This window comes from Paraburkholderia sp. RL17-381-BIF-C (genome assembly GCF_046026435.1).
Classification (GTDB): domain Bacteria; phylum Pseudomonadota; class Gammaproteobacteria; order Burkholderiales; family Burkholderiaceae; genus Paraburkholderia.
In genome coordinates this window covers 1-55,678 of record NZ_JARESX010000031.1, presented here as the reverse complement: position 1 = coordinate 55,678, position 55,678 = coordinate 1, and the positions used below count along the sequence as shown (strand labels likewise).

The following is a 55,678-nucleotide window of genomic DNA, read 5'->3' as shown; positions in this document are numbered from 1 at the left end:
GATCGGTTCGATGATCGGCAGCGGCGTATTTTCCCTGCCGCAGAACATGGCTTCCGGCGCGGGCGCCGCGGCTGTCCTGATCGGCTGGCTGATCACCGGCGTCGGCATGTTGATGCTCGCCTTCGTCTATCAGACGCTCACGACCCGCAAGCCCGAACTCGACAACGGCATCTACGCTTACGCGCGGGCCGGTGCCGGCGACTTCGTCGGCTTCAATTCGGCCTGGGGTTACTGGGTCAGCGCGTGGATCGGCAACGTCGGCTATCTCGTCATCGTGTTCGGCACGCTCGGCTACTTTTTCCCCGTGTTCGGCGAGGGCAATACGCCCGCGGCCGTGCTGGGCGCCTCCATCGCGCTATGGATCATGCATGCGGTGATCCTGCGCGGCGTGCGCAGCGCGGCGGTGCTCAACGCGATCACCACCGTCGCCAAGGTGATTCCGCTCGTGCTGTTCATCGTGCTGGCGGCCATTGCATTCAGAAGCCATGTGATTGCGCAGGACTTCTGGGGCAATGCGAAGCTCGGCAGCGTCTTCACGCAGGTCAAAAGCACCATGCTGATCACCGTGTGGGTGTTCATCGGTATCGAAGGCGCCAGCGTGTTCTCAGCCCGCGCGCAGCGGCGCGAGGATATCGGCCGCGCCACCCTGCTCGGCTTCGCGGTCGTACTGGTCCTGCTGATGGCGGTCTCCCTGCTGTCGCTCGGGATCGTCCCGCAAGGCGAACTCGCCGCGATGAAGAATCCGTCGATGGCCGGCGTGCTCGACAAGGCCGTCGGCGCCTGGGGCGCGGTACTCATCAGTCTCGGCCTGCTGGTATCGGTCGGCGGCGCGTTGCTGGCGTGGACCCTGCTGGCGGCGGAAACACTCTTCACGCCGGCGAACGGCGGCGTCATGCCGAAGTTTCTGGCGCGCGAAAACAGTCACGGCGTACCCGCCAATGCACTCTGGGTCACGAACGGACTCGTGCAACTGTTTCTCATCATCACGCTCGTCTCCAACGCGACTTATCTGGCGCTGATCTCGCTCGCGACTTCGATGATCCTGATCCCGTACCTGTTCTCCGCCGTCTACGCGACTCGCATCGCCATACGCGGCGAGGGCTACGCGGCGGCGGAAGGCACCCGAACCCGCGACATGCTGATCGGTGCGGCCGCAACCGTTTATTGCTGCTGGCTGCTCTACGCCGCCGGGCCCAAGTATCTGCTGCTCTCCGCGCTGCTCTATGCGCCTGGCGTGCTTCTGTACGGCTGGGCAAAGCGCGAACGCAGCGCACGTCTGTTCAAGCCGTTCGAAGCGGCGATCCTCGCGGGCCTGCTCGTTCTTGCGGCCGTGGCGGCGTGGCTGCTGTCCACCGGCGCGCTCGGCTTGTAATCCGGCGATCTTCAGGAGAGAAACTCGATGACATTCGGCGTCTATTCCGAAACAGGCACGCTGCGCAAGGTCATGGTCTGCCGCCCGGGACTTGCGCAGGCACGCCTGACACCCGCCAATTGCCGCGACTTGCTGTTCGACGACGTGCTGTGGGTATCGCAGGCGAAGAACGACCATTACGCGTTTGTCAGCACGATGCAGGAGCACGGCGTCGACGTGCTCGAGATGCACGATCTGCTGGCCGACATTCTGCGAGGCCGTGAGGCGCGCGACTGGGTGCTAGAACACAAGCTCGCGCCCGGCACCGTGGATGCGGAACTGGCGGCACAACTGCGGCCGTGGCTCCAGGAGATGGAGCCGAGTGAACTGGCGACTCGCCTGATCGGCGGAATCGTTCGGGCGGAATTGCCGTTCAAGGCCGACGGGTTGCTCGCGCAATGCACGCTGCCTGCGGGATTCATCCTCCCGCCGCTGCCCAACACGCTCTTTACGCGCGACAGCAGTTGCTGGATCAACGACGGCCTCGTGCTCGGATCGATGTACTGGCCGGCGCGGCAACAGGAAACGCTGCTCGCCGCCGCGATTTACCGCTTCCATCCGCTCTTCAGCAGCGGGACGCGCATCTGGTGGGGCGGCCCGGAGGCGGACCACGGTGGCGCCACGCTCGAGGGTGGCGATGTCATGCCGCTGTCGCGCGACGTCGTGCTGATCGGCATGGGCGAGCGGACCTCGCCGCAAGGTGTCGCGCAACTCGCACGCGCGCTGTTCGCTCGCGAATCGGTCAAGCAGGTGATCGCCGCACAACTGCCGCGCTCGCGCGGCGCGATGCACCTCGACACGGTATTCACCTTCTGCGATCGCGACCTGGTCACGATCTTTCCGGAAGTGGTCGATGCCATCCGTTGCACGAGTCTGCGCCCCGGCAAGCTACCGGGTCAGCTCGACGTGCGCCCCGAAAGCGCACCGTTTCTGCAAGTGGTCGCGCGGGCGCTGGGCATCGGCACGCTGCGCACCGTCGCCACCGGCGGCGACACGTGGGAATCCGAGCGCGAGCAATGGGACGACGGCAACAACGTGATCGCGCTCGCGCCGGGCATCGTCGTCGCTTACAACCGCAATGTGTACACCAACACGCTGCTGCGCAAGGCGGGGGTGGAAGTCATCACGATCCCGAGCGGCGAGTTGGGCCGCGGACGCGGCGGCGGCCATTGCATGACCTGCCCGATCGAACGCGCCCCCCTCTGACCCTCTGACGCGAAACACGCGCCGCACCCTTTGGAGAATTCGCCTATGGCATTCAATCTACGCAATCGCAGTCTGCTGAACATGCAGGACTTCGCGCCGCGCGACATCCGCTTCCTGCTCGATCTCGCCGCCGAGCTGAAGCGCGCCAAATACGCGGGCAACGAAGTCCCGCGGCTCAATGGCAAGAACATCGCGTTGATTTTCGAAAAGACCTCGACGCGCACGCGCTGCGCATTCGAAGTTGCCGTGCACGACCAGGGCGGCCACGTCACCTATATCGACTCCGCGAGTTCACAACTCGGCCGCAAGGAGTCGCTCAAGGACACGGCACGGGTACTCGGACGGCTCTACGACGGTATCGAATACCGCGGCTTTCATCAGAGCGTGGTCGAAGATCTTGCGACCTATTCGCATGTTCCGGTCTGGAACGGCCTCACCGACGAGTTCCACCCGACTCAGGTGCTCGCCGACCTGCTCACCATGCAGGAATTCGGCGAGAAGCCGTTGCATGAGCTGTCGTTCTGCTACCTCGGCGACGCCCGCTTCAACATGGGCAACTCGCTGCTGATCGGCGGCGTGCAGATGGGCATGGACGTGCGCATCGCGGCGCCACGCGAATTGTGGCCGCATGACGAACTGGTCGCGCAAATGCGCCTGCTCGCCGAGCGCACCGGCGCCGGCGTGACGATCGTCGAGGACCCGCATGAGGCGGTGAGCGGCGTCGATTTCGTCTACACGGACGTCTGGGTGTCGATGGGCGAGCCTGTGGACGCGTGGGGTCCGAGGATCGAACTCCTGCAACCCTATCAGGTCAACGCCGCGCTGATGAAAGCGACCGGCAACCCGCGCACCCGCTTCATGCATTGCCTGCCGGCCTATCACAATCTGGACACCGAAACCGGCCGGATGGTCCACGAGCATTTCGGCGTGTCCGAACTCGAAGTCAGCGACGAGGTGTTCGAATCGGATGCGTCGATCGTCTTTTCGCAAGCCGAGAACCGCATGCACACGATCAAGGCCGTGCTTGTGGCGACCCTCGCTTAAAGTCGGCGCACAATGCGCAGCTTCGACACCGACTCGACACCGACCGAACCTCCGACCGAAGTCCGCTATTCCGTGTGCATCGGTTGGATGGGCTTTTTGTGCGCAGACGTTTTCTCATTTTCAGTAGCGTCCGCCCCTGCGACGGCGGGCGCGGCAGACGTCTGCGGCTCGCCCACCACCTCGGCAGGCACGAGCGCCTGGGTGGCGAGCCCCCCCACCAGGCTGTCGGCCGCCCGCCGTTGCCGACCCGCGCCAACGGCGGGCGGCGCGGCGTCCCGCTGCAGGTCCGACAGGATCTCGAAGAACTGCCGGCTGTACGAGAGCGCCTGGGCCACGCCCACAGGCGCCAGCAACGTGGGAAGACACAGCATCTCCGGCAGATTGTCTGCCGCGCATGTCCGGGCCATCGCCTCCTGCGTTTCGGCAAGTCCAAACCGGATCGCCTCCAGGTTCAACGCGGTGAGCCGCTCAAAAGCCTCGAAGCTGCGCGTCGTTACGCCGAACAGATTGTCGAAACCGGCGCTTTCCATGTTGAGCCATTGCCCGGGAATGATCTGAGCCATCATGCCTCCAAAAATTGATTGCCGAAACGCGCCGGCTCGCTGGTCCGCTAGATGCCCGGCATCACTGGATACGGCTCGGTGTGATCCTCCACACGTTTGACGCCGGGAATGTTCTGCGCCGCCACGCGAACTGCGTCGACGGCTTCCAGCGCATGAAATACGCCCCACAGATGCACCACGCCATCGGTAACGACGATATTGCGGCCGGCGAAGCTCCATTTGCGGCCCGCCAGTTCGCCCATCAGCATCGCGCGGATCTCGGCGTCCGAGAGCGTTACATCCGATGTCGGCTCGTCCGGCACGCTTGCGAGCGCCTGCACAAGATTGGCGCGGCTCACGAGACCCACGAGCCGTCCCGCTTGCGTCACGGGAACACGTTTGATGCGCCGCGTCTCGAGAATGCCGGCCACTTCGCCGAGCGGCGTGTCGGGCTGAACGGTCACCACGTCGGCGGTCATGACATCGCGCACCTTCACCGCATGGGTCTTGATGTAATCCCGCGCTTCATGGTTCGCGGACCAGACGTCGAGCCATGAAGCGCGCTTGCGCTCGTCGGTGCCGATTTCGGTGCGGCGAAGCAGATCGCCCTCGCTGATCATGCCCGCGATACGACCCTCCGGATCCAGCACCGGCGCACCGCTAATGCCGTTATCGACGAAAATTCTGGCGACGTCCCGCACGGTCATGTCGGGGGTGACAGAGATGACGTTGGTGGTCATGACATCGGATGCGCGCATAGTGAGCCTCCTGAACAGTTAGGATCATTGAATTCGTGGGACCGGCCCATCTCGATCGTCAATATCTCGAAGCCGGTGAGCCCTCGGGTGACTTCAGATTAGGCCGCCACCGCATCCTCCCGTTTGACGTGGATCATCTCGAAGGTGGTACAGCGCGAGCGTGATCCGAATAGCGCCGCGTAGCCATTGGATGACCCAAGTCAATTGCACCGTATGCGTGACAGAGATACTGGTCGCCACGCGTTCAACGTCTGGAGAAAAGGTTATGGCCCAAGTGATGAAAGCTGCTGTCGTTCACGAGTTCGGCGCTCCGCTGCGCATTGAAGAGGTCCCCGTCCCGAAGCCCGGTCGCGGTCAGATTCTTGTCAACATCAAGGCGTCCGGCGTATGTCACACGGATCTGCACGCGGCTGACGGCGACTGGCCGGTCAGGCCCACGCTGCCCTTCATTCCCGGCCACGAAGGGGTCGGCTACGTCGCCGCTGTGGGCGAAGGCGTCAAACACGTGAAGGAAGGCGATCGTGTCGGCGTGCCGTGGCTTTATACCGCCTGCGGTCATTGCGAGCACTGCCTTGGCGGTTGGGAAACCTTGTGCCACGAGCAGCAGAATACGGGCTATTCGGTGAACGGCGCCTACGCGGAGTACGTCCTGGCCGATCCGGACTATGTCGGCCATCTGCCAGCCGAAGTCACGTTCGAAGATATCGCGCCGATCCTCTGCGCGGGCGTGACCGTCTACAAAGGCATCCGCATGACGGACACGCGGCCGGGTCAATGGATCACGATTTCGGGGATCGGCGGGCTCGGCCACGTCGCGGTTCAATACGCGATTGCCATGGGCCTGCGCGTGGTAGCGGTCGACATCTCAGCGGATAAGCTCGCTCTCGCCCGCGAACTCGGCGCTACGCTCACGTTCAATGCTTCCGAATGCGACGCCGCGGCGGCGATCCAGAAGGAAATCGGCGGAACGCACGGGGTACTCGTCACCGCCGTATCGCGCAGCGCCTTCGCTCAGGCACTAGGCATGGTGCGGCGCGGCGGCACCATTGCGCTGAATGGTCTGCCGCCGGGTGAATTCCCGCTGCCGATTTTCTCGACCGTGCTCAACGGCATTACCGTGCGCGGCTCCATTGTCGGCACGCGCAAGGACTTGCAGGAATCGCTCGAATTCGCCGCGCAAGGCCGTGTGCGCGCTCGAATCCATCTCGATCGGCTGGACAATATCAATCAGGTTTTCGCCGATTTGAAGAGCGGGAAGGTAGATGGACGTATTGTCCTGAAGCTCGACTGAAGCTCGACTGAGCGAGTGACGGGATGGCGAGATAAACGAACTAAAAAAAGCGAACTAAACCGAACGCGCGACAAAAGTCAGAAATCACTTAGGCTCGGCCGGACATCCCCCCGGCAGAACCGACAGCGTATTCGACATCTTGAGGCGGACCCAGTCCATGCCTTCGCGCAAACCCGCCAGAACCGCTTCGCGCTCGGTAGGAAAAACACTGCTGTGTCTGAACTCGTGTTTGAAGATGCCCTCTGGGGTGTGGTGGCTGAGCTGGATCGAGCAATCGAAGCCGCCCGCTGTGCGATGTGTGGTTGCGGCGACCGACCAGTCGCCGTCACCCACACTACCCGAGATCGTCATGTGTCGCTCCTTGATAATGTGCGCCGCCCATGGATTGCCGTCCATGCTGCACCGTTCATGCGCCCGCGCACGGCTCACGCCACCTGCGCGGCGCCCGTCCCGTCCGCAGCCGGGCGGCGCATGGCGCCTGTCTATCCCACGGTCAGATTGTCGATAACCGCATGGACACCCGGCGCCGACCACGCCGCACCTCGCACGGCGGAGCGCTCCGCCATCGAATCGACCGAGCCCGTCAGCGTGACGGTTCCGTCATCCACCTTCACGGCAATGTGCTTCGCCTCGCGTTCGGCGTGACGTTGCAGCGCCTTGCCGATCTGTTCGCCGATATCGAGCGCGGCCACGTTACCGCCGATCCGCACGAGGTTCGAGACCCCTGTCACGCCGCGCATGTGCGACACGGTACGCATCGCGACATGGCTCTGATACGCCCAGTCGACCTCGCCGCTCAACGTCACCCAACCTTTCTCGACCTGCACCTTGACCGACTCTTCGCTCAAACCGACGGTCCAGCGCAAGATGGAACGAACGGCGTTGGCGATTTCTTCGTCGGTGCGCACGTCGGAATGCGGCAGGCGAACGTTCAGTTCCACTACGACAGCCTTCACGCCGGCCACACGTTGCGCGGCCTTTTCCGCCGCGAGCTTCTCCGCATAGCTCACTGGATGCCCGGACAACGTCACGACCCGGTCATGCACTTCAACGCCGATGTCCGTGACGGTCACCGCAGGATCCCAAGCCAGTTCGTCTTCGACCTGCTGCTTCAATTCCATGTCCGACTTCATTGCGTGCTCCTTGTTGGCATACGGCTAAAAGCCCGCGCGGCCCACGAAACCGCGGCGCTCCGCGCGGCCCCGGATCAATTGATCTGCAGGCGCTTGCGTTCGGAAGCCGCCTTCTTCGGCAGCGTGAGCGAGAGCACGCCGTCCTTGTACTCCGCTGCCGCCGCGCTCTCGTCGACTTCGCTCGCCAATGAAAAGGCGCGGCTGACAGCGCCTGCATAGCGTTCCCGGCGAATCACCCGTTCGCCCTCTTTCATTTCCTGATTCCGTTCGACTTTCGCGCTGATCGAAACAAGGTTGCCGTCGATTTTTACGTCGATGTCCTTTTTCTCGACGCCCGGCAGTTCGGCCTTCACGGTGTACGCGTTATCGCTTTCCGTCACGTCGACCTTGATATCGGCAAGCGGCGCTTCGCCGCCCGCGCCGCGCAGCGGCCGGAACAAACCTTGAAAGAGTTCGGACATGGGTTCGAGGGGAAACGGATCAAATCGGCTCAAGTTGCTCATCGTACTGCTCCTGATTTAGTCAATCACATCATGGATTTGCATTCGCGTCGCACGCCTCATACCGCCTCTTTCACGCTAGATCTTCAGGACGGGAGCGGTGCACTGCAGCGCGCCTCGATGCACGGCGTTCACCGTCGCGACGAGCAGGCTGTACCGGTAACTCTATGCTCGCCTTCGACTCGTGAATTGACGTGCGTCAAGCGGCCCACATCGCAGTCCGAGACCTCGAAAAGCATGACGTCGGTCAACCCCGCACGATGGGCCGCATCTATTCTGAAGAAACCATGATCGTGCGACGGAGAGTTCCATGCCTGCTGACTTTTCACCGGCACATCAGCGTCCGGTTCACCTACGGCAGCGCGAGCGGCTCGCGCAACGAGGCTGGCGTGCGCTCGACCGCGCCATGCAGAGGTCGTCTACCTACGGCCATCCGGCGGGACGCATTCGCCGTATCGAGACACATATCTCGGTCGTGTACCTGGCCGGGCGTTACGCATACAAAGTGAAGAAGCGCGTCGATCCGGGCTTCGTGGACTTCACGCAGGCGCAAGCGCGCGAGCGCTCGTGCGCCGACGAGTTCAGACTGAACCGGCGGCTCGCACGTGAACTCTATTGCGGCGTCGTATCGATTACGCGCCGCGGACGCGCGTATCGCATCGCAGCGACAGGCAACACCGCCGAGCACGCTGTGCGGATGCGGCGCTTCGACGAACACGACGTGTTCAAGGCGTTGCAGGCGCGCGGCGAGCTCGGCTTTGCCGAAATAGACGCCTTGGCCGTGCAACTCGCCACGTTCCACCGGCAGTCACCACGCACGCCGACTCGCGAGGTCTTCGGGTCGGCGCCGTTTGTTCAGCAGCAGATGCGCACCGTGCTGGAGGCGCTCGACAGTGAGACCGGGGCGCGCTTGCCTGCGCGCCTCTCCGCCTGGTGCGAGAGCGAAGGCAAACGTCTTGCCGGGCACTTCGACGCGCGCCGTAGAGGCGGCTTTGTGCGCGAGTGTCATGGAGACCTGCACCTCGACAACATCGTGCGCCGCGGCAAGCGCGTACTCATGTTCGATTGCATCGAGTTTGACGACGCCTTGCGCTGGATCGACGTCGCCAGCGACCTGAGCTTTCCCTTGATGGATCTGCAGGCATGCGGACGGCAGGATCTGGCAGCTCGGCTGTTGAACGGCTGGCTGCAACGTACCGGCGATTTCGCGGCGTTGCCTGCGCTGCGTTACTACATGGTCTATCGCGCGCTGGTGCGTGCCCTCGTCGCCTTGTTGAAAACACGAAATCAACCGTACGATGAGCACTTCGCGCGAGCCGCTGCCTACCTGAATCTGGCGGAGCGCCTGAGCGCGCCACAGCGGCACTACTTGCTGCTATGCCACGGCTATTGCGGATCGGGCAAATCGGTGGCGAGCGAAGCGTTAGTGAACCTGCTCGGCGCCGTGCGACTGTCGAGCGATATCGAGCGCAAACGCGGTCGTCCGTTCACTCCCGTCGATCCCCGGCCTCTGCCAGCGGACGCGTACACACCGCACTCGATCGATCGGCACTACGACCTGCTGCAACGGCTGGCGCAACAAGTGCTGCTGGCGGGCTACCCCGCGCTGGTCGACGCGACGTTTCTCAAGCATGCGCATCGTGCCCGCTTCGTTGCGCTCGCGCGCTCGCTCGGCGTGCCCGTTTTCCTGCTCGATTTTCATGCGCGAGCGCGTCAACTCGAACAACGTGTGCAGGCGCGTGCCGCCGCTTCGCACACGGCGTCGGATGCCGGCCCGCTCGTGCTGATTCGCCAGATGGCCAACGAGGAACCGCTTTCCGCCGAAGAAATGCAGCGAACGGTGAGCTTCGATACGGAGGTTCCGCTCGCTGATTTCGGACGTCTGGATTACTGGCGAAAACTGCTGCGGCGGCTGTGCGAACCCGAAGCGGCCGCGCCGACGGAAGCGGCGCACGGCTAGCGCGGATGCACACACCCACCAAAACGGTAAACCTTCAACGTTTCAGCGCACGTGCATGCCGCCGTTGATGGACGCAACGCCTTTAGCCGACAGGATGCCCTCGCTCCTGCGGCTGGCCCACCGGCGCTTACCGGCGGTAGGCGCCGCGGCCGAACTCGCCGATTAGCGTTCATGGAGGACATCGCCGCCGAGTGCTCGCCCGCGAGGCATGCCCGCCGCGCTTTCCACGCGCTGTAGCCACTCCTGCCAAGGCTGCATGACGGGATTCATCGCGGCCTGCGTGGGCCATTGGTCAGTCGAAACCGCCTGCCAGGTCGCAAACGCTTCACGCATGCCTTCGAAGGATCCGGTTTGCAGCCGCACCGCCGCGCCGAGGCCTTGCTGCCAGAGATTGGTGGTGGTCGCCATGTAGTCGCGCAACACCGTTTGCCACGATACGGCGAGCGCGCTCCAGTCCTTTGCTGCCGAAGCGGCATTGCCAATCGCGCGTGCCGCCTCCAGATCACGCCGTATACGCTGCATCTCGAACTCGCATGCCTGCTGCCGGGCCTGGTGGCCGAAGCTCAGCGCCTGCAGCGCGAACGAGAGATTGGCGCGGAACAGCTCGAAGGGCGTGACGGATTTGCCGGTCATAATGGACCTCCTGACGTGATGAAGCGATCCGCCTGCGCGCTGTGGGACGCAGCGACGAGCACGCGCACGGCAGTAGTCAGTCCAATGTAGGCGTGCCCCCTGGAAGCCGGTTGACATGCATCAATCATCGAATGGCTTGCTGCGCGCGTGAATGGCACGCGCAGTTGCGCCGGCTGTCGTCGGCGGAAAGGAATTATTCGGCGTAACCTCGGTGGATCTCGCTATCATTGCAGTGGACCGGTCGTTCGCCATTGACCAACTTTTCGGAGATGCCGGTGGTGTTCAACTGGAAAGATGCAAACCGTAAATCCGCCTCAGCCAACGACTCCGACGTACCGGTGGAGGACCGCTATCATTTGCTGATCGACGCGGTGCAGGATTACGCGATCTTCATGCTCGATCAGGACGGCCGCGTGGCGAGCTGGAACGGCGGCGCGCACAAGATCAAGGGCTATGCGCCCGGCGAAATCATCGGCCGCCATTTTTCGGTCTTCTACACCCCCGAAGACGTCGCCGCCGCGAAGCCGGAACGCGAACTGGCGCTCGCTATCGCGCAGGGCCGGGTGGCGGATCAGGGCTGGCGCGTTCGGCGCGACGGCTCGCGGTTCTGGGCGGACGTGACGATCACGGCAGTTTGTGATGCGGCCGGTGCATTGCTCGGTTTCGCCAAGGTTACGCGCGACATGACCGAACGCATGCGCCTCGCCGAACTCGAGCATGCGAGCGAACTGGCCGCTCAGATTCAGCGCACGCGCGAATACGAGCAAAGACGAATTGCCCGCGAACTGCATGACGACCTCGGCCAGCAGCTCACGGCGCTCAAGATGGGCGTCGTCGCGCTGGAACGGCGCATGGGCGAGAACGCGAGTGATCCGGAAGGACTCACCGCCGCGACCGAACTGCAACGTCAGATCGACGGTATGGTGGCGTCTCTACGGCGTATCGCCTCCGACTTGCGCCCGCCATTGCTGGACGACCTCGGCCTCGTCGCGGCGCTGGAATGGCTGACCGACGATTTCACGCAACGCTTCAACGTGGTTGCCACGCTTCACAATACCGTCGACGATACGGGCTTCACGCCTTTCGCGTCTTCCGCGCTTTTTCGCATCGTGCAGGAAGCGCTGACGAATGTGGCCCGGCATGCGCAGGCTAGCCGGGTGGTGGTCGAAATATCGAGCGATCCAAACACCTGCTCGCTTCATATCGAAGACAACGGCTGCGGGGCGCTGCTCGAAGACACCGGCAGGCGCGGCTCGTTCGGTCTGCTCGGCATGGGCGAACGGGTACGTCAACTGCATGGCCGCCTGGCGATCGACACCGCGCCAGGCCACGGCTTCCGAATCACCGCGAAGATTCCGCTCAGTGCGATTCGCCCGGATGAGACGCAGCCGGGCTGACAGGCTCGCAGGCAACCGCAGCAACGCGTGTTTCGCCGCCTGCGGACTGCACATCCTTTCTCAACTCGGCAATCTCGTCGCGCAGCGCCTTGATGTCGCGATGCATTTCGCGCCGCAGAATCCGCTCTTCCTGTTCGACGAAAATCGCGGCAATGCTGGCGAAAACCAGCGACAACAGACCATAGCCGAGCAACACCACGAAGGCCGCGAGAACACGTGACGCAGGCGTGGTCGGCGCCATGTCCCCATAGCCGACTGTCGCACTGCTTTCGAATGCGAGCCAGACGCCTTCAGCGTACGTATGCACGCCCGGTTCGAGCCAGTAAAACCCCGCGCCCGCGGACGCGAGCAGCAACACCGCTGTCACCAGCAGCAACCCCAAACGCCCAGGCGAGAAAAACCCTCGTAACGACAACACGATGCGCGCCGCCACCAGCCCCACGAAAACGATGCGCAACACCCATTCGGCAGACGACCACGTCGACACGCCCCACGCCACGCTGATCGCCGAGCTGGCCGCGATCAGGACATCGTAACCGTTGCGCATGAGGAAACGCTTGGGCTTGCGGCTCAAACAGGCCATTCGCGCCAGCACCACCACGTATCCGGCGGACATGCAGGCGTAGAGCGCACGGCCGGCCAGATGAAACGGGGAGGCGGCGGCCAGTTCGAAATAGAACGCGGGAATGGCAAGCAGGCTCAAAGCGAATAGCGCCCACTGCATCCAGCGCCATGCCCGCACCGCTCGCGGGTCGTCGTGAGGGTCGACGCCGGCGAGACCGGCAATGCGCCAACTCTCCTTCATATCGCCACCGTTGTCATGACGCCGCGCCGACGAACGCGCGGAAATCCGTTTCGACCGAGCGGATCTGTTTAGCACACGTTCCGTACAACCATCCGGGATTGCCGTCCGCGCGGTACATACCCCGGCACATGCCTTTGACCTCGATGGTCGACACGCCGCTGGCGTTGCTTGTCCGCGTTGCCCACACATAGACGGCGCCGAACATGTGCGGCTCTGCCGTTTCGATCGCCGTGTCGTCCGCGCGCCGGATCGGCGTCACTGAGCGTTGTGCCACGTACAGTCTCGTGCGGCTCCATAGCCGTTCGCATTCGGCAGAAGAAGAACAGTCCACGTGCGCCTGTTCGCGCGCCGTTTCCAGCGCGATCTCGGTGTCGCGGTGCGCGGCGACGCTCGCTTCGGTGCTGCAGCCAGCAAGGATGATTATCGGCAGCGCAAAAGCTGCCAGCCGCCCGTATTTCATATCAGCCTGCCCATTGTTACGTTCAACCGCGCAATGCGCCGTTGCACACCACTGGCCTGTTTTTAGAAAGTTACCCATTTACAAAAGTATGGGCAGGACGCCCCAAGGCATTTGACCTGGATCATCGTCCAGCGTGGGAGCAGCATCGCGCTACGCCGCGTTTTCCCTAACATCCATCGTGCCCGGCCGTGTAGGGAAAGGCTGACATTGACGCAGGAACACCTACCCTAGTCTCAGCGACACCTGATTTATCCCGCCTGCTCGATGACCAATACTGAATTCATCCGAAGCACCAATCGATACGTTCCCGCGGCAGGAAACGCAGTCTTGTCATACCTGCCCTGTCATCAGGAGACCATCATGCCGACCACCGCTTTGCACGCCCACACGATGTCGCCTGACGGCACGCTGCGCGAAGCACTCGACGCCACCGACGATATCAACCGGATTCTCACGCTGGCCCGCGAGGCGGGCATGCTGGTCACGCTCGACGGCCAGATCGGCGGCGAAAAATACCAGAGCATTGCCGGCTCGCTCAACGCCTTCCGGCGCTTCGCTCGAGCGCTTTGCAACGGCTCCACGCAAGCCGCGGCGCGTTGAACGCGCGTTGAACATCCCTCACGGCCATGTGCGGCCATTTCTGACGGAAGGTGCGACATGAAGCTGACCTTTCTTGGTGCGGCGGAAACCGTCACCGGCTCGAAGTATCTACTGGAAGGCGCTGGCCTGCGGATTCTGATCGACTGCGGCCTGTTTCAGGGCACGAAGAATCAGCGTCTGCGCAACTGGAATCCCTTGCCAATCGACGTCGCAAAACTGGACGCCGTTATCCTGACCCACGCGCATCTGGATCACAGCGGCTACCTGCCGGTGCTCAGGCGCATGGGCTATCGCGGGCCGGTCTATTGCACTCGCGGCACCCGTGACCTGTGCCAGGTGATGCTGCGCGACAGCGCCAGACTGCAGGAAGAAGAAGCCGCCTACGCGAACCGCCACGGTTTGTCGAAACATCATCCGGCGCTGCCGCTGTATACGCTGGAAGATGCCGAGAATGCGCTTGAGCTGCTCAAGCCGCGCGAGTTCGACGTGCCGAAACAATTGAACGACCATGCGTGTTTCCGCCTGCTGCCGGCCGGGCACATTCTCGGCGCCGCGAGTGTGGTGCTGTGCGTCGAGGGCAAGGTCATCGCCTTCTCCGGTGACCTCGGCCGCCCAGACGACCCGATCATGCGCGCGCCCATGCCGCTCGCCCGTGCCGACTACCTGATCGTCGAATCCACTTACGGCGACCGCCTGCACGACAGGACCGATCCCGCCACCGAACTGGCGGAAGTCTTCGCGAGCACTTTCCGGCGCGGCGGTGTCGTCGTGATTCCCTGTTTCGCGGTGGGGCGCGCGCAATCGATCCTTCATTACATCGTGCAACTGAAAGCCACCGGCCGCATGGCGAACGTGCCGGTTTTTCTCGACAGTCCGATGGCGACGAGCGTCACGCAGCTGTACCGGCATCACGTCGGCGAACACCGGCTGAGTTCGACAGAAGCCAACGCAATCAGCAACGCCGCGCACATGGTGCACACCGTCGAGGAATCCAAAGCAATTCTGGGTCTGAATGGTCCACGAGTCATCATCGCGGGCAGCGGCATGGCGACGGGCGGCCGGGTCGTGCATCATCTGAAAGCCTTCGCCCCCGATCCTCGCAACACGATCGCGCTGGTCGGCTACCAGGCGGCCGGCACGCGCGGCGCGGCGCTTGCCGCCGGCGCGCCGACGATCAAGATTCACGGCGACTACGTGCGTGTGCGCGCTTCGGTGGTGAGCCTGTCGTCGTTGTCGGCCCATGCCGATTACGCCGAGACACTGTCATGGCTGCGCTCGATTCCGCAGCCGCCGCAGCGGACCTTCGTCACGCACGGCGAACCCGCCGCCGCCGATGCGATGCGCCGTCACATCGAGGAAACCTTTCACTGGCGCTGCGAGGTGCCACTCTACCTCGAGAGCGTCGAATTGCCCGGATCGGCGGGAACGGTGGGCGTCGATCCGTGTGCCGCCATCGCGAATGCAGCGCCGGACCACAGCGTGCCGACGTCGACTGGCGCAAGCGACCGGCCCAACGAATAGAAGCCGTCGCTCTCCGTTCAATTCGAACTGATCCAGATCAATCCGCGCGCGGCGCGCACCTGACACAGTGGCAGAATGGAATCGTGCAGGAGACCATGACATGAGCGCACTGCCGCAGACGGGCGCCTGGGCCGTCGACGAACATCAGCTTGATCCCACCGCCAGCGTCGAAGCGAAACTGCGATTTGCGCTGCGCTATGCGGTGCTGGCGCCCTCCAACCACAACACGCAACCGTGGCACTTCATTCTGGATGGCGACAGCGTGACCGTGTGCGCGGATCGTTTGCGCGCACTGCCCGTGGTCGATCCCTTCGATCGCGAACTGATCATGAGTTGCGGCGCGGCGCTGTTCAATCTGCGCGTGGCGCTGAGTTACTTCGGGCTCGCCTACGCCATCACGCTGTTTCCATCGCGCGCCGATCCCGACGTGCTGGCGCATTTGCGAATCGTTCACGACGGTCATTGCGACGCCAGTCTGGCGCCGCTCTTCCAGGCGATTGCCCGCCGCGTCACGACCCGCGAAATTTTTGCGGATGAGCCGCTGCCCTCGCTGATCCAGCAACAACTCGCGGATGCCGCCGAGGCGGAAGGCGCGGATGTGGTCTGCATCTCCAGCGCGCCGCTGCGCGAGAGTCTTGCCGAGCTGGTCGCCGAGGCCGATCGGGTCCAGTTCAAGGACCCGCGTTTTCGCCGCGAACTGGCTAGCTGGATTCATCCGCGGCGCCGTGAAGACGGCATGCCCGCGCTGTCCGCCGGGATGACCGTGCTGCTCGATCTGGCCGCGCCGTTGCTCACGTCGGTGATTCGGACCTTCGACCTCGGCGGCGGACTCGCCGCGGCCCATCATGCGCTGGCCGCGGGGTCTCCGCTGCTCATCTGCATATCGACATCGACGGACGACGCCTCCGCGTGGCTGGCAGCCGGCCAGGCACTCGAGCGACTGCTGCTGGTCGCCGCGAATGCCGGGATCACGGCGTCGTATCTGAACCAGCCGATCGAACTGACCCTCCTGCGTGAGCGGCTGGGCGCCACGCTGGCCATGGACGCCGTTCCGCAACTGCTGCTGCGCGTCGGCCGCGGCAAGCCGGCGCCTCATTCGCCGCGCCGTCCGCTTGCCGAAGTCGTGTCCTGAGGACCGACGCCTGCCCAACGCCTGTTCGATGAGGCTGCGATGAAACATTTCTTCAGACTCGGCACCGCCACGCGCGATCCCGCTCGCGCGCGCCCGGTCGTTGGCCACCCGGTCTCGCATATCACGCTGCCACCGCCTGTGCGCAGCGGCGGCCGACCGATCATGGACGCCTTCTCGGAGCGGCGCACCACGCGCCGCTTCGCGACGACCGAACTCGACGAAGCAACGCTTGGCCAGTTGCTCTGGGCCGCCAACGGCGTCAACCGCAGCGGGGCCGATGACAGTGGTGGACGCACGGCGCCATCGGTCCTCGCCCTTCACGAAATCGACATCTATGCGGCGCTGGCCGGCGGCATGTACCGCTACGACCCGTTGGAACACTGCCTCGAACTGGTGAGCGCTGCCGATTTGCGCGCACTGACGGGCTATCAGGACTTCGTCGGCGAAGCGCCACTCGAACTGGTCTACGTGGCTGACCTCGCACGCATGCACGACATCGCCCCGTCGCAACGTGAGCCGTTCGCGTATGCAAGCGCCGGCACGATCGTGCAGAACGTCTACCTGTTTTGCGCCGCCGCGGGGCTCGCGGTTGCCGCGCGAAGCTGGCTCAACCGCAGCGCATTGGGCGCCGAAATGCGTCTCTCGCGTGAGAGCTTGCCCGTGCTGGCACAAACCGTCGGCCACTTCGATCTTAGCGATCCGGCTTCCTGAACGATCCTGTTTAGATGCGGCGCCTGTGCGCGGCATCCGCTGCCCCGCGTTTGCGCATTTGACGCCCGCGGCTCGTGTCGCGCGCGGAAAATCCCACGACGACCTTGGCGGCGCGGCGCGTTCCAGTTGATGTGTATCAATGGCGCCAGCCGCCGCGCCTTCATAGTGGCTCCATACGCACGCTGATCTGACGCCGGCCCGTCCACGCTGCAATGCGAGTTCGGATGCCGACGCCGCATGGCCGACAAGAGCCATCCCGCATCGGTAAAGCACTAACGTGCTTTATCCCTTCATGACTCATGTGAGGAGACTATGTCTACCATCGATACCGCCCCGTCCGACTCCACCGCATTGCAAATACCCCTTACCCGGGATGCCAGCATCGACGGCATGGAAGCCTATCGCGCCCTCGTTGCCGAAGCGAGCCAGGATCACGAAGCTTTCTGGGCGCGTCTTGCCCGGGAACACCTGGACTGGCGCCGCCCATTCACGAAAGTGCTGAACGATACCGACGCGCCGTTCTATCGCTGGTTTGAAGACGGCGAACTGAACGCGTCGTACAACTGCCTCGATCGCAATCTGATCAACGGACTGGCGGAGAAGACCGCGATCGTGTTCGAATCGGACGACGGCAAGATCACGCATGTCACCTATCAGGCCCTGTATCACCGCGTATGCCGTCTCGCCAATGCGCTGCGAGCGCGTGGCGTGAAAAAAGGCGACCGCGTGGCGATCTATATGCCGATGTCGGTGGAAGGCGTGGTCGCGATGCTCGCCTGCGCGCGCATCGGCGCACCGCACTCGGTGGTGTTTGGCGGCTTCTCCGCCAAGTCGCTGCATGAACGCATCGTCGATATCGGCGCGTGCGCCATCATTACCGCCGACGAGCAGGTTCGCGCCGGCAAGACGCTGCCCCTCAAAGCGATCGTCGACGAAGCGCTCGCGATGGGCGGCACCGCCGGCATCAAGACGGTGGCGATCTATCGGCGCACGGGCGGCCAGATTCCGTGGATTGCCGAGCGCGACAAATGGCTTCACGAACTCGAAGCGGCCCAGCCGGACACCTGCGAGCCCGAGTGGGTCGGCGCGGAACATCCGCTGTTCGTGCTCTATACCTCCGGTTCGACGGGCACGCCCAAGGGCGTCCAGCACAGCACCGGCGGTTATCTGCTGTGGGCTGCCGTGACGATGAAGTGGACCTTCGACATCAAGCCGGCGGATGTGTTCTGGTGTACGGCTGACATCGGCTGGATCACCGGTCACACCTATATCTGCTATGGCCCGACCGCGGTCGGCGCAACGCAGGTGATCTTCGAAGGCGTGCCCACCTACCCGAACGCGGGACGGTTCTGGGAGATGATCCAGCGCCACAAGGTCAGCATCTTCTATACGGCGCCGACGGCTATCCGCTCGCTCATCAAATCCGCCGAGGCGAATCACGCGGTGCATCCGGACAGCTTCGACCTGAGCAGTCTGCGTCTGCTCGGAACGGTCGGCGAGCCGATCAACCCGAGCGCCTGGACGTGGTACGCGCGGCACGTGGGCGGTGGTCGTTGTCCTGTGCTCGACACCTTCTGGCAGACGGAAACGGGCGGACACATGATCTCCCCGCTGCCGGGCGTGACGCCGCTGGTGCCGGGTTCATGCACCTTGCCGATGCCCGGTATCGACGCGGCAATCGTCGATGAAACCGGCCAGGACGTGCCAAATGGAAACGGCGGCGTGCTCGTCATCCGCAAACCGTGGCCTTCCATGATCCGGACCATCTGGGGTAATCCGGAGCGTTTTCGCAACGGCTATTTTCCCGACGAACTCGGCGGCAAGCTCTATCTCGCGGGCGATGGTGCAATCCGCGACCGCGAGACCGGCTACTTCACCATCACTGGCCGTATCGACGACGTGCTGAACGTGTCCGGGCACCGGCTCGGGACGATGGAAATCGAGTCGGCGCTGGCCGCGCATCCGTTGGTGGCCGAAGCCGCGGTGGTCGGGCGCCCCGATGAAACAGCCGGCGAGGCGATCGTCGCGTTCGTGGTGCTGAAGGCCGAGCGCCCGTCCGGAGCTGACGCGAAGCGCGTGGCCGACGAATTGCGCGCGTGGATCGGCAAGGAGATCGGCCCGATCGCCAAGCCCAAGGACATCCGCTTCGGCGACGCGATGCCGAAAACGCGCTCCGGCAAGGTGGTACGCCGGCTGCTGCGTTCGGTGGCCAAAGGAGAAGTCATCGCGCAAGACACCTCGACGGTGGAAAACCCCGCGGTGATTTCGCAGTTCGCCGACGCCACCTGACCTGCCGCGACCTGCCGCCAACCCGATGAGCGACTAGCCCTCGCTCATCTCTTCCGAAGCAATGCCCGACGCAATCCCATGCCGCGCGTGCGCCGTGAGTGCACGCGCGCAACCCTCGTTTCAGCGTTGCCGTATGCTCCTGTGTGGCACCCGTGGTTCAGGAAAAGCGGCGCAACGCATTAACCGGGCCTTCTGCGCACGGTGCTTGCTGCCACAGCGTTGCGGTTGCGCCACCCTGACGCCACCCTGAACTGAGCGGCGCTGCGGCGGATCGAATCGACTTCCTCGCCAGCATCCTGGCTCCCGGCTGTGCCGACCCGACACCGCCGCTACGACATTTCGATGATGACCTTCAACGCATGGGAATCCGCCGCGGAGCCGAAAGTCTCGTAGGCGTTCAGCACGTCTTCGAGATGGAAGCGGTGGGTGATCAGCCTGGCAGGATCGAGCTTGCCGGAACCTACCGTCTTCAGCAACATCGGCGTACTGACGGTATCGACAAGGCGTGTGGTAATGGAGATGTTGCGGTCCCAGAGCGTTTCCAGATGCAGATCCGCCTTGACCCCATGCACGCCGATATTGGCGATCACGCCGCCAGGGGCGACCAGCGCCTCGCACAACTCGAAAGTTTCAGGCACGCCCACCGCCTCGATCGCGCAATCCACGCCGACATGGCCGGTCAGTTTCATCACCTCGGCTATGGGTTCGGCCACTCCGCTGTCGATGCACGCTGTCGCCCCGAAACGGCTCGCCACCTCCAGGCGGCTTGCATCGCGATCGATCATGATGATCTGGGCCGGCGAATAGAACTGCGCGGTCAGCAGCGACGCCAGTCCGATCGGGCCCGCGCCGACAATCGCCACGGTGCTGCCCGGCTGGACCTTGCCATTGAGGACGCCGCATTCGAAACCGGTCGGCAGGATGTCGGAGAGCATCACGAGCGCTTCTTCGTCGGCACCGGCGGGAATCGGATAAAGACTCGTCTCCGCATGCGGAATGCGCACGTACTCTGCCTGTGTGCCGTCGATGCGGTTGCCGAGAATCCAGCCCCCGGTCGTGCAATGCGAATACATACCGCGCCGGCAATACTCGCACTTGCCGCACGAGGAGATGCACGAGATCAGCACGTGATCGCCCTCTTTCAACGAACTCACCGCGGCGCCGACCTGCTGTACGATGCCCACCCCTTCGTGACCGAGAATGCGGCCGGGTTGGCACGTCGGAACGTCGCCCTTCAGGATGTGGAGATCGGTGCCGCAGATCGTCGTGCGCGTCACCTTGACAATGGCGTCGGTGGCGCAGGCGAGTTGCGGCACGGGCCGCTCGTCGAGCGATTTCTTTCCAGGGCCGTGATACACCAATGCTTTCATGATTTTCCTCGTTGATCAGTCAGGGCCGCCGCGAGATGAGCATCACGCCGGTGTGTCATGCTCCGTGTCCGCCTCTTCGCGAACCAGCAGCACCGGGCACGTCGCAAAGCGCGCGAACCGCTCGGCCACGCTCCCGAGCACCATGCGCCGCAAACCGCGGCGCCCGTGCGTGCCCATCACGACCAGGTCCGCGCCACGGCGTTCCGCACAGCGCAGCAACGCGCTGGCAATGTCCTCGGCGATGCCTTGCGTCTCGACGATTTCCGTATCGCCCGCGACATCGAGTTCGCGCATCTGGTCGAGCGCGCTGGTCAGGAAGCTTTGCCCCACCTGCCGCGCCGCGTCGGTCAGCAAATGCGGATCGCAGGCGCCCGCGTACGTGAAAGCCGCCGACTGATCCAGCACGAAAACCGCCGTCAATTTGCCGCGCGCGAGCCTGGCGAGCTGGATCGCTTCGGACAGCGCCCGCTTTGAGGCTTCACTGCCGTCGAGCGCCACTACGATGTTGGTGTACATGACTCACTCCTGAAGAAGACGCTGAAACATCCGTTGCCAATCAGTGGCGCGCGGCACCCTGTTCGAGAAGCCGTTCGGCCGCATCGAAGGCCTCCCGTATCGCGCCATCGGGATCGTGACCCTGGCGATGCTCGAGCGGCACCAGTTCACCCGTGCGCAGCACCAGATCGAGACGTGCGTCGAACAGGGTGTGGTTCGGCGCCGCGCCTGGCGCCGTCCCTGGCTCGGCGCCTCGCGCGCCGGGCATGTCGTAGAGCGACCGCTCGTGAATGGCCTCGATCGCCAGATGGCAACCGGAGATGAATCTGCCGAACCGCTCGAGCCGCACCAGTTGCGCCGCTGCCTCGGATTCGATTTGCGCGGATCCCGCAAATCCGAAGTAGACGATCTGCATATCAATTCCCATACTGCCTCCGCGCGTGCTGTCCCGCCGGTCGACCGTTGCTGCAGCGAAGCCACATAGGCAACGAGCCGATTAAGAGATCATCGGCACTATTGGCGTCTTGCGATTGACCTGCATCAACGGCGGGGCAGTGCCACGCAGCGTGCGTGAGCGCGTGTTCGAACGCGGCCGCGTTGGCGAGATGCTGCGACCCGGAGACGGGCGGCGTGTGCTATTTTCTGGAGCCCAACGCGGTACAACCGGTGTATGAACTTTCCCATGCATGACGCCAAAACAGAGACGTCCTTCGACCTGTCGTCACACAGCTCGCCGTGGACGCTGTTCTGCATTTTCCTGAGGCTCGGCCTGACTTCGTTCGGCGGGCCGGCGGCTCATCTTGGCTATTTCCGCGATGAATTCGTCAGCCGCCGCCGCTGGCTCGATGAACACACGTTCAGCGACGTGGTCGCGCTGTGCCAGTTTTTGCCGGGCCCGGGCAGCAGCCAGGTCGGCATCGCAATCGGCCGTCTGCGTGGCGGCATTGCCGGCGCGCTCGCGGCCTGGCTCGGCTTCACGCTGCCGTCGGTGCTCCTGCTCGTGGTCTTCGCATACGGCTTCACGCTGCTGTCGGATGCGACCTCGCTTCATCTGCTGCGAGGGCTGAAAATCGCGGCGGTCGCGGTGGTCGTCCAGGCTGTCTGGTCGATGGGACGCATGCTCTGTCCCGACCGCCTACGCGCGACAATCGCGGCGGCTTCCGCAATCACGGTGATCCTGCTCGGCGCGGGCTTCGGGCAGATCGCGTCGATCGTTGCCGCGGGGGTGGCCGGCGCGGCGCTGCTGACTTCTTCGACCGAGGTGCCGAGCGCGCCACCCGGCATGCCCGGGTCCAGAACCGGCGCGCTCGCCTGCCTCGCGGCCTTCGCACTGCTACTGTTCGGACTGCCTGCGGCAGCGGCCTATCTGCACAGTTATCCGCTCGATCTGTTCGCGGCGTTCTACCGGGTGGGATCGCTGGTATTCGGCGGTGGCCATGTGGTGTTGCCACTGCTGGAAGCGGTCGTCGTGCCGCGCGGCTGGGTTCCCGCGAACACCTTCATGGCAGGCTACGGCGCGGCGCAAGCGGTTCCCGGCCCGCTCTTTTCGTTTGCCGCGTTTCTCGGCGCCACCAGCAGCGGTCATCCGGCAGGCCTCGCGGGCGCACTGATCGCTACGGTGGCGATCTTCCTGCCTTCGTTCCTGCTGGTCGGCGCGGCCTTGCCGCTTTGGGGCAGGTTGCGCGCGTTCGCGTCGATGCGCCGCGCCATGGCCGGCATCAACGCCGCCGTAGTCGGCATCCTGCTCGCCGCGCTGTACGACCCCGTGTGGACCAGCGCCGTGCACACCGGCCGCGATTTCGCGCTGGTCGTCGCCGCGCTCGTGCTGCTCGGGTGGTGGCGAGTACCGTCGTGGGCGGTCGTGCTGATAACGGTCGTGCTCGCGTGGTGGTTCGTGTAAGGAGGCCGATAGCGGGCCGCGAGCGCTCGCTTGCCGAACAGGCGCGCGGATCACTCGCGCCGCCCTGCCCGGCCCCGTCGCACCGCGTTGATCCAACTCAACGAGATTCCCCCGCCGCGCGAGTATGGTTTAGCAATACGTCCACGGCCATCATCCCTCGGGGGATCATCACATGAAAAATTCCGATTACCTGGCCACGCAAGCGGCCGCGGATCCGGCCCGCGACAAAGCAAACGCAGCGGGTCATTTCTATCTCGTCGGCGGCGGCATCGCGTCACTCGCGGCCGCCGCCTTTCTGATTCGCGACGCCGATATGCCCGGCTCCCGCATCACGATCCTCGAGGCGCTCGACAAGCCCGGCGGCAGCCTCGACGGCGCCGGCTCGCCACAGGAAGGCTATGTCGTGCGCGGCGGCAGAATGCTCGAGAGCAAGTATCTATGCACCTACGATCTGTTCGACTCGATTCCCACGCTAGACGGCCACAGTAGCGTCACGAAGGAAATCTTCGACTGGAACGAAACGATCCGCACCTCGTCGAAAGCACGCTTCGTGCGCGACGGCCAGCGCGAGGACGCGCCCTCTTACGGTCTCGCCGAAACGCATCTGCTGACGCTCGGCCGCCTCTCGATCGAACCGGAAGCCATGCTCGGCGACAGCCGGATTTCCGATCACTTCGAGCCGGACTTTTTCGAAACCAACTTCTGGTACATGTGGTGCACGACGTTCGCCTTCCAGCCCTGGCACAGCGCCGCCGAATTCCGGCGCTATCTGCTGCGTTTCGCGCATATGACGTCGGGCTTCAACCAGTTGCAAGGCATCATGCGCACGGTCTACAACCAGTACGATTCGATGGTGCGGCCGCTGCGCAAATGGCTCGACGAACGCGGAGTGAGATTTCGAACCAACACGCGCGTTGTCGATCTGCATTATGACGAAAGCGGCGAACTGAACCGGGTGGCAGGCATTGTCTGCGAACAGGACGACCGGCGTATCGAGATCCCCGTCGCCGCACAGGACAAGGTCATCGTCACGCTCGGTTCAATGACGGCAGGTTCGAGCCTCGGCGGCACGGACCGCGCCGCCGTGCTCAACCATGACGACAGCAGCGGCGCGTGGGCGCTGTGGAAAACCATCGCCGCGGGGCGTGCCGAGTTCGGCCATCCGTCGGTCTTCGCCGATCACATCGACGAGTCGACCTGGCTTTCCTTCACCGCGACGCTGCACGACCGCACGCTGTTCCGCCTGATCCGCGATCTGAGCGGCAACGTGCCCGGCGAAGGCGGCCTGATTACCTTTCCGCACTCAAACTGGCTCGCCTCGATCGTGCTGCCTCATCAGCCGCATTTCATGGGTCAGCCCAAGGGCGTCGAGGTGTTCTGGGGTTATGGACTATTCGTTGACCGGCCGGGCAATTTCGTCAACAAGCCGATGGCCGAGTGCACGGGCCGCGAAATCATGAAGGAGCTGCTCGGTCATCTGCACATTCAGGCGGAAGCGCCGCGCATTCTCGACGACGCCGTCTGCATTCCATGTCTGATGCCGTTCATTACCAGCCAGTTCCTGCGACGCAGGCGCGGCGATCGCCCGCAGGTGGTGCCCGAGGGCTGGGCGAACCTCGCGTTCATCGGACAGTTTTGCGAGTTGTCGAACGATGTCGTGTTCACGGTCGAATACTCGGTACGTTCCGCGCAAACGGCTGTGTATACGCTGCTCGGCCTGAACCGATCCGCGCCGGCAGTGTACAAAGGCCAGCACGATCCGCGTGTGGTGTATGGCGCGGTTTCCGCTTTGCACGGCCACTGAAAACGGCAAAGCCTGTCGCAAAGCGTTCGATGAGCGTTCGATGACGGGCGCTTTCGCGCTTTCACCGCGAGTCGTAGGCGACTCGGCGGCTTCTTGCCCTTGCACCGGTCGCGGCGAAGGTGCCGCGCGCGGCAGCGCTGATGATCGTGCTGCCGACCTGAACGGCGCGTCGCTCAGCTAGTCCATGCGAGCGCGTCATAGTTGGCGAGATGGCGTTTCAGCACGCTCACGAACAGCACCAATGAAGCGGCCACCGCGCCGCGCTGCACTTCGGCTGCGCGCACCTTGCATTGCGCGACGGGCGCCTTGCCGGCCAGCGCGCGCATTTCGTCAAAGGCAGCCTGACTGCCGAGGCCGCCCAGGCTGCAAAAAAACGCGACATGTCTGAACTTCCACCGGTTTTCGAGCAGATATGCGCGAACCGGTGCGGAGACGGCGCCACCCCAAACGGGCGTGCCCACCACCACGAGATCGTATTGCCCGGTGTCCCGCCCGGCCGGGACGATCTCGGCGGGCCGCTTGAGCCACGAGTCGATCAGGCAGCGCATATAGCCCAAGCCGCCGCGCCGATCGGTGCAATCGCAGATCTCTTCGAGATCGGCAGACAGCATCTTTGCCAGCGTAAACGCGAGCGTGCGCGTGGTGCCGGTCCGCGAAAAGAAGACGACTAGAACACGGGCTTCAGACATGACTCGCTCCTTCTGGGGAAAACGCACGAGCGCGCATGACGCCATGCATGTCCGGAGCATAGGTGGGAGCAGGCGCGGCTTCATGACGCAAGTCAAAAAACGTTTTCACGCGGCGCGCTGGAAGCACCATTGATCTGCGTCAATGAGACCGGCGCCGCCGTTCTTAGACTCAAGCTCACTGATTCGCGCGTCAAGCCTGCGCGTCACCCCCTCTCGCGGAGCGACTGTCATGAGCTACAAAACCATCGTTGTTCATCTGGACACCAGCCAGCACGCCCATCCGCGGCTCGAGATCGCGCTGCGTCTGGCCAATCAGTTCGGCGCGCATCTGACCGGCGCGTTCGCCGTGTTCTCGCCGGACCCGCGTTCGCTCTATGTGATGGCCGGAACCGCGGAGTATTACCGAACGCATCAGGAAATGCGCGCGGAGCGCAGCGCGGCGCTCGAACGGCTGTTCCACGCCGAACTCCGGCGCGCCGGCGTCTCGGGGGAATGGGTCGCCATCGACGAGCCCGCCAGTGTCGCGATCCCGCGCGTGGGCCGCTGCGCCGACCTCATCGTGGCCGGTCAGGACAATCCGGCGGATCCGGAGTCGTATGTCGGCGACTTCTTTCCGGAAAACCTCGTTCTGTCGAGCGGCCGCCCGGTATTGCTCGTGCCCTACGCCACCAATGAACGGTCGACGGGCGGCCGCGTATTAGTCGCGTGGGACGGCAGCCGCGAAGCCACGCGCGCCGTGCACGACGCACTGCCGTTCATGCAGTCGGCGAGCAGCACCACGATTCTCACGATCAATGGCGAGCACAACGGCGAAGGAGCCCGCATTCCCGGGGCGGATATCGCCGCCGTGATCGCGCGGCATGGCGTGCGGGTCGAGGTCGCCGACATCGAAACGGGACCGGGCGGACTGGTTGGCGAGGTGTTGCTCTCGCAGGTCGCCGACAGCGGCGCCGATCTGCTGGTGATGGGCGCTTATGGCCACGCCCGCTGGCGCGAACTGGTAATGGGCGGCGCTACGCGCACGATTCTGCGCTCGATGACCGTGCCGGTACTGATGTCGCACTGATCGCGGCACCCGTCCTTCTGATTCTGGAGAGTTCGCCATGTATAAACAGATTCTGGTTGCCGTCGACGGCAGCGAAACCTCGTCGCGCGCTCTGGCCGCCGCGATCGGACTGGCGCGCGACTCGGGCGCGCGGCTTCAGCCGCTCTACGTGGTGGACGTGCCGTTGATGTCCTACGACGTGCCCGGTTACGACCCGTCCTATGTGCGCGATGCCCTCGTCGCGGAAGGCAAGCACGTGCTCGCCGACGCCACCGCGCTGATGACCGCGGCAGGCGTGATCGGCCCCTCGCGCATGGTCGAAACCGAACTGACGGGCGACGACACCGCGCACCGCATTTTGCTCGCCGCGCAGGAATTCAACGCCGACGTCGTCGTGATGGGCACGCATGGCCGGCGCGGTGTGCAACGGCTGGTGCTCGGCAGCGTCGCTGAACATTTTCTGCGCATCGCCACCTGTCCGGTATTGCTGATCTCCGCGCATTGCCCGGCGCCCGCCGCAAGCCCCGCTCGCGCCGCGAGCGAGCCTGTCAAGGATCCGTCATGAACTGCAAAACCCTGCTGGTGCATCTCGACGACAGCGCTCACAGCGCCGCCCGGCTCGACTATGCGCTCGACCTGGCCGCTCGCCACGACGCCCATCTGATCGGCCTCTACCTGGTTTGCGACGAGCCCGAGGGACCGCTCTTTCTGCACGGAGAGGACATCTGGACCGCCAGCCGTCAGGTGCAACGGGACAAGAATCTCAAGAACGCGCACGCGGCTTTTCTTGCCGCGGCGGAGCGCGCCGGGCGCAGCGTCGAATGGCGCGCGCCGGGCGGAGCACCGACCGGCACGGCGATCCTGCATGCGCGCCACGCGGATCTGCTGATCCTCGGCCAGGACGATCCGGAAGACAGGAGCGCATTTATCGCGCGCGATTTCGTCGAGGACGTGATCATCGCTTCCGGGCGGCCGGCAATCGTACTGCCGTATGCGGGACCGGTACGGCATCAGATAGAGAATGTGATGATCTCGTGGGACGGCGGACGGGAATGCGCGCGGGCGGTGACCGATGCGCTGCCGCTCATCCGCGGCGCCGGCTTCGTCACGATCATGAAGGTCGAGCGCCATCCGCAATATGGTGAGCCGAGCGGCATCGACGTGGCCGCCTGGCTCGCGCGGCACGGCATCGAGGCGAGTTTCACGGCCATGCCGAAAGCGTCCGGCGTCCACACCGGCGCGATGCTGCTCAATGCGCTGGCCGACCGTCACATCGATCTGCTGGTCATGGGTGCGTACGGCCACGCGCGGGCGCAGGAGCGGCTGCTCGGCGGCGTCACGCGCACCATGCTTCAGTCGATGACCGTGCCGGTGCTGATGTCCCATTGAGCACCGCGTCGATAGTGAGGGCGCGAGCGAGCGCCCGTCTTGATGGAATGAGCCGGACGACCACGGCCTGCGACACCCGGCGGGACTGGCATGAACCCGGCGTTTCACGGACAATGAGCGCAAACACAAATTATCCGCGCGGTGTTTCGCCGGCCTGCGGCCACACGAACCACGGAATCGCCCGGAATAGACGTGCTTGCCGTGCACGCCGCCGTACAGACGCTCTCGGGCGGCGCGCGCTATCCTTGTCTGCAGTCATTCCAAAGAGATGCACATGTCCGTCAGCGGTAAAGCGCCCACATCGCGCAGTGCGAATTTGCGTGAGCGATTTGGTTCGTTTGCGGGTTCGTTTGCGGCGCGGCCCGCGCTCGCGGCCGCTGCCGCGTTCGTCGTCACGTTGGCCGCCATGCTGACAGCGCGGCACTGGTTCGACCCGGCACTGCTGATTTGCGTCGCCGCCGCCCTGCTGCTGGCCACGAGCGCGTTTTTGCTGGTGCGCGCGCGGCGCGAAAGCGTATCCGCACGCGGCGAGGCCAGCACCCGGAACAATCAGTCCGCCGTGAATGAAGCCCGCATGATGGCGATCATCCGTTCGTCGATGGAAGCGATCATCACCATCGACGACCAGCACCGGGTCGTCATCTTCAATCCGATGGCGGAACAGGTGTTCGGCTGCTCAGCGATGGATGCGATCGGTGCGCCGCTTGCCCGTTTCATCCCGGAGCGGTTTCGGGCGGCGCACGCGCAGCACGTCGCGCAGTTCGGCGTGACGGGCGTGTCCGACCGCCAGATGGGCAAACAACGCGTGCTGGCGGGCTTACGCGCCAACGGCGAGGAATTCCCGCTCGAGGCGTCCATCTCGCAGATCCGCGATGGCGACATCCGCCTCTATACGGTGATGCTGCGCGATATCACGGAACGCGTCAAAGCAGAGCGCGCGCAACGGCAGGCGCGCGAGGAGTTGCGCGAGCTGTCGGCCAATTTGCAGAATATCCGTGAAGACGAGAAAACGCGTATTGCGCGCGAACTGCACGACGACCTCGGCCAGCAACTCACCGCGCTGAAAATGGACATTTCGTCGGTCGAACAGGCGCTCGAGGGGTCGGCGAGCGAGCCGGTGCGTGGACAGTTGCAAGGCATGCGCCGACTGATCGACGTGACCGTGGCCTCGGTCCGCCGCATTGCAGCCGATCTGCGTCCGGTCATGCTCGACGACCTCGGATTGATTCCCGCGATCGAGTGGCTCGCCACCGACTTCACCAACCGCTACGGTATCGACGTGGAGCGTGACATCGAAACCGGCGACGCGCGTTTCAGCCCGGCAGGCGCCACCGCGCTGTTCCGGATCGTGCAGGAAGCGCTGACGAACGTGGCGCGCCATGCCGACGCCACGCTGGTCACGCTGAGCCTGCAGGCGGGGGATCAGACCTTCGTGCTGCGCATCGCCGATAATGGCCGCGGCGTGCATCGCACGGCCGAGCCGGCAGCCAAATCCTTCGGCCTGCTCGGCGTTCGCGAACGCGCACACATGCTCGGCGGCGCCGTCGACATTCAAACCGCCCACGGCCAGGGCTTCGTGCTCACCGTCACCATTCCGGCTGAAAACGTGCAGATGCAGGAGATGCAACTATGACCCGCGTTCTGATCGCCGACGACCACGCGCTGGTGCGCGACGGTCTGCGCCATATCCTGAAGAACGCAAGCGGCTTCGAAGTGATCGGCGAAGCCGACGACAGCGCCAGCACCGTTGCGCTGATCCGCGAGCGGCCCGCCGACGTCCTCGTGCTCGATCTGTCCATGCCGGGGCGCAACGGCGTCGAGTTGATCAAGCAGATCAAGGAGGAAAAGCCGGCGCTGCGCATCCTCGTGCTGACCATGCACGCCGAACAGCAATACGCGGTGCGGGCGTTCAAGGCCGGCGCGTCCGGTTACCTGACCAAAGAAAGCGCGAGCGCCGAACTGGTGGCCGCCGTGACCAAAGTCGCGGCCGGCGGCGTCTACGTCAGCCTTGCGATGGCCGAGCGGTTCGCGCAGAGCCTGAACGAACCGGCCGATCTGCTGCCGCATCAGCGTCTGTCAGATCGGGAATTCGATGTCCTGAAGCGGATTGCCGCAGGCCAGACGATCACGGAAATCGCGGTCGAACTGTGTGTGAGCAGCAAGACCGTCAGCACGTACAAGACGCGCATCCTGGAGAAGATGCAGATGCCGCACGAGGCCGCCCTGGTGCGCTACGCGATGCGCCACAAACTGGTCGCCGACGACGACGCCGACATCTAGACGGCTTCGCGGCGCCTCCGCTCGCGGGCGAGCGCCGCATGTTCCCTAGCCGACCCGAACCACAAAGCCTGCTCCTTTCGCACCCAGGGACTCTCCTGGTGCGCCCCACCTCCATGTAGGAAACTCCCTACAAAGCTTCACGCTCACCTACTCGAAGTTCATTCGGCGCCGATTTTATTTTGAGACAGCGCAGCCGATACTTCGAGCCATGAACTCAAGCCCCGAGAACCTTACCCTCCGCGTCTTTCTGGTCGACGACGCAGTATCGGTCCGGCGTCGCATGGCCGCGCTACTTGGCGCGCTGGACGGCGTGGAAATCGTCGGTGAAGCCGAGGAATCCGGCGCCGCGCTCACAGGCGTCGAGACTGGCGCAGCCGATCTGGTCGTGACGGAACTGCATCTGAGCGGAGGCACGGGCATGGAGTTGCTCGCATCGCTTGCCAAAAGAATGCCTCATGTGATCGCCATCGTGCTGACGAACCACTCGGGTGCATGGTTTCGGCGCGCATGCCTGATGAGCGGTGCCCACTACTTTTTCGACAAGACCAGCGAATTCGATCTCGCACGAAGCACGATCCAGCGGATCGCCAGCGAACATCGCACGCGCGCCTTTCTACAATCCGGAGCACATCATGTCTGACGTCCTCGCCTATTCCGTCCCCGCGCCTGTTGCCGTCTTCCCGCCGATGTCGCCCGTTGCCCGGGAAGTGCCGGTGCCCGTGCAAGTGCCGCGCAAGGACGCGCTGGGCTGCACGACCTGCTCGATGCGCTCGATCTGCATGCCGCAAGGTCTGACGGCGGCGGAGATCAAACAGGTCGAATCATTGATCTGCCCGTCGCGCACGATCAAGCAAGGCGAGACCATTTATCGCGCGAACGATTCGTTCCAGAGTATCTACGTGGTGCGCGTCGGCTCGTTCAAGACCGTCGTCATGCATCGCGACGGCCGCGAACAGGTGACAGGCTTTCACCTCGCCGGCGATTCGCTCGGGCTGGACGGCGTGTGCTCCGGTCATCACAACTGCGACGCCATCGCGCTCGAGGACAGCAAGATGTGCATTATCCCGTTCCATCTACTCGAAGCGATGTGTCGCGAGGTCAAGGCGGTCCAGCAACACGTGCACCGCATGATGGGCAGCGAGATCGTGCGCGAATCCTCGCAGATGATGTTGCTCGGCACGATGTCGGCCGAACAGCGCGTTGCGACGTTCCTTCTGAATCTGTCGGACCGTTTGAGACTGCGCGGCTATTCGCCGGCCGAGTTCTACCTGCGCATGACGCGTGAGGAAATCGGCAGCTATCTCGGCATCAAGCTTGAAACGGTGAGCCGGATGCTCTCCAAATTCCAGCGTGATGGACTGCTCGACGCACACGGCAAGAATATCCGGATTCTCGACCATGAGGGTCTCGTGCGGGTTTGATTCGCGCTCGGCGTTCGCTCGGAAGTCAGGAGCCGCCGTCGGCGCGAAACAGGCGCCAAAGGTGGCCAATGAGCGAATATCCGCGCACGCTACCCAACGGCGAGCACTGCGGCACCTGTCAACTTGCCCTCCCGCAGATCGCTAAGCGCCCGGTTCGCCTCCGTCAGCGCATAAGTTGTCGTGTCGATCTCGAGGCGATGCTCGGTAGCAATTCGCATGAAAGCGAGTCCGTCCTCGCGCGTCAGATTGGCGACGGATACCACGTGCCGCTCGCCCCATAGAAATGCGTACGGGAACGACGGAATGTCGCTCATGTGGATCCCGCCGCAGACAACCGTCCCCCCTTTCGCGACAGCGCGCAATGCTTGCGGAACGAGCGCGCCGACCGGCGCAAAAATCAGGGCTGCATCCAGCTCAGCCGGAGGCATTTCGTCGCTGCCGCCCGCCCACGCTGCCCCGAGACGCAACGCGAGTTGCTGGGCCGCGTGATCGCCGGGGCGCGTGAACGCATACACCGTGCGCCCTTGATGACGCGCGACCTGCGCGACGATATGCGCCGCTGCGCCGAAACCGTAAATACCGATCCGTTGGGCGTCGCCCGCCATGCTCAGCGTGCGATATCCGATGAGTCCCGCGCACAGTAACGGCGCCGCTTCGATATCCGAATACTGCGCGGGCAGATGGAAGCAGTAGCGACTGTCGGCGACGGTGCGCTCGGCGTAACCACCGTCGATCGTGTAGCCCGTGAAGCCCGGTGCGTCGCAGAGATTTTCCCGCGCCGACAGGCAGTAGCGGCAATGTCCGCAGGTATGGCCGACCCATGGCACACCCACCCGGTCGCCGAGCGCGAAGCCCGTCACCCCCGCACCGAGCCCGGCCACGGTGCCGACGATCTCGTGGCCCGGGATCACAGGCTGCTTGGGATGCTCGAGTTCATGATCGACCAGATGGAGATCGGTGCGGCACACGCCGCATGCGTGAATCTGGATGAGGATCTGCCCGGGACCGGGCGTCGGATCCGGCACCTCCTGCTCACGCAGCAGCGCTGCGCTACCGTCGAACACCATCGCACGCATAAGGTTCTCCTCAAACCGGGTAAGCCGGCGTATACATCGAGTGCTGCCGCGGCGGCATGGCGATAAGGACACTGCAGCGACCGCCGGCTGCCTCGCAGGCGCTCACTCGCAAAAGCGGAAGTAGCCGCTATGCATCAGCACCGGTTTGCCGCCGATCTCGTGGAGCAACTGTCTTGCAGCATGTTCGATGGGATGCCGGTTCGAGTTGAACGCGGCAATCAGATCGTCTTCGCGCAGCGACGCGGCACCGAAATGATCTTCGAGGGCCTCAGCGGTGATCGCGCACTGCACGCGCTCGCCGTCCACTTCGGCCGGAAACGCGATGACGAGATCGCGCGCACAATACTCCGGAAGTTCTTCAGGAAAATGAATCTTCATGACCGTCACCTGGTTCACTGCGCAGGTCGCAAGACTGGAACGGTCGTATTCGCGCACCTACGCGTCGCGCGCCACGCACCGGGGCGAATGCGACCTATGCGTCGCCCGCCTGTCAGCAGCATAGGACCTCTACACAGTACGTCAAATTCAGGCATTGCGTCCTGATTGACGAAAGTCAACGGCACCCAATCTGGCCTCCGTACACTGGACTCATCCTTTGCACAGGAGCACGTGCCGTGATCGCCTTAGTCCGAAACTGTCTGTCTGCATGTGCCGTGTTAGTGCTGGCCGCCGGCTCCGCTCATGCCGAACCGGAACCGACCGCCCTGGTCGACCAGCAGCACTGCATGTTTTGCCACACACACGATGCGCCATTCCTCGCCCCGTCGTTCCAGCAGATCGCCGAGCGTTATCGCAACGTGCCAAATGCGCAGTTCATGCTCGAGCACAAGTTGCGCCTCGGCGGCAAAGCGCATTGGGGCGATATGCCGATGCCGCTGCCGGGCGACCGCGGCGGCCCACTGTCGGCTGAAGACGCGCATACGCTGGTGCAATGGGTATTGAGTCAATAAGGAGTCGATGAGCAGTCGATAAGCCCGCCCATCGAGGCCGCGTTATCCGCGGTCTGCCTAGATTGAACGACGACCGTACGTTTCGGAGAAATTTCATGCGTCTCACTGTCCACCTCGACACGTTCGATCGTGTCCATCCGATGGCTTTTGCAATCCTGTGGCTCGATAAGGATGCGCGGCAGTGGTCGCGTGAAGGCCACCTCGGTCTCGAACTGCCCGATTGGGGCACGCTGCATATGGATTGCGGCAACACGCTCGTGTGCGGCCCGCACGACACGACGCCCGTCTGTGTGCTCGAAGGGCTCGATCTGAACGAACTCGACGGGCCGTTCGAAGGCGAGACCGGACGCGCCCAGTGGTGCGCGGAACGCGGCCGCGCCCTGATGACCGGCCATTGGCATGTGCAATGTATCGACAACGAACGGGTGCAGCCGGAACACGGCCTGTTCGCCTCCGACAGCGACGTGTGAAGCGCTGATTTCATCCACATTACCGAGGCCATCGCCATGGGACTGAGCACCGATCTGGACGGCGTGCGTCACGCTTACGGGCTTTGCTTCGTGCGCGTACCGTGGGCTTATTTCACGCGCTTGCCGCTCAACGAGCAATGGGGCGACGGCTGGGAACGCGCGCCCTACGAGCGGCACGCCGGCCTGCCTTACGAGGACGCGGCGCAGCAGATCCTGACCGTTGCGTTCGACGGGCCGCTGTTGCCGCCCGACGCCGGATACGACGGTCGCGCGCGCAGCGTCAACGAAATCAACAGCGGCGACGCACCATGGCTGCGTACTCAGGATTTCGTCAACAATGCGCCGGTTCAGATCGTCGCGGGGGTGTCGCTCGAAAGGTTCGTCGAACTCGTGGAACTGGCTGGAGGCCGCGTGTTTGCGCCGCTCGGTTGGGGCGCGCTGCGGCTGTCGCCAGCGGATCCGGCCGAGGCGCCGGAAGCTGCGAAGTACGAGCACCGCGCGGATCCTGCATAAGCACTGCCGCGCAATACCCTGCACTTACCTTTGCCGATCGCTGTCGGCCGTCGAATTGAGCAACATGACAAAGCACGCGACGCCGACGATCAGGGCCGCGACGCCGTAGCGAAACACCGGCGGCTGGTCGAAGAGCAAACCGCGGATCGACGCCCCAATACCTGCCAGTGCGACGAATACGGCGATTGCCGCAAAAATGATTCTGCTTTCTGAGCGGATCATGATGTGCTCCATGGAGTCCAAGCGGAGTAGTGAAGACATCATCGGTCCAGCGGGCTGATTGGGTTTGACGAACATCAATCGCAGGCGTGCGGCGGCAAGAAATCGACAAAGCAGCGGCGAGCCGTGGTTGACGTCACGACTTCTTTGTACGCGGCAACGCCGCATTCAGGAAGGGATTGAAGCTATTCGAACGCGCCGGCGGGCTCGCTTTTTTGTGCGCCGGCGTTTGTCCGGTTGCGCGCTGCCGGACAATTGGGCGAGTAATTCTTCCGTGGCGTTGTCTTCGTCTGTATCGGCCTGTTTTCTGTTTTTTGCGCGGGCAGGCCGAGCGTCGTCGGCGCTTGCACCTGCAGTTTGGCTTGTGGCGCGAGTCGGCAGCGACTCTCCGGCAATGTGTTCGACCACGGCCATGAACGAAGCTAAAGCCGATTTCGGGGCTTCGCCCGGCAGCATTGTCAGCACGACGATTTCATGCAGCGAGCGGTTATCTACAGACCTCGCACTCGTGGTGCTGCGCCAGTCGGTACCCGCTTGCACAAATGCCCCAATGACACGTTCAAGTACCGCTGGCGACAGGACGCCACCATCATAGAGGCTGATGACCACACGCTCGAAAACACGAAACGGAGTCGATACAGAACCTTTTGGCATGCGTTTTTGCTCCCCGAAGTGACGCCGCGAATCACAACCGCACGATGCACGGCCGATTGCGCCGCATCTATAGCAAACGCAGCGTGTCGGGATCCGCCTCGCCATCGAAATATTTGCGCAGCGCCTCGACGAACACTTCGTTGTCGCTCGTTGCGCGCGCGAACAGCGTCATCGACGAGCGGAACTTCAGATAATCCGGATAGCCGAAAATGTCCTCGATCGAGCGGTCCTGCACCAGATTGACGAGCCGCGCCGTTTCCCGAAGACGCTGGCCGAGCACCGGATGCCGCATATAGGCCTCCGCCTCCGGCAACGACGAAATCGCAAAACGGCGCGCCATCGCGCTCGAGCCGAGGCCGCTGATTTGTGGAAATACGAACCACATCCAGTGGCTGCGCTTCCGCCCTGCGGCGAGTTCTTCGCGAACGTCGGCATAGACCGGGTTCTGCGCATCGACAAAGCGCTGAAGATCGTACGGATCGTCCATCATGAGCTCCTTTGTCAGGCATTGGATGCGAAGCGGTTTCAATGTGTTAAATGGTAAGCCCACAAAGCATCTTTTCACTACGACTGAGTGGCCGAGTGCTTGGGAATCGCGCAGACGCGCATTTCCCTGCCTCAGCATTCCCCGTTCCTGTCCATGCGGATCGCACGGCGCCAACGCGTATCGCAGGCACGATCGACAGGCTGCGGGCCGCGCCCGGTCCATGTCCTGGCGGCGCGCGGCCGCCAGCGCATTTCGCGCCGATTTGTTAATCTCACTGCGAAAACACCCTGTCCCCCGAGACACAAAGGAGCTTGAGCATGAGTGACCGCGCCGATTACGTGCCGCCGAAAGTCTGGACCTGGAACAAGGAGAACGGTGGCCGCTTCGCGAACATCAACCGCCCTATCGCGGGCGCCACGCACGAGAAGGAACTGCCGGTTGGCCGCCATCCTCTTCAGCTGTACTCGCTGGCAACGCCCAACGGCGTGAAGGTCACAATACTTCTCGAGGAACTGCTCGCGAGCGGTCATAGCGGCGCGGAGTATGACGCGTGGCTGATCAGGATCGGCGACGGCGATCAGTTCGGCAGCGGCTTCGTGGAGGTGAATCCGAACTCCAAGATCCCCGCGCTGATGGATCGCAGCGGCCCCAAGCCGATCCGGGTTTTCGAGTCCGGCTCGATTCTGCTCTATCTCGCCGAAAAATTCGGCGCGTTTTTGCCGACCGAGCCCGGCGCTCGCGCCGAATGCCTGTCGTGGTTGTTCTGGCAGATGGGAAGCGCGCCGTATCTGGGCGGCGGCCTCGGCCACTTCTACGCATACGCGCCGACAAAGATCGAATATGCGATCGACCGCTTCGCCATGGAAGTCAAACGTCAGCTCGACGTGCTCGACCAGCGGCTCGCGGGTAACGAATACGTGGCGGGCAGTGAGTACACGATCGCCGACATGGCGATCTGGCCTTGGTACGGCGGCCTCGTCAAAGGGTGGCTCTACGATGCGGCCGAATTCCTGTCGGTGCAGGACTATCGGCACGTTCAGCGCTGGGCTAATGCGATCGGCGAACGCCCGGCCGTGCGTCGCGGACGGATGGTCAACCGTGTCTTTGGCGAGCTGTCGGATCAATTACACGAGCGCCACGACGCCTCTGACTTCGAGACGGGCACGCAGGCCGTATTGGCCGCACAGAAGTAGCGGGAGCAGCGAAGTAGCGGGAGTTGGGCGGACATCGCGGAGCGTTCAACGGTCACGAGCTCCTGATCGAAACCCGCGCGGCCCGCACCGCCGTGCGGATCGTTGTTGACAATAAACAAGGCGTCACGCTATGTTCGGAAAGCCAACCCTACGCACTCCCAACCCTCACTTCCAACCGCTCATCAATGACCACGCCAACCCCATCCAGCGCGATTGAATTGCTGCAGCGGCACTCGCTTGCCACGTTAGTCCAGGAAACGCTTGAACGCGGTATCGCCTCGGGCGAATTCGCCCCCGGCGAAAAGTTGAACGAAGTCGAAGTTTCCGCGCGCCTGAACGTGTCGCGCGGACCCTTGCGCGAAGCGTTTCGAGCGCTGGAACAGGCCGGCTTGCTGAAAACCGAAAAGAACCGTGGCGTCACGGTGCGCGCGTTGTCGCTGCGCGAAGCGGAAGAGATCTACGAAGTGCGGGCAATGCTGGACGAATCCGTGGCCCGCGCACTAGCCGAGCGAATGACGCCTGAAACGCTGGCCACCCTCAAAGGCATCATCGCCGCGATGAAATCGGCGAAGAAAGACCACGACCTCGCCCGGTACACGACACTGAATGTCCAGTTGCACGACGCCATGGTCTCGGGCGTGGGCAACCAGCATTTGCTCGAAACGTATCGCCATCTCGTGCGTCAGCTAGGATTGCTGCGTCAAGCGGCCATCGAAACGGAAAAGAGCGCGCTGACAACATCGGTCACGGAGCACGAAAAAATCGTCAACGCACTCGCGAAAGGCGACGCCGAGCGCGCCGTCGCGCTCGTGCGGGAACACGTGGCGCACGGCCTCGCCAGAATGCGGCGCGCCCACGAGCGCTGGGTTGCTTCAGCGCCGCTGCCCACCGCGAGCCAGACCGGCTGAGCGGCGCCGCTACCCTTTATCCGACTTGCCGGCGGCGCTAGCCAGTTTGCTGAGAAGGCGATCGACGAGCCACGGCTGGCGGTCCTCGTCTTCCGCGCGTTCCTTGCGCCGGATTGCATCACGCACCGTTATCGAGCCCACGAAGCGGATCGGTTCGGGCGGAAAATACCCTAACGGGCCATTCGTCAAAGGACTACGCGTCCACTCGTTGTCGAGTTCGAGCAGCAGCGAGGACAGGATCTGTCCGCCCATATACGTCGGTCCAACGCCATTGCCGGAATAGCCAAAGCCGTAGAGCACGTTTGGCGCGCCGTCGAGCCGGCCGAAAAAAGGAAAGCCGGTGACAGACCGATCCGATGGGCCGTTCCAGCTCGCGGTGACCGGCACGTCGCGCAGCGCCGGAAAGAAATCGTGCAGACCTCGCGTCAAATCGGCTTCATAAGGCGAGCGCTGATCGAACACCGGGGCGATCCGGCCTCGCCAGGCAAACGTGTTGCCGCCCTTGCCCAGCATCAGCCGCCCGTCCGGCGTGCTGCGGTAGTAGTAGACGAAGATCCTCGAGTCGAGCACCGACACACCGTCTTTCAAACCGATTTGCTGCAGCAACTCCGGGCATCGCTCGGTGACGACCATGTCGCTTGAAACGACCGCCAGCGTGCGCTCGAACTGCCGGAAGCGGCTCGCCATCCACGCATTGATCGCGAGCACCAGTTTTGGCGCGCTGACGCTGCCGGCGGGTGTGCGCACCGTCACGCGTTCGCCGGCAGCGAAGTCGAGCATCGGCGTGCGCTCGTAAAGACGAATACCCATCGCCATCGCGACGCGCCGCAGCCCGCGCACGAGCTTGCCCGGATGGACCGTTGCGGCGACCGGCGAATACACGCCGCCGAGATTGCGCGCGGAGCCGGACCGGCTCGCCACTTCTTGTGGCGAAAGATGCTGATACGAATTGATGCCGTGCTCGCTCAGCGCGGCAATGACCGGGTCGAGCAGGCCGATTTGCGCGCGTGAAGTCGCCGTGTAGAGCGTGCCGTCGAGCCGCAGTTCGGCGTCGATCGCGTTGTCGGCGCAGAAGTCGCGAATCCGCCCGACGGCCGCTTCGGACGCTTTCACCAGCCGGATCGCCTCCGCCTCACCAAACAGTCGCCGCAACGTGAAGAACTTGGTCGACCACGTCAGCAGACAGCCACCGTTGCGGCCACTCGCACCTGCGCCGCACAGATCGCTCTCGATGATCACAATGTCGAGGTCGGGCCTTTTCTGCTTGGCCTGAATGGCCGTCCACAAACCGGTAAAGCCGCCGCCGACGATGCAGACATCCGCAGTCGTCGCGCCTTGCAAGGCGGGCGCCAACGAACCGTCGGCAAAGAGTGCTTGTTCAATCCAGAACGGACGCATAAATGGCTCGCATTGACCCAACGGTTGTATTCCATTCGGAGAAAGCGAGGCTTGCTCGCGCTTCAAGCAAGAACAAGCCTCCGCGCCGGCCGCTTCAGGCCAGCGCTTTCGCCGAAACCCGCTCGATTCCCATGACTCGGAGCGTGTCGGCAATCGCCGCGACCGCACCCGGAATGCCCGATTCGCCGAAGTGCCCGATACAGCCGACACGGAACGTCTCCAACTGGGTCAGCTTGCCGGGGTACAGGATGTAGCCGCGCTTTTTCACTTCCGTGTAGAAGGTCTTGAAGTCATAGCGAGGATCGTCGGGGGCATGAAACGTGACGATGATCGGCGCCTGAATCGACGGATCGAGAAAGGGTCGAAAACCGAGTGCCGCCATGCCTTCGATCAGCGCGCGGCAATTGCCTGCATAGCGTGCGCCGCGCGCTTCGAGACCACCCTCTTCCACGTATTGCGCAATGGCCTCGTCGAGTGCCGCGACGACATGCGTAGGCGGCGTGAAGCGCCATTGCGTGGTGCGGTTCATATAGACCCACTGATCGTACAGATCCATCGCGAGCGATGGGCTATTGCCCTCGCAGCGCTCCAGCGTGCTGCGGCGAATGATCACGAACCCCATGCCGGGCACACCTTCGAGACACTTCCCGGAGGCCGCCACCACCGCGTCGAACGGCGTTCGGCGTGCATCGATATCAATGGCGCCGAACGAACTCATCGCGTCGATGATCAGACTGCGCCCGTGCTTCGCGACCACCTCGGCAATCTCGTGGAGCGGGTTGAGCACGCCTGCCCCGGTTTCGCAGTGCACGAGCGCCACATGCGTGATGTCGGGGTCGGCCGCCAGCGCGCGATCGACATCCGCCGCTTTGACCTGCGTGTCTTCCGGATAGTCGATGGTCTGATGGCGCCGGCCGAGTGCGCGGCAAATCTTCGCGATACGCTGGCAGTACGCGCCATTGTTCGGCACCAACACCCGTCCGTCGCGTGGCACCAGCGTGCCGATCGCGGCTTCCACGGAGAAGGTGCCGCTGCCTTGCAACGGCACGCACTCATGCATGTCTTCGCCATGCACGATGCGCAGCGTCTGCTGGCGGACGCGGGCGGTGATCTGATTGAAATCGCCGTCCCATGATCCCCAATCGCGCAGCATCGCCTGACGCGTGCGCTCGGAGGTCGTGAGCGGACCAGGAGTAAGCAGAATGGGTGCGGAGGACAGATTCACGGTAGCTCCTTGTAGATCCAGATGAAGTTTCTGTTTCAGCCACGACGCGACGTGCGCCATGCCTGGGTTCTGCGCAATACGCCATGCGACACGCCGGCAAACAGCAGACAGGCGAGCGCCGCTGTCACGAGGACCAGCGTGGCCATCGCCGCGGCCGGTCCGATCTGTCCGGCGTCGTCGAGATTGAGAATGGCGACCGAGGCCGGTTGCGTGTCGGGTGAATAAAGAAACGCGACGGCGGACACGGTCGTCATGCCATTGACGAAGAGATAGCGCGCAATCTGCAGGATGGACGGCAGGCAGACCGGCACGGTGACGCGGAAAAACGTCCTGTAGAAAGGCACTTTCAAGGACGCGGAGACGGCCTCGAACTCATTGTCGATCTGACGCAGCGCGGTCACGGCGGTCAGATGACTCGACGAGTAGTAGTGCACCACGGTCACGATCGCGAGTATCGCGAGCGTGCCGTAAAGGCCGTTGAGCGGGTTGGCGGGCGAGTTGAAAAGAAAGATGTAGCTGATGCCCAGCACGAGTCCCGGCACACCCATCGGCAGAATCGCGCACAGATTGATAAAGCCGCGTAACCAGCGCGGTCCGCGCGTCTTCTCGACGAGATACGCGCCGCCGAACACGATGATGGTGCCGCCGATCGCCACGCATGCCGCCATCTTCAGGCTGTTCTTGTAGGCATCGAAAATCCCGGCGCCAATCAGGCCCATCTTGTAGTGCTGCAAGCCGAGACTCATCTGATACGGCCAGAACTTCACGAAGGAGGCAAACACGGAAATGCCGACCACTGCCAGCACCAGAGCGCACACGAGGCCGCAGTAGCCGAGCATGGCCATGTCGAAGCCGCGCGCGGGTTTCGGCTGATAAGGCGTGGAACGCGCGCCGAGTTGCGACTGCTGCTTGCGGCGAATGAAAAAGTCGATCGCGAACGCAACCAGCGCGGGACACAGCAGCAGCAGACTGACAACCGCGCTCCGGTTGAAATCCTGCAAGCCGATGATCAGCTTATAAATGTCGGTGGAGAGCACCGAATAAGGCCCGCCGATAACGACCGGCACACCGAAATCGTTGATGCAGATCGTAAACGACACCATCGTCGCGCTGATCAGGCCGTACTTCGCGCCCGGCAGCGTGATCGTGAAGAACCTGCGCATGCGGCGCGTGCCCATTGCGTCCGCTGCTTCGTACAGGCGCCCGTCGGACAGCGAGAGCGCCGTCACGAGAATCATCAGCACATGCGGAAACGCGGCATAGACCAGACTGCATACGATGCCCGGCAGCCCGTAGATCGAATGTCCGTGAAGCAATGGTTTCAGGATGCCCGAGTTGCCGAACCAGTAGATGAACGACACAGCGGAGAGCAACGTCGGTGCGAGCAGCGGCAACAACGCGACCGTGCGCGCGGCGTTTTTCATCGGCATGCACGAACGGGTCAGCGCGTAGGCAAACGTGAATGCCATCGGAATCACGATGGCCGTCACCAGGCAGGCGACCGTGACCGAATGCAGCGTCGAGGTCCACACGCCCGAGTCCGCCAGATAGCCTTTGAAATTGACCAATCCGACAAAATGACCGTCCGCGTCGACGAAGCATTTACCGACCACCAGAGCCAGCGGCAACAGCAAAAACACGCCGAGAAACGCGGACATCAGCACGAGCGCCAACTGCGCGACCCGGTCGTGCCAATGGCTCTTCTGACGCACTTCGGCGTGCGCCTCGTCGCCGCTGCGACGCTCCAACAGAACGGCACTCATTGAAGTCGCTCCTTCGCGGCCGAAAACACGCACACGTGCTCGCGGCTAATGGCCAGATCGAAGCGCGCCCCCTGCTGCAGACTCGTCCGATGCATCTCGTGAAACGACAGGTCAGCGACGATTTCCTGCTCCCCGAGACCGTCCACCTTGAAACTGACCCGGCAGAACGCGCCGAGGAACTCCAGTTTCTCCACCGAAGCCGGCAGCAGATTGTCCGCGGCGCTACCCGGCGCGCTGATATGGATGTCTTCCGGGCGAACGAAGGCCGACACCCTGGAGCCCGGCACCGCGCGCTGCGTTCCGCACCCGTAGCGCAGTGCCAGCGAGCCCGCCTTGAGGTTGCCGTCGCGTGTCACTTCGGCGGGAATCAGGTTGACCTTGCCGATGAAATCGGCAACGAACGGCGACGCCGGCTCGCGATAGATTTCGTGCGGTGTGCCGATCTGCTCGATCACGCCCTGATTCATCACCACGATCCGGTCGGCCATGGAAAGCGCTTCTTCCTGGTCGTGCGTGACCATGATCGTGGTCACGCCGAGCCGCTGCTGCAACTGACGTATCTCCTGACGCAGCCGCACTCGCACACGCGCATCCAGCGCTGACAACGGCTCGTCGAGCAACAGCAGCCCCGGCGAGGTGGCAAGCGCCCGCGCCAGGGCGATACGCTGCTGCTGACCGCCCGACAGCTGATTCGGATGTTTGCGCTGCGCGTCCGGCAGGCCCACGAGCGTGAGCAGTTCGTTGACGCGATCGGCGATCGCCGCGCGCTTCATCTTGCGATTCACGAGACCGTAGGCCACGTTGTCGAAGATGGTCAGATTGGGGAACAACGCATACGACTGAAAGACGATGCCGTAATCGCGAAGCTGGGGCGGCAGCCGCGAAATATCGCGGCCGTCCTGCGTGATCTGGCCGGCACTCTGCGTTTCGAGGCCGGCGATGATGCGCAGCAAAGTCGTCTTGCCGCATCCCGATGGGCCGAGGAAACAGATCATCTCTCCCTGCTTCACGCCAAGATTGATGTCCTCCAGAACCGGCGTGTCATTGAACCGCTTGTAGACGTTCTGCACGCTCAAATACGCTGTCATAAACTCCTCCGATGCCAAGCCTGCATGGCGGCGACGCGCCGCCGCGCGTTGCTTCACCGTTTGTTCGGGGCGTGCGTACCGCACGCCCGGCGCTCCTCAAGACCCTGTCGAAGCCGGTCCTACTTCTGCTCCTTGCTGCCGTAGCGCTTCTGCCAGTCGCCGAGAATCGCGTCGCGGTTTTTCGCCGACCAGGTGAAATCGTTTTTCACCAGCAGTTCCGAATAGTTGTCGGGAATGCCGGAGAGCTTCTTCGCGACACCGGGATACGCAACGATCGCCCACCATTGCGCGGTGATTTCATTGGCTTCTTTGCTGGCCATGAAATCCGCGAGTTTCTTGGCCGCTTCGGGCTGTTTGGTGGTCTTCATGATCCCCGTCGCTTCCATATCCCACCCCAGTCCCTCTTTCGGGAAGATGAGATCGATCGGGGCGCCCTGGGCCTGCAACTCGTGCCCGCGAAATTCGAATGAGATGCCAATCGGAAACTCGCCGGTGCCGGCCAGCGTGCAGGGCTTCGAACCCGAGTGCACGTATTGCGCGACGTTCTTGTCGAGCGCGTCCATGTACTTCCAGCCCTTGTCGTCACCGAACGTTTGCAGCCACGAGGTCACGTCCAGATAGCCCGTACCGGAGGACACCGGGCTCGGCATCACGATCATCCCCTTGTAGATGGGCTTGGTCAGGTCTTCCCATGAGGTCGGCTTAGGCAGGTGGCGCTTCTCTGCCTCGACGCGGTTGTAGCAGACCGTCGCGCCCCATACGTCCATGCCGACCCAGTGCGGCGGCGTATTGGCGTCGCTGTACTTGCGCGTCAGGCTGTCGAAGCCTTTCGGCGCGTAGGGCATCAGCATTCCCTGCAGATCGAGCAGCGTCAGACTGGATGCCGCGAGTCCGAGCACGACATCGGCGCGCGGATTGCTTTTTTCAGCGAGCAGCTTGGCGGTCACCGCGCCCGTCGAATCGCGCACCCAGCGGATTTCGATATCGGGGTTGGCTTTTTCGAAAGCGTCCTTGTACGGCTTCATGGCTTCGTCTTCGAGCGCGGTATAGACGAGCAACTGCGTTTTCGCCTGCGCGAACTGGACCGCGCCGAATGCGACGGCGGCGGCAACGAGACCACGCAACGCCACATTCCAGCGACTGCTGCGACCCTTTGACCCCTGCTTATCCTTCATTTCCAGACCCCTTGAGAAAGTGGCGTCGCGGCCTGCGACGAAAACGACCGGTGCTACGGGACTGCTGCTTACGAGCTTCGTGACGACGGCTTTTTTGGTTTCGAGAATGTTGTCTGTTGTTGACAATCTACAAAGCATCAATTTTAATGTCAAGTATTGCCACACTTTGCCACATAACGCCTCATCCCCAACACCCGACTTACCCTAGCCAAAGGACACGTCATGAGCGCAACACCGGTTTCCATCGAAGTGAACGGCCGTAGCTACAACTGGATGCATCGACCCGTCGTTGTGGTCTGTGTGGACGGCTGTGCCTATGAATATCTGGAGATGGCGGCAGCGGCGGGCGTTGCGCCCTTTCTCGGCAAGTTGCTGCATCCCGGCACGGCGCTCAAGGGGGAATGCGTCGTGCCGAGTTTCACGAATCCGAACAACCTGTCGATCGTGACGGGCGTGCCACCTGCCGTTCACGGCATTAGCGGCAACTATTTTTTCGATCGCGACAGCGGCACCGAGGTGCTGATGAACGATCCGAAGTACCTCGTCGCGCCCACCGTGCTGGCCGGTTTCGCCGAAAAGGGTGCGCATGTGGCGGTCGTCACGGCGAAAGACAAATTGCGCCGCCTGTTAGGCAAAGATCTGGCGGGCGTGTGCTTCTCCGCGGAGAAAGCCGACGAGGCGACGATCGAGGAGAACGGTATCGACAACGTGCTGGAATTGGTCGGCAAGCCGGTGCCGAGCGTGTACAGCGCCGACCTGTCGGAATTCGTATTCGCTGCAGGCGTGCGCCTGCTCGAAACCCGCGCGATCGACCTGATGTATCTGTCGACCACGGACTACGTCCAGCATAAGTGCGCACCCGGCACACCCGGTGCGAACGCGTTTTACCAGATGATGGACGGCTACCTGCGGCGGCTCGACGAACTCGGTGCGATTGTCGCCATCACGGCTGATCACGGCATGAATGCGAAGCACAATGAAGACGGCGAACCCAACGTGATCTATCTTCAGGAGCGCTTTGACGAGTGGCTCGGCCATGACGCCGCTCGCGTGATTCTGCCCATCACCGACCCTTACGTCGTGCATCACGGCGCGCTGGGATCGTTCGCCACGGTCTACCTTCCGCCTTCGGCCGATGTCGAGGCGATGCGCCGTCGGCTCTCGGCGGAACCCGGCATCGAAGTCGTGCTGACGGGCGCCGAAGGCTGCGCGCGCTTCGAACTTCCGCCCGCGCGCATGGGCGACCTGATCGTGATCTCGACGCGCGATGTCGTGCTCGGCACACGGCGCATCAAACACGACCTGTCCGGCCTCGATGTACCGCTGCGCTCGCACGGCGGCCTCGCCGAACAGATCGTGCCGCTGCTGTTCAATCAACCGGTCGCGAAATCCGTTGTCGAGCGGGCACGGCTGCGCAATTTCGACATCATCGATATCGCACTCAATCACCTTCAATGACCGGGGACCGGATATGAACGCTATTGCGGAAACGAAAACTCAGTGGCAGGTGCGTCATGAAGCGTTGCGTATTGGTGGAGAGAAAGTCCATCGCGACGAAGTGATCGAAGTGCGTAATCCCTACGACGGCACGCTGGTCGGCACCGTGCCGAAAGCGACGCTGGAAGACGTGCGTCACGCGTTCGAATTTGCGCGCGCGTATCGCCCCGCCCTCACCCGCTATGAGCGGGCGGCGATCCTGCGGCGCGCAGCCGACGCGGTCCGGGCTCGCACGCACGAAATCGCCGCGCTCATCACGGCGGAGGCCGGCTTGTGCTGGAAGGACTCGACCTACGAAGCCGGCCGCGTTGCCGACGTGCTGGTTTTCGGCGCGGGCGAGGTGCTGAAAGACGACGGCCAGATTTTCTCGTGCGACCTCACGCCTCACGGAAAAAAACGCCGCGTCTATACGCAACGCGATCCGTTACTCGGCGTGATTTCCGCGATTACGCCGTTCAACCATCCAATGAATCAGGTGGCGCACAAGATCGTGCCGGCTATCGCCACGAACAATCGTATCGTCGTCAAACCGTCGGAAAAGGTGCCGCTGTCGTGCTATCTGCTGGCGGACATTCTCTATGAGGCGGGTCTGCCCGTGCAGATGCTGCAAGTGTTGACCGGCAACCCTGCCGTCATTGCCGATGAGCTGATCACGAACCCCGCGATCGATCTCATTACGTTTACGGGTGGCGTGTCGATCGGAAAATCGATTGCCGCCCGGATGGGCTACCGCCGCGCGGTGCTCGAACTCGGCGGCAACGACCCGATCATCGTGATGGAAGATGCCGATCTGGACGAAGCCAGCTCACTCGCCGTGTCGGGCTCTTACAAGAATTCCGGCCAGCGATGCACGGCAATCAAGCGCATGCTGGTGCATGAGTCGGTTGCCGATCGCTTTACCGAACTCGTCGTGGACAAGACGCGCGCGTGGAAATACGGGAATCCCGCGGATAGCGCGGTCGACATGGGCACGGTCATCGACGAGGCGGCCGCGCGGTTCTGCGAGCAGCAGGTCAACGACGCGTTGTCGCGCGGCGCGCGGCTGCTGGCGGGTAACTGCCGGGATGGCGCGCTCTACTCGCCGACCGTCGTGGATCGAGTCACGCCCGACATGCCGCTCGTCAAATACGAGACGTTCGGGCCGGTGTCACCGATCATGCGCTTCTCCAATATCGACGAAGCGATCCGCATGTCCAACTGCACCGACTACGCGTTGTCATCGTCGGTCTGCACGAACCGACTCGACTACATCACGCGGTTCGTCACCGAACTGGAAGTGGGCAGCGTGAATGTACGCGAAGTACCGGGTTATCGACTCGAACTGACGCCGTTCGGCGGCGTGAAGGATTCGGGACTCGGTTATAAGGAAGGCGTGCAGGAAGCTATGAAGAGTTTCACCAATACCAAGACCTACTCGCTGCCATGGTGAGGGCGATATGTTGAGGCGCCTTTTATGCTGAGTTGACACTGACCGCGTGGGACCGTGTGCAGGCGTTCCGGCGGTCAGCAACATTGCTCGTCTCGTGGTTGGTGATAGATGTTTATCTTTCACCAACCACGAAGCTGAAAGAATTCCGTTGGGCCGCTTTTTCCGCTCCGCACTGCCTCGTCCGGACAGCGACGAGCGCTTCGACTGGCGAACAGCAAAGCGCACCGGGACTTCCGGGCTATCTCGGCCCGACGTATTAATCAATCGGCGCGCCGCCCGTGTGGCGTATTCGGTGCGGCCGCGGCGACCGGCAAGAAGACCCCGCAGATCGGACTCGAGGGCAAGTTCAGCGTCTATCACGCGGTGGCGATTGCCGTGATCGACGGCGCGGCGGGTGAGAAGCAGTTCAGCGACGCGAAGGTGCGTGACCCGATGACGGTGGCACTGCGCCAGAAGGTGAATACCATCGTCGACCCGGCCATCAAGCCGGAGCAGGTCGACATGACGATCACACTGAAGGACGGGCGCAAGCTGCATAAATTCATCCAGCACGCGATCGGCAGCACCGAAGTGCCGATGACCGATCAGCAACTCGAGAAGAAATTCTCGGACCTGGCCGAAGGTATTCTATCGCCGGATAGGACCCGCAAACTGATCGACACATGCTGGCACGTCGAACAACTGGACAGCGCCGGAGAAATCGCCTTGTCCGCGCTGCCGCAGTAGCTGAAAAGCAGCCGGAAGTGGCGTCTCACCGGCTCGTGAAGGAGACTGAAGGTTTGGCGAGGCGGCGCTCACCGCTCGAACGAACGACCCGTTTCGAACGCGACGGCATCGCCGCAAATTCACCGCCACATGAGTACTCCCCTGCCGCAATCCGACATTGAGTCGACGATACGTATCGCCTCCTCACATTTCGCGCGGCAGAGGAGTATGAACCGACGAGAAAGGAACCGGCGTCGTTTCTAGAACCCAAAACTGCTGAGTCCCGGATGATCCTCCGGGCGAGGACCCAGCGCCCAGAAAAACTTGCGATCGGCTTCTTTGATCGGCACATCGTTGATGGATGCATGGCGCACAGCCATCAGACCGTTTTCGGCGAACTGCCAGTTTTCGTTACCGAATGAACGGTACCAGTTGCCCGCATCGTCGTGCCACTCGTAAGCGAATCGGACTGCAATATGATTTTCCGTGAACGCCCAAATCTCCTTGATCAAGCGGTATTCGTGCTCGCGCTCCCACTTGCGGCGCAGAAAGGGCACGATCTGTTCGCGGCCGGTGATGAATTCGGAACGGTTGCGCCAACGGCTGTCAACCGTGTAGGCAAGAGACACTTTCTCCGGATTGCGAGAGTTCCAGCCATTTTCCCCGGCGCGCACCTTTTGCGTGGCTGTCTCCAGAGTGAACGGTGGGAACGGAGGGATGGGGGTATTTTCAGACATGACAGCTCCTTTGGTTGCGGGCGCCGCCGCATGCAGAGAAACACCGGCGACGCTTTTGTGTTGAGACGCCGCCAGTCTGTCTGACTACCTCGACAGGGGCTTTACTCCGCGCCCAGCGATTTAGGATTCGCACGGAAACATTGTCCGCGCGAAGCGTGCCCCTCAAGTTTTGATCTGCCTCTGAGTCGTCATTCGTGCAGGAGCGATGTATGTGCCGCCAGATTGACCTGGCTAATCCAACAGTACTGCTACCCGTCAGCCAATGCGCTCGCGACGTGCTGCGCGAAGGCCTTCACTTTCGCTGAGTTCCGTCGTTCGCGCGGATAGACCAGATGAATAGAGACCGGCGGAGGTCGCCAGTCGGCCAACAGTAGCTGGACCTCGCCGCTGGCGATTTCTTCATGGAAAAGCCAGGTCGGCGAACACCCGATGCCCATTCCCGCGAGGACCGATGCACGGATCACTTCACTGCTGTTACTTTGCAGATTACCCGCTACACGAACGACTCGCGTTGTCCCTTCTGGCTCCAGCGCAGCGCTGCCCGCGGTAAAAGTCCAGTTGTTGCGCATGGGCAATTCCGTGTAGACAACGCAGTTGTGCGCAGCGAGATCCTCAGGCTTGACGGGCGCCATCAGTCCCTTCGGAAGCGACGACAAATAGCGGTTGTGTGCGACGATGTGCCGGGGAGAAGTGCCGACCTTACGCGCAATTAAAGTACTGTCCGGCATGTCGCCGATACGAACCGCCGCATCGATTCCCTCTTCAACCAGATCGACAACGCTGTCTTGCAGACGGATATCGATCTTCACCGCGGGATGCGCAGCCAGGAAGGTCTGAATCATTGGCATGAGCTTGATTCGACCGAACCCAACCGACGCCGCGATTCGCAGCCATCCAACCAGTTGCTGCTCACCACGCCGCAACTCGCCCTCGGCCTCGTCCATCTCGGCCACAAGGCGTCGCACCCGGTTGAAATAGCGTTCACCTTCTTGCGTCAATGCGAGCGAGCGGGTCGTACGCGTCAGCAGTTTGGTGCCGAGTTCGCGCTCCAACGCGGCCACCTGTTTGCTGACCGCGCTCTGCGTCGTGTTGGTTTGAAGTGCGACCGCCGAAAAACTGCCTGCCTCGACGACGCGGACAAAGACGGTGATGGCCTGCAGCTTATCCATTTTGAGCGACACCTATTCCCGGGTGGACTTAATGATATGAGCGCCCACCGTCTATATCAATGCCAAAAAAACCAGCAAAGTCCACCCATCGAAAGCGAGATCCCCCAGCACGCAATCCAACCCGTCCCACGGAGGTTTTATGAGCACCCATTCTTCAGGCAAAGGTACTGCAGTCATTACTGGCGCATCGGCCGGCATCGGCAAGGTCTATGCCAACCGTCTTGCAAAGCAGGGATATGACCTCCTGTTGATCGCCCGGAATGCCGATAGTCTGAGCGAACTGGCCCAAAGCCTGTCAGCGCAGTTTGGCATTCGTGCGACGTTCCTCGCCGAAGACCTGACGACGCAATCCGGCGTCGAGACGGTGGTGACCGCCATTACCCGCGACGCAACCATCACGATGCTCGTCAACAATGCCGGCGCCGGCACGCTCGGCGGTTTCACGGACTCGAAGCTCAGCAACCTCGAAACGATGAACGCACTGAACGTGGATGCACTCGTCCACCTGTCGTACGCCATTCTTCCGTTGTTCAAGCAGCGGGACAAAGGGACGCTCGTCAATATCAGCTCCGTCCTCGCGCTTCATACACTTCCTGTCAGCACCGTGTACAGCGGCACCAAGGGTTATGTCCTGAGCTTCACTCGCGGGCTTCAGCAGGAAGTCGCGGGCACCAACGTAAAAGTCCAACTGGTCATGCCGGCGGCGACTCACACAGGTTTCTGGGACATCGCGGGCTTCCCTGTCTCCAACCTGGATAAGAGCGTTGTCATGAGCGCCGACCATCTCGTCGACGCCGCGTTGGCCGGTTTGGCACAAGGCGAATCGATCACCTTGCCGTCGGTTGAAGACTTGAGGTTGTGGGAAGAGTACGACCAGGCGCGCGAAAAGCTATTTCTGGCGTCCCAATCGGGTAAGCCGGCTTCCCGTTACAACGTCGCGTAACCGCTTCTGCATGAATGGGGTTCGTTGGCGAACCGCCGACACAGCCGCCAAGTTTATCGGCATAACCGATTCGAGGCTTCGAATGAGCGAAAAGACTAACCTGTTTACTCCGTTTCACGGCGCGGGACTTGAATTGGCGAACCGGATCGTGATGGCGCCGATGACGCGGCGTAAGAGCCCGGGCGGCGTTCCAGGTGAGGACGTGGCTGCGTACTATCGACGCCGCGCCGAGGGAGGCGTCGGCCTGATCATCACGGAAGGAACGACGATCGGGCGGCCGGCGGCGTCGAGTGACGAAGCCATTCCGAACATCCATTCGCCCGAAAGCATCCTCGGGTGGAAGCATGTAGTCGACGGCGTCCATGCTGCCGGTGGCAAGATTGCGGTCCAGCTCTGGCATATGGGGCTGCGGCGCGAACCCGGCACGGGCCCCGAACCCAGCGCACCGTCCGAGGGTCCCTCCTCAGAGGGAGCCCACTCGCATGCAATGACCGACAGCGAGATCGCGGACGCGATAGAAGCTTTTGCGCAAGCCGCACAGACAGCGCGCGCGATCGGCTTCGACGCCGTCGAGATACATGGTGCGCACGGCTATCTTGTCGACCAGTTCTTCTGGGAAGCGACGAACCGCCGCACCGATTCGTACGCAGGCAGCATCGCTGGGCGCACTCGATTCGCCACTGAAATCGTCAAGGCAATTCGCAACCGGGTCGGCTATGACTTCACCGTGTCGCTGCGTTTTTCGCAGTGGAAAGTTCAGGATTACAGCAGCCGGCTAGCCCGCACGCCCGGCGAACTGGAACAACTGCTGATTCCTCTTGCGGACGCAGGTGTGAGCATTTTTCATGCGTCCACGCGCCGTTTTTGGGAACCTGAATTTACGGATTCCTCACTTAATCTTGCGGGCTGGGCAAAAAAGATTACCGGCTTGCCGGCTATGACTGTCGGCTCCATCGGTCTCGAAGGGCCGGATTTTCTGCACACGCTCCACGCTCGAGACACCGATCGGCAATACGGCCAGCACCAGGCTGCCTCGCTGGACTCGCTGTTGCGCCGCCTCGGCGATGGAGAGTTCGACCTCGTTGCGGTTGGACGTGCGCTGGCGGCTGATCCGAATTGGGTGAGGAAAGTCAGGGACGGCGCTCAGGACTCGATCGTGACCTTCGAGCAGTCGACCTTGGCAGAACTGATCTGACTGGCTGCCGCCATGTCGAAGCTCAACATTGTGAAAGGACGGACACGCTATGGCATCGTTTCCCGCATCGAGCATTCCTAGCGAAGTGCACTGGCGCTGCGCCGACGCAGATCAGGTCGAGGCTCGTGCGAATCCTGGCGCAGTCGTCGTGACGCGATGGACTCACGCCGGTGATGCACCACTCGAAGTGGCGAACCCGGGCAATGACGAATTGCATTGTATTGCGCTGAACCTGAAGTGGGCTAACTTCACGTTCAGCCATGCCGGCCGACGCGTCGCGCAGGGTCGAATGACGCCGGGCATTGCGCAGGTCACTGCGCCGGGCGTATCGACTCGAACCATTTTCAACTCGTCCGCCGACCTGGCTCATCTGTTCGTTTCACAGCAGGTATTGGCGGAGTGCTATCAGGACCTTTTCGAGGGTGCCAGCGCAGGCGCCATTGTGCTCGACAGTCCCGACATGATCCGCGATCCGGTGCTTGAAAGTCTCATCCAGGCGCTCATTGCCGCACGGAGCAACGGCGCTCTCTTCGGCAAGATGTTCGTCGAGCAGGTGAGCCTCGCCGTCGTGTCGCGAATCGTCGCTCGCCACTATGCTCGCATTGCTGTTCAGCGTGAGGCGACGCCGTTGCAACCATGGCGTCTGAATCGCGCGGTGGATTTTATCGAGGATCACCTGTCTGAGCAGGTCAAGCTGGAAGACATTGCCGCGAGCGCGGGTCTCTCGCGTATGCACTTCGCCTCCCAGTTTCGGCGCGCCACCGGCGTGCGGCCTCATGAGTATCTGCTGAAACGACGTATCGACCGCGCGCAGCAACTGTTGCGATCGTCCCCGCAAAGAGTGCTCGACGTCGCGCTAGAGTGCGGCTTCCAGTCGCATGCGCATTTCGCGACCGTGTTCAAGAAAATAGTCGGCGAGACGCCCGCTTCCTGGCGGGCGATGGTGGATCACCCCGTGGCTGCCGTCTCGCCAACGCGTTGCTCAGAAGAGGCAGCAACATCATGAACATCGCTGCCATGAATCGCCCGGCGCCGTTCCGCGCATTCCCTGTACCAGGCACGCGCGAATACCGGCGCTCCTCCTTGGACTGGCGTCTACACCCGAGCCGTCGTCAAGGTCCAGAGATTGCGAGAATCTACACGCTATCGAAGCCTGGTCTTCCGGGCGAACACGGTCTGGCGAGCGTCTTTCGCCTAGCTGCGACCGTACGCCGCCAGAAACTCATCGGATGCGACGTGATCAGCCAAAGCACGCAATGCGGAGGCGGAATCGCTCCCAAGGACCTGTTCGACGCGCTGATTTGCGGTGGCCCAGAGCACAAGAGCCTCGTGCAGCCGCGCCTCTCCAGCGGTGGTGAGCGCTGCGCGCTTCGCCCGTCTGTCGTGCTCGTCGGGCTGCAGTTCGACAAAACCATCTCGGACGAGGGGTCGGAGCGCATGTGTAACGGCAGAAATCTGGATCGCAAGTTTCGTCGCCAGATCCTGGAGCGTGGGGGCCTGGCCCCCGGACTCGGCAGTCATGCGCTCGATTTCCGCCAGCAATCCCACCTGAGTGGCCTTCAGCCCGAGCGGTGCGAGCGCATCGTCGTACAGCGTGCCCAACCGGCGCGCGGCGCGCCTGAGCGCAGTGTTTGTGCACACCAACGACTCGAAGATGCTCTTTTCTTCGTTCCGGGGCACGCGCGGGCTGCCAGCGCCCGCCATATCAGCAGATTTCTTCTTCATGGCGTAAGGATCGTTGAGTACTGCAGTATTGACAAGCCCCCGCAACATTTGTTTCCGCAGATCGGCACGGTCGACGCCCGGCGCCCCTCTGCAATCGGGGCTGCCGCCTTCAGTTCGATCGCTGAAACTTTCTCCTGACAAAAAATAGTTGAGCACTTCACTATTGACACGAGCCCATAGCATGGCTTTATACTTGAGCCCTCAATCAATATGGTTGAAGGCTCAACCTAACCCACTGGAGTAGCAAAATGACTGCAAGCAACAAAACCGCCCTGGTCACCGGTGCCTCGTCAGGCATTGGCGCCGTCTATGCCGACCGTCTGGCTGCGCGCGGCTACGACCTGATCCTGGTTGCCCGGCGCGCGGATCGCCTGTCGGCACTGTCGCAGAAATTGTCGGAAACCTATGGCGTCAAGGTTCAGGTCCTGGTAGCGGACCTCGCCAAGGAAGCTGATCTCGCCAAGGTCGAGCACGTGCTGGCCAGCGATTCCAGCGTGACACTGCTGGTCAACAATGCTGGCCTGGCGCGCTTCACCCCGTTGGGAAAGACGCCCGTCAGCGACTCGATGGCACAGATCAATCTCAACATCGTGGCACTGACACGACTCACCCACGCTGTGCTGCCCCGTTTCCTCGAACGTAATGAAGGGGACATCATCAATGTTGCGTCGGTGCTGTCGGTCCACTCGTGGGAGGTCAGCTCCGTGTACAGCGGCACCAAGTCTTTCGTTCTGGCATTCAGCCGCGGTCTCCAGGATGAATTGAAGAACACGGGTGTGAGACTGCAGGTTGTTCTGCCGGCGACCACGGCAACCGAGATCTGGGACGAGTCGGGTATCCCTCTGTCGGCCTTGCGCCAGGAGAGTGTGATGAGCACCGAAAACATGGTCGATGCAGCCCTGATTGGTTTCGACCGAGGCGAGAAGTTGACGTGGCCGTCGGTCGCTGATGAAAGCCTGTGGGAAAAGTACGACGCCGCTCGCGCCGCTCTGTTCGCCGCTACCCAGACCGGCACGCCCGCGCCGCGCTATCAGAAGGCGTAACGCGCGCGAAGCTGCGGGCCGCCCAAATCTTTGAGTGACGGGACATTCGCCGTTGCCGGAATCCTGTTTCCGACAACGGCGGTATCGGCGCTCGATACGATTTGCCCCACGGCGGCGCCAATAGATCGAGTGTCACGGCGACGCCATGGCGGTTCGATATCGGAATCACACTGCCCGTGCGCTTGCACCTCCCCTTCGCTGTTGTCTCGATCAATCAGGGGACGACGGATAAGCAAGGCGAAATTGAACACGCAGCTATTGAGCACATGCAATTCAAAGAGCACGTTTAACCAGAAGGTAAGTGGGTAAATGAACATCGGAATTCCAACG

General features: G+C 62.8%; 59 protein-coding genes (1 of these 59 cut by a window edge). 33 read left to right on the top strand and 26 right to left on the bottom strand.

The features are described 5' to 3' along the window. The 3 genes in view from arcD to argF are tightly spaced (at most 45 nt apart) and all read left to right on the top strand, a layout consistent with a single transcriptional unit that may run on beyond the window. A protein-coding gene (arcD, locus tag P0D70_RS20040) for an arginine-ornithine antiporter (protein WP_408185756.1) crosses the window boundary here: on the top strand, positions 1-1,372 show its 3' portion. Its footprint begins 110 nt before the window's first position; the window shows 1,372 of its 1,482 coding nt (coding positions 111-1,482); its start codon lies beyond the left edge, outside the window; the stop codon is at positions 1,370-1,372. A 27-nt stretch (positions 1,373-1,399) separates the two neighbouring features. Next, positions 1,400-2,617, top strand: coding sequence for an arginine deiminase (locus tag P0D70_RS20035; RefSeq protein ID WP_408185755.1), 1,218 nt, complete (start codon positions 1,400-1,402; stop codon positions 2,615-2,617). 45 nt (positions 2,618-2,662) lie between these two features. Next, positions 2,663-3,661, top strand: coding sequence for an ornithine carbamoyltransferase (gene argF / locus P0D70_RS20030; protein ID WP_408185754.1), 999 nt, complete (start codon positions 2,663-2,665; stop codon positions 3,659-3,661). Positions 3,662-3,726: 65 nt separating this feature from the next. On the opposite strand, the gene P0D70_RS20025 is transcribed toward argF, so the two are convergent. Both P0D70_RS20025 and P0D70_RS20020 read right to left on the bottom strand, forming a co-directional pair. After that, complete coding sequence (locus tag P0D70_RS20025) at positions 3,727-4,227, bottom strand: phasin family protein (RefSeq protein ID WP_408185753.1); 501 nt, start codon at positions 4,225-4,227, stop codon at positions 3,727-3,729. A gap of 44 nt (positions 4,228-4,271) precedes the next feature. Further along, positions 4,272-4,961, bottom strand: coding sequence for a CBS domain-containing protein (locus tag P0D70_RS20020; protein ID WP_408185752.1), 690 nt, complete (start codon positions 4,959-4,961; stop codon positions 4,272-4,274). A gap of 265 nt (positions 4,962-5,226) precedes the next feature. Here P0D70_RS20020 and adhP point away from each other — a divergent pair, with 265 nt between their 5' ends. Next, positions 5,227-6,252: an alcohol dehydrogenase AdhP gene (gene adhP, locus P0D70_RS20015; protein WP_408185751.1), complete on the top strand. Its 1,026-nt coding sequence runs from the start codon at positions 5,227-5,229 to the stop codon at positions 6,250-6,252. 84 nt (positions 6,253-6,336) lie between these two features. On the opposite strand, the gene P0D70_RS20010 is transcribed toward adhP, so the two are convergent. The 3 genes from P0D70_RS20010 to P0D70_RS20000 all read right to left on the bottom strand — a co-directional run bounded on the left by P0D70_RS20010 (position 6,337) and on the right by P0D70_RS20000 (position 7,888). Beyond that, on the bottom strand, positions 6,337-6,648 hold the full coding sequence (locus tag P0D70_RS20010) for a UDP-glucose 4-epimerase (protein ID WP_408185750.1): 312 nt from the start codon (positions 6,646-6,648) through the stop codon (positions 6,337-6,339). A gap of 86 nt (positions 6,649-6,734) precedes the next feature. Next, positions 6,735-7,385 (bottom strand): BON domain-containing protein, encoded by a 651-nt coding sequence (locus tag P0D70_RS20005; protein WP_091793486.1) that lies wholly within the window; start codon positions 7,383-7,385, stop codon positions 6,735-6,737. 74 nt (positions 7,386-7,459) lie between these two features. Further along, positions 7,460-7,888, bottom strand: a complete 429-nt coding sequence (locus tag P0D70_RS20000; RefSeq protein WP_091793483.1) for an Hsp20/alpha crystallin family protein — start codon at positions 7,886-7,888, stop codon at positions 7,460-7,462. 307 nt (positions 7,889-8,195) lie between these two features. Here P0D70_RS20000 and P0D70_RS19995 point away from each other — a divergent pair, with 307 nt between their 5' ends. Beyond that, complete coding sequence (locus tag P0D70_RS19995) at positions 8,196-9,845, top strand: bifunctional aminoglycoside phosphotransferase/ATP-binding protein (protein WP_408185749.1); 1,650 nt, start codon at positions 8,196-8,198, stop codon at positions 9,843-9,845. Between the two features lie 162 nt (positions 9,846-10,007). Here the strand turns inward: P0D70_RS19995 and P0D70_RS19990 are convergent, their stop codons facing one another. Continuing rightward, positions 10,008-10,478, bottom strand: a complete 471-nt coding sequence (locus tag P0D70_RS19990) for a hypothetical protein (protein WP_091793479.1) — start codon at positions 10,476-10,478, stop codon at positions 10,008-10,010. A 269-nt stretch (positions 10,479-10,747) separates the two neighbouring features. Between P0D70_RS19990 and P0D70_RS19985 the strand changes: the two genes are divergently transcribed. Continuing rightward, a complete protein-coding gene (locus P0D70_RS19985) occupies positions 10,748-11,875 on the top strand; it encodes a PAS domain-containing sensor histidine kinase (protein ID WP_408185787.1) in 1,128 nt (375 codons plus the stop codon). On the opposite strand, the gene P0D70_RS19980 is transcribed toward P0D70_RS19985, so the two are convergent. Both P0D70_RS19980 and P0D70_RS19975 read right to left on the bottom strand, forming a co-directional pair. Then, positions 11,838-12,680 carry a potassium channel family protein gene (locus P0D70_RS19980; protein WP_408185748.1) on the bottom strand — a complete coding sequence of 281 codons (843 nt, stop codon included), beginning with the start codon at positions 12,678-12,680 and terminating at the stop codon, positions 11,838-11,840. The genes P0D70_RS19985 and P0D70_RS19980 overlap by 38 nt on opposite strands. Before the next feature lie 13 nt (positions 12,681-12,693). After that, entirely contained in the window at positions 12,694-12,954 is a 261-nt protein-coding gene (locus tag P0D70_RS19975) for a hypothetical protein (protein ID WP_408185747.1), read from the bottom strand. Between the two features lie 57 nt (positions 12,955-13,011). Here P0D70_RS19975 and P0D70_RS19970 point away from each other — a divergent pair, with 57 nt between their 5' ends. The 6 genes from P0D70_RS19970 (at position 13,012) to acs (ending at position 19,393) form a co-directional block, all read left to right on the top strand. Continuing rightward, positions 13,012-13,206: a hypothetical protein gene (locus tag P0D70_RS19970; RefSeq protein WP_408185746.1), complete on the top strand. Its 195-nt coding sequence runs from the start codon at positions 13,012-13,014 to the stop codon at positions 13,204-13,206. 294 nt (positions 13,207-13,500) lie between these two features. Beyond that, complete coding sequence (locus P0D70_RS19965; protein WP_408185745.1) at positions 13,501-13,740, top strand: type 2 periplasmic-binding domain-containing protein; 240 nt, start codon at positions 13,501-13,503, stop codon at positions 13,738-13,740. Between the two features lie 57 nt (positions 13,741-13,797). Next, a complete protein-coding gene (locus P0D70_RS19960) occupies positions 13,798-15,261 on the top strand; it encodes an MBL fold metallo-hydrolase RNA specificity domain-containing protein (RefSeq protein ID WP_408185744.1) in 1,464 nt (487 codons plus the stop codon). A 100-nt stretch (positions 15,262-15,361) separates the two neighbouring features. After that, positions 15,362-16,393, top strand: coding sequence for an Acg family FMN-binding oxidoreductase (locus tag P0D70_RS19955; RefSeq protein WP_091793468.1), 1,032 nt, complete (start codon positions 15,362-15,364; stop codon positions 16,391-16,393). 39 nt (positions 16,394-16,432) lie between these two features. Then, entirely contained in the window at positions 16,433-17,104 is a 672-nt protein-coding gene (locus P0D70_RS19950; protein ID WP_408185743.1) for a nitroreductase family protein, read from the top strand. Between the two features lie 312 nt (positions 17,105-17,416). After that, positions 17,417-19,393 carry an acetate--CoA ligase gene (gene acs / locus P0D70_RS19945; RefSeq protein WP_408185742.1) on the top strand — a complete coding sequence of 659 codons (1,977 nt, stop codon included), beginning with the start codon at positions 17,417-17,419 and terminating at the stop codon, positions 19,391-19,393. A gap of 329 nt (positions 19,394-19,722) precedes the next feature. Here acs and P0D70_RS19940 read toward each other — a convergent pair whose 3' ends face one another. Genes P0D70_RS19940 through P0D70_RS19930 form a run of 3 tightly spaced genes read right to left on the bottom strand, consistent with a single transcriptional unit; the run spans position 19,723 to position 21,685 of the window. Then, complete coding sequence (locus P0D70_RS19940; RefSeq protein ID WP_408185741.1) at positions 19,723-20,763, bottom strand: zinc-dependent alcohol dehydrogenase family protein; 1,041 nt, start codon at positions 20,761-20,763, stop codon at positions 19,723-19,725. A gap of 42 nt (positions 20,764-20,805) precedes the next feature. Further along, positions 20,806-21,279 (bottom strand): universal stress protein, encoded by a 474-nt coding sequence (locus tag P0D70_RS19935; RefSeq protein ID WP_408185740.1) that lies wholly within the window; start codon positions 21,277-21,279, stop codon positions 20,806-20,808. A gap of 40 nt (positions 21,280-21,319) precedes the next feature. Further along, positions 21,320-21,685, bottom strand: coding sequence for a hypothetical protein (locus P0D70_RS19930; RefSeq protein WP_091793458.1), 366 nt, complete (start codon positions 21,683-21,685; stop codon positions 21,320-21,322). A gap of 255 nt (positions 21,686-21,940) precedes the next feature. Here P0D70_RS19930 and chrA point away from each other — a divergent pair, with 255 nt between their 5' ends. Both chrA and P0D70_RS19920 read left to right on the top strand, forming a co-directional pair. Beyond that, positions 21,941-23,158: a chromate efflux transporter gene (gene chrA, locus P0D70_RS19925; RefSeq protein ID WP_091800400.1), complete on the top strand. Its 1,218-nt coding sequence runs from the start codon at positions 21,941-21,943 to the stop codon at positions 23,156-23,158. A 172-nt stretch (positions 23,159-23,330) separates the two neighbouring features. Next, complete coding sequence (locus P0D70_RS19920; RefSeq protein ID WP_408185739.1) at positions 23,331-24,962, top strand: oleate hydratase; 1,632 nt, start codon at positions 23,331-23,333, stop codon at positions 24,960-24,962. Between the two features lie 173 nt (positions 24,963-25,135). Here the strand turns inward: P0D70_RS19920 and P0D70_RS19915 are convergent, their stop codons facing one another. Further along, entirely contained in the window at positions 25,136-25,651 is a 516-nt protein-coding gene (locus tag P0D70_RS19915; RefSeq protein ID WP_091793454.1) for a flavodoxin family protein, read from the bottom strand. A gap of 229 nt (positions 25,652-25,880) precedes the next feature. Here P0D70_RS19915 and P0D70_RS19910 point away from each other — a divergent pair, with 229 nt between their 5' ends. The 7 genes from P0D70_RS19910 to P0D70_RS19880 all read left to right on the top strand — a co-directional run bounded on the left by P0D70_RS19910 (position 25,881) and on the right by P0D70_RS19880 (position 31,786). Further along, on the top strand, positions 25,881-26,717 hold the full coding sequence (locus tag P0D70_RS19910; RefSeq protein WP_091793448.1) for a universal stress protein: 837 nt from the start codon (positions 25,881-25,883) through the stop codon (positions 26,715-26,717). A gap of 37 nt (positions 26,718-26,754) precedes the next feature. Then, the gene (locus P0D70_RS19905) at positions 26,755-27,261 is read left to right on the top strand and encodes a universal stress protein (RefSeq protein WP_408185738.1); all 507 of its coding nucleotides are present in this window, start codon (positions 26,755-26,757) and stop codon (positions 27,259-27,261) included. Further along, entirely contained in the window at positions 27,258-28,085 is an 828-nt protein-coding gene (locus tag P0D70_RS19900; RefSeq protein ID WP_408185737.1) for a universal stress protein, read from the top strand. The genes P0D70_RS19905 and P0D70_RS19900 overlap by 4 nt, the downstream gene beginning before the upstream one ends. A gap of 274 nt (positions 28,086-28,359) precedes the next feature. Further along, on the top strand, positions 28,360-29,718 hold the full coding sequence (locus tag P0D70_RS19895; RefSeq protein ID WP_408185736.1) for a PAS domain-containing sensor histidine kinase: 1,359 nt from the start codon (positions 28,360-28,362) through the stop codon (positions 29,716-29,718). After that, entirely contained in the window at positions 29,715-30,365 is a 651-nt protein-coding gene (locus P0D70_RS19890) for a response regulator (protein WP_408185735.1), read from the top strand. The genes P0D70_RS19895 and P0D70_RS19890 overlap by 4 nt, the downstream gene beginning before the upstream one ends. A 208-nt stretch (positions 30,366-30,573) precedes the next feature. After that, positions 30,574-31,005 carry a response regulator gene (locus P0D70_RS19885; protein ID WP_091793438.1) on the top strand — a complete coding sequence of 144 codons (432 nt, stop codon included), beginning with the start codon at positions 30,574-30,576 and terminating at the stop codon, positions 31,003-31,005. Between the two features lie 46 nt (positions 31,006-31,051). Further along, complete coding sequence (locus P0D70_RS19880) at positions 31,052-31,786, top strand: helix-turn-helix domain-containing protein (RefSeq protein ID WP_408185786.1); 735 nt, start codon at positions 31,052-31,054, stop codon at positions 31,784-31,786. 89 nt (positions 31,787-31,875) lie between these two features. Here P0D70_RS19880 and P0D70_RS19875 read toward each other — a convergent pair whose 3' ends face one another. Both P0D70_RS19875 and P0D70_RS19870 read right to left on the bottom strand, forming a co-directional pair. Further along, on the bottom strand, positions 31,876-32,862 hold the full coding sequence (locus P0D70_RS19875; RefSeq protein ID WP_408185734.1) for a zinc-dependent alcohol dehydrogenase family protein: 987 nt from the start codon (positions 32,860-32,862) through the stop codon (positions 31,876-31,878). 102 nt (positions 32,863-32,964) lie between these two features. Further along, positions 32,965-33,249 (bottom strand): DUF1488 family protein, encoded by a 285-nt coding sequence (locus P0D70_RS19870; RefSeq protein ID WP_091800397.1) that lies wholly within the window; start codon positions 33,247-33,249, stop codon positions 32,965-32,967. Positions 33,250-33,476: 227 nt separating this feature from the next. Here P0D70_RS19870 and P0D70_RS19865 point away from each other — a divergent pair, with 227 nt between their 5' ends. The 3 genes from P0D70_RS19865 to P0D70_RS19855 all read left to right on the top strand — a co-directional run bounded on the left by P0D70_RS19865 (position 33,477) and on the right by P0D70_RS19855 (position 34,795). Further along, positions 33,477-33,812 (top strand): c-type cytochrome, encoded by a 336-nt coding sequence (locus P0D70_RS19865; RefSeq protein ID WP_091793432.1) that lies wholly within the window; start codon positions 33,477-33,479, stop codon positions 33,810-33,812. Positions 33,813-33,907: 95 nt separating this feature from the next. Next, positions 33,908-34,282 (top strand): DUF3564 domain-containing protein, encoded by a 375-nt coding sequence (locus tag P0D70_RS19860; RefSeq protein WP_408185733.1) that lies wholly within the window; start codon positions 33,908-33,910, stop codon positions 34,280-34,282. 36 nt (positions 34,283-34,318) lie between these two features. Continuing rightward, the gene (locus tag P0D70_RS19855; RefSeq protein WP_408185732.1) at positions 34,319-34,795 is read left to right on the top strand and encodes a hypothetical protein; all 477 of its coding nucleotides are present in this window, start codon (positions 34,319-34,321) and stop codon (positions 34,793-34,795) included. 24 nt (positions 34,796-34,819) lie between these two features. Here the strand turns inward: P0D70_RS19855 and P0D70_RS19850 are convergent, their stop codons facing one another. The 3 genes from P0D70_RS19850 to P0D70_RS19840 form a co-directional block, all read right to left on the bottom strand. Beyond that, positions 34,820-35,017 carry a DUF2964 domain-containing protein gene (locus tag P0D70_RS19850; RefSeq protein ID WP_091793425.1) on the bottom strand — a complete coding sequence of 66 codons (198 nt, stop codon included), beginning with the start codon at positions 35,015-35,017 and terminating at the stop codon, positions 34,820-34,822. Positions 35,018-35,182: 165 nt separating this feature from the next. Next, positions 35,183-35,668, bottom strand: a complete 486-nt coding sequence (locus tag P0D70_RS19845) for a hypothetical protein (RefSeq protein ID WP_408185731.1) — start codon at positions 35,666-35,668, stop codon at positions 35,183-35,185. 67 nt (positions 35,669-35,735) lie between these two features. After that, positions 35,736-36,155, bottom strand: coding sequence for a DUF1810 domain-containing protein (locus tag P0D70_RS19840; protein ID WP_408185785.1), 420 nt, complete (start codon positions 36,153-36,155; stop codon positions 35,736-35,738). A gap of 317 nt (positions 36,156-36,472) precedes the next feature. Between P0D70_RS19840 and yghU the strand changes: the two genes are divergently transcribed. Beyond that, on the top strand, positions 36,473-37,348 hold the full coding sequence (gene yghU / locus P0D70_RS19835; RefSeq protein ID WP_091793419.1) for a glutathione-dependent disulfide-bond oxidoreductase: 876 nt from the start codon (positions 36,473-36,475) through the stop codon (positions 37,346-37,348). Positions 37,349-37,533: 185 nt separating this feature from the next. Next, a complete protein-coding gene (locus P0D70_RS19830) occupies positions 37,534-38,256 on the top strand; it encodes a phosphonate utilization associated transcriptional regulator (protein ID WP_091793417.1) in 723 nt (240 codons plus the stop codon). Between the two features lie 9 nt (positions 38,257-38,265). Here the strand turns inward: P0D70_RS19830 and P0D70_RS19825 are convergent, their stop codons facing one another. The 5 genes from P0D70_RS19825 to P0D70_RS19805 all read right to left on the bottom strand — a co-directional run bounded on the left by P0D70_RS19825 (position 38,266) and on the right by P0D70_RS19805 (position 44,905). Continuing rightward, complete coding sequence (locus P0D70_RS19825) at positions 38,266-39,654, bottom strand: FAD-dependent oxidoreductase (protein ID WP_408185730.1); 1,389 nt, start codon at positions 39,652-39,654, stop codon at positions 38,266-38,268. Between the two features lie 94 nt (positions 39,655-39,748). Next, entirely contained in the window at positions 39,749-40,879 is a 1,131-nt protein-coding gene (locus tag P0D70_RS19820) for a 2-aminoethylphosphonate--pyruvate transaminase (protein WP_408185729.1), read from the bottom strand. Between the two features lie 35 nt (positions 40,880-40,914). Continuing rightward, a complete protein-coding gene (locus P0D70_RS19815; RefSeq protein WP_408185728.1) occupies positions 40,915-42,642 on the bottom strand; it encodes a putative 2-aminoethylphosphonate ABC transporter permease subunit in 1,728 nt (575 codons plus the stop codon). Next, positions 42,639-43,730, bottom strand: coding sequence for a putative 2-aminoethylphosphonate ABC transporter ATP-binding protein (locus P0D70_RS19810; protein WP_091800390.1), 1,092 nt, complete (start codon positions 43,728-43,730; stop codon positions 42,639-42,641). Before P0D70_RS19810 ends, P0D70_RS19815 begins: the two co-directional genes overlap by 4 nt. 119 nt (positions 43,731-43,849) lie before the next feature. Then, a complete protein-coding gene (locus P0D70_RS19805; RefSeq protein ID WP_091793411.1) occupies positions 43,850-44,905 on the bottom strand; it encodes a putative 2-aminoethylphosphonate ABC transporter substrate-binding protein in 1,056 nt (351 codons plus the stop codon). Positions 44,906-45,127: 222 nt separating this feature from the next. Here P0D70_RS19805 and phnA point away from each other — a divergent pair, with 222 nt between their 5' ends. The 3 genes from phnA to P0D70_RS19790 all read left to right on the top strand — a co-directional run bounded on the left by phnA (position 45,128) and on the right by P0D70_RS19790 (position 48,557). Next, positions 45,128-46,363 (top strand): phosphonoacetate hydrolase, encoded by a 1,236-nt coding sequence (phnA, locus tag P0D70_RS19800; RefSeq protein WP_091793409.1) that lies wholly within the window; start codon positions 45,128-45,130, stop codon positions 46,361-46,363. Positions 46,364-46,376: 13 nt separating this feature from the next. Further along, positions 46,377-47,831 (top strand): phosphonoacetaldehyde dehydrogenase, encoded by a 1,455-nt coding sequence (gene phnY / locus P0D70_RS19795; protein WP_408185727.1) that lies wholly within the window; start codon positions 46,377-46,379, stop codon positions 47,829-47,831. A 204-nt stretch (positions 47,832-48,035) separates the two neighbouring features. Next, positions 48,036-48,557 carry an MmgE/PrpD family protein gene (locus P0D70_RS19790; RefSeq protein WP_408185784.1) on the top strand — a complete coding sequence of 174 codons (522 nt, stop codon included), beginning with the start codon at positions 48,036-48,038 and terminating at the stop codon, positions 48,555-48,557. A 239-nt stretch (positions 48,558-48,796) separates the two neighbouring features. Here the strand turns inward: P0D70_RS19790 and P0D70_RS19785 are convergent, their stop codons facing one another. Together P0D70_RS19785 and P0D70_RS19780 are read right to left on the bottom strand one after the other, a co-directional pair. After that, positions 48,797-49,273 (bottom strand): nuclear transport factor 2 family protein, encoded by a 477-nt coding sequence (locus P0D70_RS19785; RefSeq protein ID WP_091793405.1) that lies wholly within the window; start codon positions 49,271-49,273, stop codon positions 48,797-48,799. Positions 49,274-49,521: 248 nt separating this feature from the next. Beyond that, positions 49,522-50,442: a LysR family transcriptional regulator gene (locus P0D70_RS19780; protein WP_091793403.1), complete on the bottom strand. Its 921-nt coding sequence runs from the start codon at positions 50,440-50,442 to the stop codon at positions 49,522-49,524. Between the two features lie 139 nt (positions 50,443-50,581). On the opposite strand from P0D70_RS19780, the gene P0D70_RS19775 reads away from it, so the two are divergent. The 3 genes from P0D70_RS19775 (at position 50,582) to P0D70_RS19765 (ending at position 53,586) form a co-directional block, all read left to right on the top strand. Further along, entirely contained in the window at positions 50,582-51,385 is an 804-nt protein-coding gene (locus P0D70_RS19775) for an SDR family NAD(P)-dependent oxidoreductase (RefSeq protein ID WP_408185726.1), read from the top strand. Positions 51,386-51,467: 82 nt separating this feature from the next. Beyond that, positions 51,468-52,580 carry an NADH:flavin oxidoreductase gene (locus tag P0D70_RS19770; protein WP_408185725.1) on the top strand — a complete coding sequence of 371 codons (1,113 nt, stop codon included), beginning with the start codon at positions 51,468-51,470 and terminating at the stop codon, positions 52,578-52,580. Between the two features lie 49 nt (positions 52,581-52,629). Beyond that, positions 52,630-53,586 (top strand): helix-turn-helix transcriptional regulator, encoded by a 957-nt coding sequence (locus tag P0D70_RS19765; protein WP_408185724.1) that lies wholly within the window; start codon positions 52,630-52,632, stop codon positions 53,584-53,586. Between the two features lie 188 nt (positions 53,587-53,774). On the opposite strand, the gene P0D70_RS19760 is transcribed toward P0D70_RS19765, so the two are convergent. Further along, positions 53,775-54,305, bottom strand: a complete 531-nt coding sequence (locus P0D70_RS19760) for a MarR family winged helix-turn-helix transcriptional regulator (protein ID WP_408185723.1) — start codon at positions 54,303-54,305, stop codon at positions 53,775-53,777. Positions 54,306-54,553: 248 nt separating this feature from the next. Here P0D70_RS19760 and P0D70_RS19755 point away from each other — a divergent pair, with 248 nt between their 5' ends. Then, positions 54,554-55,348, top strand: a complete 795-nt coding sequence (locus P0D70_RS19755) for an SDR family NAD(P)-dependent oxidoreductase (protein ID WP_408185722.1) — start codon at positions 54,554-54,556, stop codon at positions 55,346-55,348. On the opposite strand, the gene P0D70_RS19750 is transcribed toward P0D70_RS19755, so the two are convergent. Further along, on the bottom strand, positions 55,336-55,678 hold a 343-nt coding region (locus P0D70_RS19750; protein WP_408185721.1), incomplete at its 5' end, for a hypothetical protein. The genes P0D70_RS19755 and P0D70_RS19750 overlap by 13 nt on opposite strands.

Coding starts and splice junctions, on each gene's coding strand:
- P0D70_RS20000 (WP_091793483.1), bottom strand. CDS start 7,888: ATGAGCAACTTGAGCCGATTTGATCCGTTTCCCCTCGAACCCATGTCC.
- P0D70_RS19915 (WP_091793454.1), bottom strand. CDS start 25,651: ATGTCTGAAGCCCGTGTTCTAGTCGTCTTCTTTTCGCGGACCGGCACC.
- P0D70_RS19775 (WP_408185726.1), top strand. CDS start 50,582: ATGAGCACCCATTCTTCAGGCAAAGGTACTGCAGTCATTACTGGCGCA.
- acs (WP_408185742.1), top strand. CDS start 17,417: ATGTCTACCATCGATACCGCCCCGTCCGACTCCACCGCATTGCAAATA.
- chrA (WP_091800400.1), top strand. CDS start 21,941: ATGCATGACGCCAAAACAGAGACGTCCTTCGACCTGTCGTCACACAGC.
- P0D70_RS19880 (WP_408185786.1), top strand. CDS start 31,052: ATGTCGCCCGTTGCCCGGGAAGTGCCGGTGCCCGTGCAAGTGCCGCGC.
- P0D70_RS19885 (WP_091793438.1), top strand. CDS start 30,574: ATGAACTCAAGCCCCGAGAACCTTACCCTCCGCGTCTTTCTGGTCGAC.
- P0D70_RS19760 (WP_408185723.1), bottom strand. CDS start 54,305: ATGAAGAAGAAATCTGCTGATATGGCGGGCGCTGGCAGCCCGCGCGTG.
- P0D70_RS20035 (WP_408185755.1), top strand. CDS start 1,400: ATGACATTCGGCGTCTATTCCGAAACAGGCACGCTGCGCAAGGTCATG.
- P0D70_RS19830 (WP_091793417.1), top strand. CDS start 37,534: ATGACCACGCCAACCCCATCCAGCGCGATTGAATTGCTGCAGCGGCAC.
- P0D70_RS19900 (WP_408185737.1), top strand. CDS start 27,258: ATGAACTGCAAAACCCTGCTGGTGCATCTCGACGACAGCGCTCACAGC.
- P0D70_RS19985 (WP_408185787.1), top strand. CDS start 10,748: ATGCCGGTGGTGTTCAACTGGAAAGATGCAAACCGTAAATCCGCCTCA.
- P0D70_RS19965 (WP_408185745.1), top strand. CDS start 13,501: ATGCCGACCACCGCTTTGCACGCCCACACGATGTCGCCTGACGGCACG.
- P0D70_RS19765 (WP_408185724.1), top strand. CDS start 52,630: ATGGCATCGTTTCCCGCATCGAGCATTCCTAGCGAAGTGCACTGGCGC.
- yghU (WP_091793419.1), top strand. CDS start 36,473: ATGAGTGACCGCGCCGATTACGTGCCGCCGAAAGTCTGGACCTGGAAC.
- P0D70_RS19805 (WP_091793411.1), bottom strand. CDS start 44,905: ATGAAGGATAAGCAGGGGTCAAAGGGTCGCAGCAGTCGCTGGAATGTG.
- P0D70_RS19810 (WP_091800390.1), bottom strand. CDS start 43,730: ATGACAGCGTATTTGAGCGTGCAGAACGTCTACAAGCGGTTCAATGAC.
- phnY (WP_408185727.1), top strand. CDS start 46,377: ATGAACGCTATTGCGGAAACGAAAACTCAGTGGCAGGTGCGTCATGAA.
- P0D70_RS19910 (WP_091793448.1), top strand. CDS start 25,881: ATGAGCTACAAAACCATCGTTGTTCATCTGGACACCAGCCAGCACGCC.
- P0D70_RS19755 (WP_408185722.1), top strand. CDS start 54,554: ATGACTGCAAGCAACAAAACCGCCCTGGTCACCGGTGCCTCGTCAGGC.
- P0D70_RS19990 (WP_091793479.1), bottom strand. CDS start 10,478: ATGACCGGCAAATCCGTCACGCCCTTCGAGCTGTTCCGCGCCAATCTC.
- P0D70_RS19920 (WP_408185739.1), top strand. CDS start 23,331: ATGAAAAATTCCGATTACCTGGCCACGCAAGCGGCCGCGGATCCGGCC.
- P0D70_RS19840 (WP_408185785.1), bottom strand. CDS start 36,155: ATGGACGATCCGTACGATCTTCAGCGCTTTGTCGATGCGCAGAACCCG.
- P0D70_RS19930 (WP_091793458.1), bottom strand. CDS start 21,685: ATGGGAATTGATATGCAGATCGTCTACTTCGGATTTGCGGGATCCGCG.
- P0D70_RS19825 (WP_408185730.1), bottom strand. CDS start 39,654: ATGCGTCCGTTCTGGATTGAACAAGCACTCTTTGCCGACGGTTCGTTG.
- P0D70_RS19905 (WP_408185738.1), top strand. CDS start 26,755: ATGTATAAACAGATTCTGGTTGCCGTCGACGGCAGCGAAACCTCGTCG.
- P0D70_RS20020 (WP_408185752.1), bottom strand. CDS start 4,961: ATGCGCGCATCCGATGTCATGACCACCAACGTCATCTCTGTCACCCCC.
- P0D70_RS20010 (WP_408185750.1), bottom strand. CDS start 6,648: ATGGACGGCAATCCATGGGCGGCGCACATTATCAAGGAGCGACACATG.
- P0D70_RS19895 (WP_408185736.1), top strand. CDS start 28,360: ATGTCCGTCAGCGGTAAAGCGCCCACATCGCGCAGTGCGAATTTGCGT.
- P0D70_RS20005 (WP_091793486.1), bottom strand. CDS start 7,385: ATGAAGTCGGACATGGAATTGAAGCAGCAGGTCGAAGACGAACTGGCT.
- P0D70_RS19960 (WP_408185744.1), top strand. CDS start 13,798: ATGAAGCTGACCTTTCTTGGTGCGGCGGAAACCGTCACCGGCTCGAAG.
- P0D70_RS19860 (WP_408185733.1), top strand. CDS start 33,908: ATGCGTCTCACTGTCCACCTCGACACGTTCGATCGTGTCCATCCGATG.
- P0D70_RS19855 (WP_408185732.1), top strand. CDS start 34,319: ATGGGACTGAGCACCGATCTGGACGGCGTGCGTCACGCTTACGGGCTT.
- P0D70_RS20025 (WP_408185753.1), bottom strand. CDS start 4,227: ATGATGGCTCAGATCATTCCCGGGCAATGGCTCAACATGGAAAGCGCC.
- P0D70_RS19780 (WP_091793403.1), bottom strand. CDS start 50,442: ATGGATAAGCTGCAGGCCATCACCGTCTTTGTCCGCGTCGTCGAGGCA.
- P0D70_RS19955 (WP_091793468.1), top strand. CDS start 15,362: ATGAGCGCACTGCCGCAGACGGGCGCCTGGGCCGTCGACGAACATCAG.
- P0D70_RS19980 (WP_408185748.1), bottom strand. CDS start 12,680: ATGAAGGAGAGTTGGCGCATTGCCGGTCTCGCCGGCGTCGACCCTCAC.
- P0D70_RS19940 (WP_408185741.1), bottom strand. CDS start 20,763: ATGAAAGCATTGGTGTATCACGGCCCTGGAAAGAAATCGCTCGACGAG.
- P0D70_RS19875 (WP_408185734.1), bottom strand. CDS start 32,862: ATGCGTGCGATGGTGTTCGACGGTAGCGCAGCGCTGCTGCGTGAGCAG.
- P0D70_RS19935 (WP_408185740.1), bottom strand. CDS start 21,279: ATGTACACCAACATCGTAGTGGCGCTCGACGGCAGTGAAGCCTCAAAG.
- P0D70_RS19845 (WP_408185731.1), bottom strand. CDS start 35,668: ATGCCAAAAGGTTCTGTATCGACTCCGTTTCGTGTTTTCGAGCGTGTG.
- adhP (WP_408185751.1), top strand. CDS start 5,227: ATGGCCCAAGTGATGAAAGCTGCTGTCGTTCACGAGTTCGGCGCTCCG.
- P0D70_RS19785 (WP_091793405.1), bottom strand. CDS start 49,273: ATGTCTGAAAATACCCCCATCCCTCCGTTCCCACCGTTCACTCTGGAG.
- P0D70_RS19950 (WP_408185743.1), top strand. CDS start 16,433: ATGAAACATTTCTTCAGACTCGGCACCGCCACGCGCGATCCCGCTCGC.
- P0D70_RS19890 (WP_408185735.1), top strand. CDS start 29,715: ATGACCCGCGTTCTGATCGCCGACGACCACGCGCTGGTGCGCGACGGT.
- phnA (WP_091793409.1), top strand. CDS start 45,128: ATGAGCGCAACACCGGTTTCCATCGAAGTGAACGGCCGTAGCTACAAC.
- argF (WP_408185754.1), top strand. CDS start 2,663: ATGGCATTCAATCTACGCAATCGCAGTCTGCTGAACATGCAGGACTTC.
- P0D70_RS19815 (WP_408185728.1), bottom strand. CDS start 42,642: ATGAGTGCCGTTCTGTTGGAGCGTCGCAGCGGCGACGAGGCGCACGCC.
- P0D70_RS19770 (WP_408185725.1), top strand. CDS start 51,468: ATGAGCGAAAAGACTAACCTGTTTACTCCGTTTCACGGCGCGGGACTT.
- P0D70_RS19995 (WP_408185749.1), top strand. CDS start 8,196: ATGCCTGCTGACTTTTCACCGGCACATCAGCGTCCGGTTCACCTACGG.
- P0D70_RS19850 (WP_091793425.1), bottom strand. CDS start 35,017: ATGATCCGCTCAGAAAGCAGAATCATTTTTGCGGCAATCGCCGTATTC.